This is a genomic window from Streptomyces sp. NPDC002476 (genome assembly GCF_042889785.1).
GTDB lineage: Bacteria > Actinomycetota > Actinomycetes > Streptomycetales > Streptomycetaceae > Streptomyces.
Genome location: NZ_JBIARH010000031.1, coordinates 1 through 57671, shown reverse-complemented (window position 1 = coordinate 57671; position 57671 = coordinate 1). Strand labels below are relative to the sequence as shown.

The window sequence follows — 57671 nt, the reverse complement described above, 5'->3', positions numbered from 1 at the left end:
TGCAGGCCCGCCGTCACGGGGCGGCGGAAGAGCTGACGGAGCAGGGGTTCACGCTCCCTGATGACACCCCGGCCACGGTCGAGGCGCGGGCCGGGCGTCTCGCGGAGCTGTGGGCGGAGGTTAAGGATCTGGCGGAGGATCTCGCGAACTCGGGGATTCATGGCGCGAAGACGAAGGTTGCCGCCGCGTTGGAGATCAGCGTGGACACTGTGGACCGCAAATATGTCCGCAAGGGCTGACGTTCCTGGCAGACTGGAGCCCTGAAGGGTCCAACCTCAATTCGGCTGAGGTTGGGCCCTTCGTTGCTTCTCAGATCCCGTTCACCTGCCAGTCCAGCTCGTTGATCGTGACCTCTACACCCTTCTTGGCCGCGGTGAAGGGGATGACGTACTTGTCGTCGTCGATGGCGAGGGTGACAGTCGTGTCGATGACGCCATCATCGAGGCTGATCAGCGCGCTCTGGATGCGGAGGAGGGCTATGTAGTGCGCGCCCCGGTCGATTTCGGCCAGGCCCGCAAGGGCCTTCATCGCCTGGGTGCTGTAGCTGATGAACACTGCATTCCTTCCTTGGCCGGTCCTTCCGGCCGACGACTTCAACTTATCAGGGATTCCCTGATGAATCAATGCTGTGTCTTCCCGCTATCCCGGATTGCGTCATCAGGGAATCCCTGTAATGATGCTCCCTGTGAAACAGGAAACTCAGAACAAGATCGACCGCCTCGCTGGAATCCTGGGCAGACTCGCCGAGGTGCAGAGGGAAGCCGACGTGCTGATGATCGATATCGCCACCAATGGCCCACGCGGCTCCCAAGTCGCCCTCAGTCGCCTTCTGGGCATCCAGCCCCAAAGCCTCCCCGACAGGATCACTGCCGCGAAGAACCGCATCGCCAGTGGAACCGACTAGCTCGGTCGTACCAGGTGAAGGCCGCAGGAGGAGTCTGCTCGTTTCGCACCTGTCCGACATCGCTGGCGAGCGGGCCAGCAGCCGGCGGGACCTGGCACCACGGCGTATCGGGCTCACGCTGTGAGCCCGATACGCCGCACGTTGGCCATCCGCCTGGTCGCGCGAGAGACAACCTCGCGTACTGGGCCGACTTCGGCGGCACCAGGTCCTCGATCGGATAGCCGGCAACGAAGAGGCGGCTGCCCTCAGTCCTGCTGGCTGCCAGGCATCTTCCCCGACCGGCCAAGGATGCCCCTCGTTGCCCACGACTCGGCGGCGCTCCCGGTCAGCCTGCCGGGCGATTCGCCAGCAGTCGCTGTGCCAGACATCCGCTGCCTACGGTCCTGAGCGTTCATTCACTCACAACGGCTCCCTGTCCGGTTCCCCAGCAGGGAGCTGCGGCCGGCTCGCCTGGTTCTCGCGGCGGCGATACGAGCCGCGGCAGTGCTTCTTACTGTGCTGGCGCCACCGACACCCTTCAGATCCGGTGATCTGAAGGACCACCATGCCCGCAGCAGTCCGCCACGCCGACGGCACGCTCACCGACTGGCCCGAGTTCCCTGCGGTGCCCCCCTGGCCGCAGACCACCCGATGCCTGCCAGTGGCCCGCCCTCGCCTTGTCATGGCGGATGTTCACACCGCACTTTCTCAACCCCGACCGAGGTGACGTCATCAACGCGTGGCCTATCCAGCCCCGCGCACCCGGTCCGGTGGCCGTCGCCTACCGCATCGCTCCGACCGCTCACACCCGCAAGGGCTGGCACTGCTGTATCTACGTCCTCAATGTGCCAGTGATCGGGGCGGCGTACGCCCGTACCCGCATGCCGTACACCTGCCCCCGTCATGGAATCCAGTACCCCCGGACGAGGCTCAGGCCAACGTGCTGCGTCACGTCACCGGGCAGCACCAGGACGTGGCCGTGCCGTGCGCGGCCCGAGTCCTTCAGGCAACCCGTCTGTACCACTGATCGCCCCGGCCGGAGGCTGATGGAGGTTGCGACGGTCGAACTCCCCGGGCGCCCGCAGCAGGCCAGACAGAGGAACGTGAGGCCCCCATCCTGGCTGGGCACTCTACGACTTCATACGACGGTCGATGCCTCGTGACCGGGCGGAACGGGCGGGGCGCTGTCCGCCCGTTCATGCTTCTTGGCTCTGGTACAGGAACGGCTGCGGCCCGGCGCTGACCTTGTACGCCTTCGCCCCAGGCCCCTGACGGACGGGAACGCAGCATGGGCCGCGTCGGCTGGATTCGCGTCCGCTCGGCCGTAGCCCCGGCTGCTCGTAACTTCCTCATCACCAAGCCACACCGGCTCACCCGAGATCGTCAGGAGCGGAACCATGCAGCGCAGCCTTCGTCGTCAGATCGAGCGGGCGATCAACCAGTCGTGGACGACCAAGCACCGATTCGACCGTGGAACGATCGGGGTTGCGCTCCTCTTCCCTCACGACGCGTTCGCTGACGTGCCGACCTGGGCCCCTGGCCCTGGCTTCCATGCGCTCAACAACGACGGCGTGGCCAATTCCGCGTTCGTCCGCGACAACGGCGACGGCACGCAGACGGTCGTCGTCGGGGGCATCGGCCCCGCTCAGCGCCCGGGCAGGGACGGCGGCGTGTGGACGGAAGAGGAGGTGTGGACGGTCACCGCGCCGATTGACGACTTCGACGGGTGCGGTCTGGGCAACAGCACCCAGGGCATCACGTGGATGCTTGACGAGCCTCGCGCGGTCATCCACCGTGAGCCGTACGCGACGCACCCCTTGGCGGCCGTTGAGACGTACTGGGAGAACTTCGAGGACACGTGGGGATTCCAGCCGTGTGGGGAGCTCCGCTACTACGGCGGGTGGCCTTTCGGTGAGGGCCGGGAATGGGCCTACCTGATCTGCCACACGGACATGGCGCATGACGAGGGGGACGAGGTGGCGCTGCTTGACTCCGTCGTCAAGGTCGCGGACCGCTTCGGTGCGAAGGTCCGCGTTTACCCCTACAACCTCCAGAAGCGGGAGATCACCGGCCCGCTCGGGCCCACCTACCGCGCGACCAGCATCCGCAGCGTGAAGAACGCTCTGCGGAAGTGACACGCCCCGCTCCGGGCCCCGCTGCGGCGGGGCCCGGAGCGGGAGAGATACCCAAACCTAGGCAGAAGCCCACCGCATGCGGTGCTTGGCCCAGCCTGAGCCGGCTGTCCGTACCACCGGGCAGTCACGTGACCGGCCCAGCCTTCGCCCTGTGAACACTCCGATCCGCCCCAGGCACCAGAAGGAGCCGAACCCCAATGTCGTCAAAGCCGATGCCGATCGACGCCGACGCCCTGCTTGTCGAGGTCAACCGAGAGGTCGATCGGGTCAGGCAAGCCCGGACGCGTCTGGCCTTGGCCAGCCTCGGCCTCATCACCGCGCGTATCCGTGCCGACCGTCCAACAGCTCGGTTCCTTGAACTGGGCTTCACCGTCAGCATGCAGACCTACGAGTGCCAGGCAGTAGCCGGACGGGTCTGGCTGTCAGAGGCGGAAGAGACGGCGGGCCGCTGGCGTGCATGCCTGGATACGGATGCCCGCGCGGACCTCGAAGGCTGGTGTACTCATATCGGCCAGGACGCCAAGGACCTCCTGCCAACCCTCTGGGTGAAGGACCAGACAACGGGCCTGCAGGTCATCGACTTGGACGCTGTGGACGCCACTCTCCGTTCCACCGGTGCGCTGCTGTAAAGCGCAGCACACCGGGATCCACGACGGTCAGTGCATCAAGACGGTCCGGCCTCAGCCGATACCGTGCCCTGTCCCTCAACTTCATCCCGTCCACCGTCTGTGAGGAATCGCCCGATGCCCATCACCCCCGCCACGCCGAGCGGCACCTTCAGCGTCACCGTCACCAGGCCCGGCATCCTCGGCACAGTCCGCGTCGGCCCGTTCGATGGCGAGTGGAGTGCCCGCGGATTCGTTCACGCCCTCGACCGCAGTGTCCGCGGCACCGGTGCCCCCGACGGCACCACCACCGGGATCGCCCCTTACGACCCCCGCCTGCCACACCGGTGCGTCCCAGCTGTCGACCCGACCGAGCTTGCCCGCCAAATGGATCAGGAGCCCGACCAGGCCGGCTTCCCGGACCTCTTCACCCGGCTTATAGCGCACTGCGGATGGGAGCATGCCGCCCGCGCCTGGCTTGCCGCCCGCGCCAACCGGGCCAACGACAGTGAGGCGATCTCACTGCCTCGTACAAGCCTGCCGTCAAGCGCAGTTCACCCACCCCGTGACACGGAGGACCCCGTGGACGCCGACAGCATCCCCACCCACATCACGGCCCTGGCCTACACCGCTCCCGGCCCGAAGCTCTCGCAGAACGACACCGCGGCGCTCCTCGCACACTTCTGGCCCGCCATCGAGGAGCACATCCGTCGCCAGGTCGCCGCCGAGACCCCGAGCAGCCCCGGCTGTCCAGTCGATGGTGATACTGCCTGAGTCCTGGTACGTGGCCACAAGGACGCCGCCGGATCGTAACCGCGCCCCTCCTGATGCCCGCCGTTTAGGAACGAACCGCTCCTGCCCCCGGCCCCCGTACAGCCCTTGAGTGACGTGACCTTACTGGCTATGGAGAGCTGCGGGCGCCTGCTGCGCTGAGGCAGCCACGTTGGTGGCATGAGCGGATGCCCCAGGCTGCCCCGCGCGGATGCGGCCGGGGGCATCGGCTGCCGGTCGGTTCGGCCTCCGCGCCCACCAGTTCACGGCCGGGACACGAAACCAGAGGTCCGCGGTCATGGACTCAGAGCACCGAGGCGTGATCAGCAAGGTCCACCTGTGGCCAGTGATGCCTTGGTGTTCCCGCTGGGGCTGTCCGCCCACGTGCGCCGACTCAGCGAGGCATCGATGTGAGGCTCCCCGAACGGCAGTAGACAGCCCTGCGAGTACGGAAGGCAGCATCGCCCTGGGCGCGCTGCTTCGAGATTCGCCGTGACGCCGCAGAACAGCGGAAGCCGGACAAGGATCCAGCCATCAACGGCTACCCCTTGACTCTGTGGAAGGCGATCATCATGGCCTCTGAACTGTTCCACTGGCTCCGCCCCGAGTACCGCGGCCGTGAAGATGAACTGATTCACCTTGCTGGTGCCGCACGGATTGCAGGGGTGACTCGCGCATGCGTCTCCAACTGGAACCGCCGCCATGCTTCTTTCCAAAAGCTCGTTGCGGCCCGCACCAGGGACGGCGGGCCTGCTGCGTCCGTCTACCTGCCGGAGGCTGAGTTCAGGGCCTGGCTCAACGACCGGCCGACGCGTGCCGAGCCCGTAGTGGGCGGTGCGCGTCCAAAGGGAATTGAGGAAAAGCGCTTGGCAGCGGACAAGGCCAAGAACCACCGCGAATCCATTGAGGCACGGTTGGCCAAGGCCCAGGAGCACGTTCGCACGCTCAGGAAGCAACTGAAGCATGCCCAGGCTTTGGAAGACACGAAGTCGCAGGCACTCGCGGAGCAACTGCAGGCAGCACGCCGCCTGCCCGAAGAGGCCAACTCCCCTGGTTGAGTCACCGCGATCCAACCGACCGAACCGCCCCCGGACCATCTCAGTTCTGATGAGCCCGGGGGCGTAGCCGTGTCACATGTTGCTCAGAAGAGGACCTGCAACCCTGCACAGCCCCAGAGGCCGGTGTAGCCCATTCCGGCCTGATCAGGTGATCGGCCGGCAGCTGTCGCTACGAAGGCGCCACCGTGGTGCATGCCCCCGCAGCCGCCGCGTGGGATGTACCACGGTGGCGCCAGCAGATGGCGGTGAGCGTTCCTGTGGTTGTCAGCCGTGTTCTCGGCCGATCGGACCGCCGGGCGTGGTGCGTGGTGACAGTGACAGCCCTGCGGTGCCGGACATCGTAAGCGCTCGGCAGATCGTCAGGCGTTGTCGCACGTAGTTGGTGGACGCGGGTACGAAGCTCGCCGGTCGGTGCAGGGCCGGCTTGGCAACGTAGTGGGAGCTGTCCGACGCCGGTGTGGAACCAACCCGCTGTTGCGGGCCCCGTTTAAGCAGGGCCCGCAACAGCGGGTTGGTTCCACGGTCAGACCTGCCCTCCCAGAGCCAGGGCCTTCACGGTCGCCCCGAAGACCTTCGAGGCCACATCGGTCACCGTCGGTACGTCCTCCGGCCGGGGGCACTGCCCCACGATGACCGACGCCGCGAACATCACGCCCGCCGTCTTGGCCACCGTCGAGGCGAGCAGCAGCTCACGCATCTGGGGAACCCACACCCCAGCACCACCGTCCTCACGGTCCTTGGCATCCTTCGTGCGCAGGTTCTCCGCGAGCCTGATGAACTTCGCCGGGACGCCCAGAGCCTTGGCCGCGTCAAGATCGGTGGTGACCTCCACCGGGACCGCGAAGCGGGACACCAGGGCGTCATCGAGCTGTCGCACTCCGATGCCCTCGGGGTTGTAGCCGCACAGCGCGTAGAACCCCGGCGCGGCCGTCACCACCGGCGCGTCCGGCTTGTCATCGAGGCTGAGCGTTCCGCGACCGTCGAGAACCGAGTACAGCACGGCCAGAACCTCAGAGGGGATGCGGGTGATTTCGTCGACGAACAGCGGACGCCCCTCCTTCATCGCGCGGGTCAGCGGGCCGTCGGCCCACTTGAACGTGCCGTCGTTCTGGGGCAGGTAGGAGCCCACGAAGTGGGAGACGGTCATGTCACCGTGACCGTTGATCGTGATCAGGTCCCGGCCGAAAGCTGCCTCCGCCAGCGCGGACTTGCCGGTACCGGGCAGGCCGTACAGACGCACCGGGATACCGGCAGTACGCAGGTGCTTGAGCAGCGCTACGTCGTGGTGGCCGCCCAGATCGCGCGGCCGGTAGATCTGACCGTTGGGCCGGTAGTACTCCCGCTCACCCTTGATCATGGCGTCGCGCTGGTCGGCAGCCTGAGCGCGGGGGGCCGCCGTGGCGGGCTGTGCCTGGGAGAGCTGACCGTCAATGAACATCTTCGCCAGGGTGCGCAGCACGTCGGCACGGACGTGAGGACCGTTAGGGCGCTGCGCCTCCGCCTCGAAGTATTCGACCGTCTTGCGGGCATCCTTCGAGTCCGCCTCCGACAGCTCCGAGTCGTCGATCAAGATGGGCTTGATCAGGATGTTGCTGTAGCCGTTGCGGTCGTGCTTCTCAGTCCACTTGCGCTGGAGCACCTGCCAGGCCTCCTTGGCGAGCACCTTCGGGTTCTTCGTTCCGGAGTCCCCGACGGCATTGGCCCGCCGGTACACCGGCTTGGTGTGCCCGGCGCTCGCCGTGTGGCAGTAGCCGGTGGACGTGGCAACGGCAACGTAGGTCTTCTGCTGCGGGCTGGAGAGGTCCTGGACCTTGAAGCCGAGAAGGAACATGGGGAACTCCGGGTGGTCTCGTTCGGGAAGGGATCTTGCGATGCCCTGAACTTATGAGAACCCCGGCAAACGCCCAACTTCGGACTGTCCGGCGCAAGTTGGGGCCTTTCAGGCGCACGGTGTGAGCTCGTCAACGGCCTGCCGTCCTCCGGGTTTCAGTGACTTTGGGCAGCTCAGCGGGCCGTGACCCACGCATCGCTCCTCAGGCACGCTCCACGACCCGTCCCGGGGGCAGACGCCATCGATGGCAGCTGGCAGGGGTGTTCCGCCGAGTGCGCGGCGGCGCTGTCCGCGGCGCTTCCCAGGCGCCACAAGGCCTTTTCCGCCTTCAGATTCTTGGATTCGCGGCGAGTCGTTCCGAGGCCGTGGGCGGTGGCCCAATCAGGGCGCAACGAACCGCCGACCGAAAGGCCCCCGCGATGACCGCCCGCACCAAGGCGCCCGTGACTTCCCCCTGGGACGACGTGACGCACCCGGCATGGCTCGCCCTGTCGGCTCGTACCGGAGACTGGCTCTCGGCCGTCTCGGAACGTGACGACGTGATCGCGGTCGTTCACCCCGGCGCTCCGGAGAGCAAGTACGCGGAGTTCTACCCGGCGCTGGCCGAGGGGCGCTTCGCCCCGGACCAGCTCCTTGAGGGCCAGCCGAACCCGGCTCTGATCGATCCGAACGCGTGGGCCGACCGCTGTGCACACCCGGCGTTCGCCGGTGCCATCTGCCACGAGGCCGCGCACGCCAAGCACACCAAGTTCGCTCCCACCCGGAAGCACAGCGCGTCGGCCGTGCGCTGGGCCACGATCCTGGAGGAGCCCCGCATTGAGCACCGGCTGATTCAGGACCGGCCGGGGGACCGGGCGTGGCTGCGGGCTTCTACCCGCCACGTTCTTCTGACCGGTGTCAGCGGTGGGCACGATGACAAGTCGGTGCCGGGCGCAGTGCACCAGGCGGTGCTCATCCTGGGCCGCGCGGCCGGTGGGGTGCTGGACGATGATGAGGTGCAGCCGGTCACCGATCAGGTGACGGGAATCCTCGGTGACGCTGTAATGGGCGAGCTGAACGGCATCTTCCGCGAGCTGTTCGAGCTGGACGACGACGACCAGGACGGGCTTCTCGCCCTGGGAGCACGAGTTGCCCGCCTCGCGCAGGATGACGCGGACGACGACCAGCAGAACGGCGAAGAGGGCGGCAGCGGTCAGGGCCAGGGCGGGGAGGGCCAGGGAGGGCAGGGCACCGGCTCCCCGTCGGGAGGCACGGGGCAGGGAGGCTCGGGCGACGCCGAAGAGGGGCAGAACGATAGCGATCCGATCACCGTCATGATGCCGTGCGGCGCAGTCACCTGGGGTGACCCTTCCCAGGCCGAAAACGGCAGCGGCGGCAGCGACGACGGAGGTGACGACGGCGACCAGCAGAACACCCCGTCTGTGGCGGAGCGCGTTGTCGACCAGATCACCCGCGCCGCTGTGGCATCGGCGCACGCGAAGATCGCCGTCATCCTCCCGAAGCGGCCCGACTACAGCGGCCGCCAGGCTGCGCAGAAGGCCGCGCAGAACGTGTTCACCGGCGGCGGCGTCGGATTCCAGCAGATCAAGGTTCAGCAGGCCAAGCCCGACGAGAGCCAGCAGCGCCAGGCCCGCGCGCTGCTCACCGCTCTGTCTAAGGCCCAGTACCGGGATGTGAACCGCACGACACGCGCCGTCAGCGCCCCGCCCGGACGCATGGTCATGCGGGAGGTCGTGCGCCGCGAGGCGCAGATCCGGGCTCGCACGGAGGTGTCGGCCCTGCCGTGGCAGCGCACCTCTCGCCGTCAGGAGGAGAACCCGCCTCTCACGGTCGGAATCAGCCTGGACGTGTCGGGCTCGATGGGCCCCTGGATCGGACCGGTTGCGTCGACCGGATGGGCCCTCGCTCACGCCGTGGCGTCCCCGCGTCTGGCGGGCACCGTCGCCTCCGTCGCCTGGAACGGGTGGAACCCTTCCGCCGTAGCCACAGCCCTGATCAAGCCGGGTAAGCGGCCCCTCACCGTCCCGGTGCCGGTCATGGGCGGCGGCTCTGACGGCTGCGGCCAGTCCCTCTATGCGCTGGACGGTGCGTTGAACCTCACGGGCAAGTCCGGCGCGCGTGTCGCGGTGGTCATCACCGATGGGGACCTGCCCAACAGGCCGGATGTGCAGCGGGCGGCCGACCATCTCACCCACGCGGGCGTGCTGCTGCTGTGGCTGAGCGTCAAGGACGGTGGCTGGGCTCCCAACGGAGCTCACGTCGAGTACCTGAGCGACCCCACGAACTTCGGGCCCATCGTGGGCCGTGCGCTCGCCCGCGCGCTGACCAACGCCTGACCACCCCGAGGGGGTCGCACGAGCGGCCCCCTCCCTTTTCCGCGTCCGTCCATCCAGTCAGCCGGCGCGGGCTGCGCTGTCCGCTACGGCCGCGACAGTCGGCGGACGGACGCCACGAACAGGAGTAGCCACCGTGACCCCACCCAAGGACCCAGACGTTCCCCGAACTCATGCCCGGCGCCGCCCCAGACTGCTGCGGGGTCAGGGCCGGCACCTGCTGAACGCCGGCTACCTCAGCTTCATCGTGTTCGGCGTAGGCGCCCTGACGCTCACGGACTGGGCGCGCGAAGCCGACGTATGGATCTGGCTGCCCGCCACGGTGCCCGTGACTTTCGTGATCGTCGGAGCAGCGGTCCAGACCCGCGACGAGCACACCGGCTGACGTCGGCGGAGGGACGCCTTGAGCAGCGGCCCGGCCTGTCCTGACACAGGCCGGTGACCAGCTCCAGCTCGCCCTCCGCCGCCCGGCATTCGCGACCAGATGAGCTTCTACCGCCGGGTTCGTAGCTTTCGGCCACGGTCCCGCCTCCGGGCGGCTCCGTGAACCCCCGCCGCCAACGACCAGGTCGAGCCATGCCGAACTCTCACGCACGAGCGCTGCGCACCCACGACATCAACGAGGTCTTCGTTCAGGAGCTGAAGGCCCGCGAGGACCAGCTCCGCTCGAACCACGTGTGGATCGCTCCCGTTCTCGACCAGCTCTCCGGCGGCCGCGTGGTCACCCCGCCGCGTTACGTTCCGGCTCGCTTCACCCTTGCGGACCAGGCCGACCTGATCGACGAGGCCTCTCACGTCGGCATCTACCGGATGTGGGCCCGGCGCGGTCGGGTGACGTTCGTCCAGTGCCGTCCCTGCACCCCGCCGGCGCCCCAGGCACAGGGCCGGCCGGTCGTACCGATCGGAAGGTGAGAGCCGCCCGGAAGGGCGCCCCGTCCGCGGGCTGTGGACGGCCCGCCTTCTGTGATCGCAGGCGCTGATTCGCCGTGCCGTGCGCACCGGAGGTCCTCCTCGTACCTTCGCTCCCGCCCCAAGGCCGGCCGCAGATCGCGGTGGCGCCCGAGGGCCCTGAACCCACTCGATCCGCCTTGGAGCCTTGACCATGTCTGTGCCGACACATACGTCCCGCACGGTCGGCGTGCCTGGCATCGGCACGCTGACCATCCTCGACACCGTTCTGTCCCAAGGGCGGGTCCAGTTCAAGGTCACCGGACCGCACATCAAGGGCACCTTCATCGTGGCCCCGGAGGCCAAGCAAGGTGGCACCGTGCTGCCCACGACGGTCCAGGTGCAGTACGGCGACGGACTCGAGCCGCAGACGTACTACACACCGCGGCCCGACGAGCCCGTCGTCTACCGGGTCGGCGTCCATGGCCACACCGCCGGGCTCGACCCGGATGCCATCCCGACGCGCTACTTCCTGGGCCCGTACGCCGTAGCCTCCGGCCGGACGTTCCTCACCGAACGACTACCGGACGGTACCCGCCAACGCACCGAAGCCGTGGTCCGCTGCCTCCTGGAGCTGTGGCGCGACCGCGACGATGTCACCAAGCTGAAGCTGGCGGCCGCGGTCGCCCGAGCAGACGAGCACGCAAGGTACGAGAAGCAGCAGGCCGACCAGCTCGAGGCCGAGATCCAGAAAGTGACCGCCCAGAGAGTCTCGGCCCGCCGAACGGTCAACCAGCTCACCGGCATCCTGCGCCGGCGGGTAGGCGCTGTCCTTCCGGCCGACCCGACCCCGGTGAAGGTGCCGTTCTTCGACCGTCACGGTCACCAGATGGGCGTCCTGACCGTACGGGAGACCCCAGCCCCGACCGGCACACGGCCTGGCAGCGTGGTCTACAACGTCCAGGGCGCCAGGGTCGCCGGATCGTTCACCGTGGAGCGCTACCGGTACAGCGGCACCCCGTGGCCGGAAGGGATCAACGTCACGTACGGCATCCCGACCAGCCGCTACGGCCATGAAGCGCGCGACGAACCGACTATCAATACCATCCGCCTGAGCGGCGGTTGGAGCAGCAGCGGCGACACGGGACGCATCACCCTGACCACCCCCGAGCGGCTGCCGGCCCGCATAAGGCTCTCTCCCACCACCGGCTGCTCCGCGCCGGTGGCCACCGAACGGCGCGCGTCCGGTGTGCTGCGGGCACTCGCGTTGCGCTACCTCGCGCGGCCGGACGCAGAGGCCCTGCACCTGGCCGCTGCCAAGGACCGCGCCCCGGCGCTTCTCACTGCCACGCGGCAGAAGCTGCAGGAGCTGCGCGAACAACAGCGGAAGCTGATCCGGAAGGCTGCCGAGCACCGCAAGCGGGCCGCGCAGTACCGCGAGCTCCTCGCGCCTCCCCGCACACTGCCGGATATCCAATCGGACCCGTCGAGTGTCCTCAGATGGGAGGGTGAGGGCGGCGCCGTGCTCGGCGTGCCCGTCCCACGGCCCGTCCCGGCGGCGCCGAAGCGGGCAGAGTCTGTTGAGCGGTTCGTCGGCGTGGCGCAGGAAGCTGTCAGGCTGGCCAGCGCGGCGGCTGACGCCGCAGAACGTGCTGTTGCCCGCAGCCGCGGAAGGGACACCGCGCACCTGGACGCGGCCATGTGGGCTGCACACGCCGAGTTCCTGGCCGCGCAGAGGTATGCCCGGCGCAGTCATGAGGACGCTCCTTGTCCGGGCGGTGGATCGGTTCGCTCCCCGCCAGCAGGCGCGCCTTCGAGGATATGGCCCCGCCCGGCCCACCCCTTCCAGCTAACGCCGCCAGCCGCCCGAATTCGCCAGCTTTCCGGGGATGCACCCTCTGACGTCTAGCTTCGGTGGCGTCAACCCCGACCAGCCCCACCGACCACCGGGAGTACGCCACCCGCATGACCCTCACGATCTACGTCCCTGCCCTCCCCTGCGGCCGGTTCCCCGCTCAGTGCACGAATGACGGCACCACCGAGCACGCCGCCCACGACTGGAATCTTCCCAGTGCCACCCACGCCGGGTGGCACTGCTACGGCTACAGCACCACCCCCGGCGGCACTCGTGTCGGCTGGGCCGGCGGCACCGAGGAGCCCGGCGACGCCATGGACCTTTGCCAGAACAACCCCGCCACACCTACCGCCAGCTGACGCGGGAGCCCACTACGGGAAGGGAACTCATGAACGCACTGATCGGCGACGCCCTCCTCGTCCTCGCCTCTGCCACCCATGTCACCGAGCTGGGAGACACCTCCGCGCAGGACACGTACATCCAAGACCGCCTTGGTCTGCCGACGGCCACGTACTGGAGGGTCCTCCAGGACGTGCTGGACGACCCTTCGGCCACCCACCATGCCCCGGCGACGATCACGGCCCTGCGGGAACGGCACGCTCGACGGGGGCACCCCACCCCGTGATGACCGTGCCGGTGGTCTGCCTCACGCGGCAGACCACCGGCACGGTCCGGCGCTGCTGACCGGTTCGCTTCGGAGCATGTCGCTGAGGCACCGAGCAGGACCCAGCCGACGGAGCGTCCCCGATTCGCGTGGGGGGCGCTCCCTGAAAGCGGGTGCTCCTAACCTCGCCGACGCCCGTTTGCCCAGAGGGAAAGGCATTCTCGGTTGAACACCATGACCTCCGCAGCAACCTCTGCCGATCTCGTCCCTGTCCGCCTCGTCCGCGCCTCAGGGCAGTGGAGAGTGGAGATTCACGACGATCAGCGCACTCGTTTCACCGTCTGCAGCAGGGACGAGGCTTCGCCCGAGCCCCCGACCGACACGGCAGCGACGCTGCTGCTGAACACACACAGCGTGCTGGTCCCCGACGGCGCCGTCTGGACGCTCCGGGCACCGGGCATCTTGGAGGCCCGCGCACGCCGGATGTGAAGCGGGCTCGCCTGGGAGACCTGGCCGAAGCCGGGCCTCCCGGGCTCGCAGGTGCTGCGCGCTTCGCCGACCGGGGCCACCGGGGCCTGTCCGACCTTCCCCAAGCTGAAGGAGGGGGGGCGCCGCCCGGTTCTGTGCCGATCCGTCTGCCCATACGGCGCCGGTTTCGCCGCGGCGGCCGCCGCGGGGGCGCCCTCTGGTCAGCTCTGGGCCACAGAACAGCCTCCCCGCGTCGGAAGAAGCCCTCGATGAGTACTGCCGCACCAGCAGCCGTCCCGCCCATGCCTGTAACAGCCACGCCGGCTGCCGAGCTCGACGACACGTCCATCACGGACGAGATCGCTGCTCTCCTCCAGTGGGACCGACGGCATCTCCTGGCCACCGGTGAAGGGCCCCACATACCCCGCGGTGAACCGAGCCGCATCGCCGTCTGCGCGCTCGTCGGTCGCCTCAGGGAGCTCGAGCGAGTTCAGAAGCAGCGCGCGGACGCCGCCGCCCGGGCGGCGTTCCAGAACCAGGAGATCCAGCGCAAGGCTGACAACCAGGCTCGCGCGAAGTTCGGGCCTCTCATCCGCAGCAGCAGCGGCTCCTACACGTACGTGGTATCAGCGGACGGCCTCGGTGAGCTCGGCATCGTCAGCCGACGTGACGGGGGCAGGAAGTGGCGGTACCAGCGGGCGGGCACGGGTTCTTCCGGCCCGGAGTACGACACGCGCCGCGAAGCCGCCGGAGACCTCGTGTGGCTCGGAGACCTTGCCGCTGAATCCGCTGCACGCCAGCAACAGCAGGACGCCGCGCGCACCGCAGTGCCCGAAGGATGGACATGGGGCGACTGGGACGATCTCGGCGAGGACGACATCATCCGTACCCCGATGTACGGCACGGCCGAGGACGGAACGCTGTACCCGCAAGCGTGGCGTCCGGCCGTGGAGGTGCTGGCCGTTACCCGGCTGGACAACGGCTGCGTGGTCGTATCCCTGGCCCAGCCCGGAGGCTCGTACGCCGATCCGCTGTTCGTCAGCAGCCAGGACATGAAGGACGTTGGATTCCTCTGGCCCGTCGGCCGTACCCAGCCCACGCCGCGGCCCTACCGCCAGAAGCTCCGGATCCGGATGGCCGACATCGCAGACGACATCGCGACTGTCCAGCGCCGGCTCGGCCCTACGCCCGAGATTCGGAGCCTGGCGGAGTTGGTGGGCCGGCTGGAGCGGGCACAGACGCCCAACCTTTTCGCCGACCTTCGGCGGGTGGAGGCGGGCACTGCGAAGCTCCGGGCACAGGTCAGCGACCACGAACAGTCCTACGAGGTCCGAAGGATCAAGAGCTGGGCGGTAGCCGCCCACATCAAGGCTCAACAGGCCCTCGAAGCGTTCACCGCAGACCCGGACTTTGCATCGGCGGCACCGACCGCCTGACTGCCGGAACCCCCGAAAGGTGACTTTCATGCGCTCTAAGCTCGGACTTCTCCTCGCACTCGGCCTCCTGGCCATCGCCTTCCCCAACGCGACGATGCTGGTCTTCGAGACTCTGTGCATGATCGTCGGTGCTGTGATGATCACGGTCGCGTGGGTGACCGCACACCTGTCGCTCGTGTGCTTCGTCGGTTCCGTGAGCGTGCTCCTCTACTTCTTCCCCGACACCTTCCGGCGGGCCGCCCAGTGGCTGGGACGCGCCCTGGCCGATGCCGTGCGCACCGTGCTTCCCCAGCAGACGCAGAGCCCCACTACCCGATGAAGAGGTCGCGCGGCCGTCGGACCGACGGCCGCGCGACCGCCGACGTCAGAAAGCCCTCTACCGTGAGCACCGACCACCCACCCCGACAGACGCTCAAGTCCGCGGCGCTCGCAGCCGCCGCCCGAGGCTGGCGGGTATTTCCTCTCCGGCCCGGCACCACCACGCCCGCTGTCCAGAACTGGCAGCAGAAGGCGACCTCCGACACCGAGAAGATCAACGCCGCCTGGGACCACGGGGCGTACAACGTCGGACTCGCTCCCTGCGCGTCCGGCCTCCTCGTCCTCGACCTGGTGCCAGCCGACCGCGGGGAACACCCGCCGCTGCGTCAGCGCTCCCCGGGTATCCAGGACGGCGCGGACATCCTGGCCGCCACCTCTGCCGGCCAGCACCACCGCCAAGGGCACGTACGAGATCGCACATCCCGGGCCGATCGGCACCTGGCCCCGACTACCTGGCCCGGCAACTCCGTGCCACTGCCTCGTCCCGCACGTGCCCCGGACGAGGCGCCACGCAGCAGGAAGCCCTACCTATCGGCTGACCAGGCGCACCCTCCCGTCTGCCCGGCCCCGGCAGACACCTGCCGGGGCCTTTCTGCACCCACCACCCCTCAGCCACCCTGTCCGGCATCCCACCCGGGAGCGCACATCCCGGTACGGGTCAGCTGGCTGGTCACGACCGCCTGCCGGTCTGCCAGGAGACCAAATTCGCCGGACCGCTCGACCTCGCCAGCACTCTGCGTAGCTTCCGGTCGGCACCCCTCGACCCACCAACCCGACGGAGAAGGCGACCGCCATGGATACCGACCCGGCAGCAGACGACCACAACGCGGAGACCCGGCAAGCGCTGCGCCGGTGCGGAGACGCCATCGGACTCGAGGCAGCCCGCCAGAATCTCCCGGCAGACCTGTACGTCGCCTTGTTCGGACGCATGCAGGAAGGTCTGCTGCGCGGCATGGTCCACCAACTCGGAAACGGCGAGCACACTCTCAAGGTCTTCACCGACCTCCCGGGCGACACCCTCGTCATCACCGCACCGACACCTGATCACGGCCGTCATCTCGGCCCGGACCTGGCCCGCGCGGCGTTCCTCCTCCTCGCAGCCCACGGCCCGAGCCACTCGGCAGGCATCACCGCCTGCACCGTCCACGCGGACGGACACAGCACCCTCCAGGGGTGGGTCGTACTGGACGGTGTCCCGAAGCCGCTGTCGGCCGACGTACTGCGGACCCTGTGCTCCGTGGGAGGGCAGCTCACCGGAGGCTCGGCGACCGGCGGCCGGATCGACTACGTCAACGCCTTCACGCCGATCCCCCTGCCCGCAAAGCAGGGGGCCTGAGTGCCCCCTGGGGCTTCACCCTGCATTGCGGCGACTGCGGAGAAACCGACATCACCTTCAGCGGCAACGGCATGACCACCTGCTGCGACGCCCCCATAAGCGACGGCACCGCTGAGGCCGCCGCCTACCGCAACGACGAGACCACAAGGAAGAACTGACATGCCCGCCCGCTCCAACGACAACGGCAGGTGCGCGGAGCCGCGAAGCGTTCACGCTCCCACCCTCGCAGCCGGCGCCCGGCATCCCGTGAAGGGCCGTCACCGCGCCGGTATCAAGCCCGTGCACGCCAACGGAGAGCCCTGTCCCCACCGGAAGGGCGAGGCCTGCCCCGGACGTGAGTACCGGGCCCAGTGCAAGAACGCGGGATGCCACTTCGACAAGCAGCTGGACGCCCGCGTCCAGCTCGAGTTCGTGCGTGACACCAGCGCCTGCCCGACGGGCCGTGCTCCGGCTGATACGGACGCCACCGGCGCTGGGAACGCAGAGGTCGGCGCAGAACCGGTCGACGAGAAGCCACAGCAGGCCCCACAACTCCCGCTGGAACCACAGATCCGCAAGACCAGGCCCACATCCAAGCCCTACCGGATCACCTGCCCCGAGCAGGGCTGTGGCCGACTACGCCACCCGGCGGATGGCGCCGGGTGCCTTCGGCGAGCACGTCGACCTCGTCCACCCTGTACTCACCCCTCTGGACCTGGTCCGCAGCGTCGTACAGCTTGAGGAAGACGGCGACGGGCGGTGGACTGCGCGCGACATGTCCGGTCACCGCTATACCGTGCGGCGCGCCGGCGAGAACAACTTCCGGGTTGACGCGAATGGACGGGCGGTCACCGTCGTGACCCCACTGGCGACGCTGGAGCGAGCTCGGCTCTGCGTCGCACAGCTCGCCCGGATCGTCCACGGCCTCCAGGCGGAAGCCGCCCGCCTCCAGCTTCTGCGCGAGGAAAGGGCAGCGGCGCCCGGCTGAGCGAACCGATTGCTCAGGATTCGCGCGCACTCCGTAAGCACCCAGCCCGGCATACGTTCCCCGGCGTCACCACAGACCGGCCAGCCAGCGCCTTCCGCAACGACCGAGAGAAGACCACATCCATGCGCACGATCGACACCAGCGACGAGCTCCTCATCAGCCGCCTGCGCGGACGGCTCACCGACGTCCGCTACTACGGCCTCGACAACGAGTACGCCGGAACAGCAGTGCCTTCCGACACGGCATGGCAGGCCCTGGACGAGTCCGGGGCGCGCCTCGTGGAGGTGAACGCGCTGCTCGGCGTCTACAAGATCGTCCTCGACGACCACCGCTGGTATCAGCTCCGTCCCGCTGTCAAGTTCGAGCCCCTGCCGCAGCCACCGGTCGTCCAGGCCGCCTGATTCACGCCGGGCGGGCCCGCACCCACACGCGGGCCCGCCGAGGAGGAAGCCCTACACCCATGAGCCTCGTCGTCCTCGCCGCGATGGCGGTGACAGCCGTGATCGGCATCGCGGCGGTCGCCTACGCCGTCAGCCCCACCGGGTACACCTGCCTGGACAGGCGCTGATGTCCACGCCGTCCCGCCCTCGGTTCGTGATCATTAGCTGCGGTTCCCGCAAGCTCAAGCTCACTGGCAACCTGGAATCAGCGCCGGCCGGGGAGCTCTACATCGGGCACTATCACCGTTCGCTGCGCGGTGCCGCAGACGCTCTCGCCAGCAGCCCAGCCCAGATTCTGATCGCCTCTGCGTTGCACGGGCTCGTCAACGTCAGCCAGCCCCTCGCCCCGTACGAGATGACGATGGACCACCCTTCCTCGGTGACCAGCGATCACCTTCGCCAGCAGGCCGACGCGTTCGGCCTGCATAGCGCAGAGGTCATCTTCCTCGGGGGCAAGCGCTACGCCCACAGACTCCTTCCCGCGGTCCCGCATTGCCTGCGGCCGCTCACCGGCGGAATGGGTACGCAGCGTGGACAATGCCGGGCGGTAATCGAGCAACCGGGGCTTCGGCTCCAGTGGTGGGAGGAAGCCGCGGCTCTCCTGCGCGAGCACCGTCGCTCGGACTGACCACACGGATGCTGGCCATCCCAGAAAGGACCGTGCAGGCACGCCGGTCTCCGGAAGGTGTCCGCTTCGCTCCCTACCGTGCGCCGCATGACCACCCGTACTGATCACCGCGGCGATCTCGGCACCTGCGGCCATGCCCCCCGCAAAGTGGGCCAGATAGCCAGGGCCACAGAACCGTTGGGAATCGGCCAGTGACCCCGCCCGACGTAGAGCAGCCGCAGCCCAGCCGGGCGGGAGCCCCACGCGCTCACGCTCTTCTCGTCGCTGTGATCAGCGGCGGCGGCCTGATCATTGCGCTCATCGGCTTCATCGGCTCCTACGCGGCTGTCCAAGACCTCGCGGAGGCCAAGGGGTTCGGCGACTTCGCGCGCCTGTACCCCATCGGCGTCGACGCGGGGATCGTGGTCTTGCTCGCCCTGGACCTGCTGCTGAGCTGGATCAGAATCCCCTTCCCGCTGCTCCGGCAGACGGCCTGGCTCCTGACTGCCGCCACCATCGCCTTCAACGCCGCGGCGGCGTGGCCGGACCCGCTCGGCACTGCCATGCACGCCGTCATCCCCGTCCTGTTCGTCGTGACAGTCGAAGCAGCTCGACATGCGGCAGGGCGCATCGCGGACATCACGGCCGACCGGCATATGGAAGGCGTCCGGCTGAGCCGGTGGATCCTGTCGCCGGTGCCCACCTTCCGGATGTGGCGCCGGATGAAGCTCTGGGAGCTTCGCTCCTACGACCAGGTCATCAAGCTCGAGCAGGACCGGCTGATCTACGAAGCAGGGCTGGAAGTGCGGTACGGACCCGCCTGGCGGCGTACGGCGCCCATCGAGGACTTGATGCCGTTGCGGCTGGCCAAGTACGGCGTCCCTGTGCAGGCCGATGGCCCGTCGGTCCTGCAGCGATCCAACGCACCCGAACTTCCGGCCCCGCCCCCCGACCGGTCTGAATACACCCCGCCCGCCCCGCAGAGGGAACCGCCGCCGGCCGACCCGCCGCCGCCCCCGCAGGAGGAAGAACCCCCCGCTCCGCCCGCGGACGGCCGAGCGGCTGTCAAAACGGCTTACGACGCCCTGACCTCGCCAGATGCGGACCTGTCCGCCCGGAAGCTGGCCCAGCGCCTCGCGCCCAGCCTCGGCCTGACCGAAAACACCGTGCGGGTCTACATCACCGCGCTCCGCAAAGAGCGCAGCCGCCTGAAAGTCGTCCCCGACCCCACCGAGGAGGGCGAGTCCGCAGCCCCCGAAACGATCGACACCGCTACTGGCACTCCTGCTGCCCCCGATCCTTCACCCGCACCGCCTGAAGAGAGCCCCCATGAGTTCCGTCGCACCCAATCCGCACAGCCCCCACGCTGACGCAGCCCCCCGGTACCGGCACATCCTTCCCATGCCCGCATCTCTCGGTGCCCCGCCTCCCGGCGACGGTGTCCGGATCGCTTCATACGGTCGCGGGACGTCAATGCCCCCGACCGTTCAGGGAGTCACCCATGGAACGACGCCGCGCCATCGTCATCGCTGTCGCCCTGATCGCCCTGGCCGCCTTCGTCGGCCTGGCGGTCACCCTCAGCCGCAGCAGCCCCGAGGCGGAGAAGCAGGACGCCGTCGATCCCACGCAGGAAGCCGCGAGCGAACCCAGCACGCCGGCCGCTCCGCTCGACTCCGTTCCAGCCGTCATCGAGCCACAGGAACTTGCGGACGCCCACAGGGTGATGCGCAACTACCTCGTCACCCTCGGCACGTACACCTACCGCACGACCACCGGCGAGTGGAGGGCCAAGGCCCACGCTCTCACCGACGGATCCCCGGCCATCCTCGACCAGACCACCCTGCCCACCGGACGCGCGTGGGCCGAGTGCCAGCGGACGAAGTGCTCCTCCACCGCAACCGCTGACCTCAAACGGGACACCGTGCTCAGCAACGCACCCGTCGACGGTGCCGGCCGGTCGGTAACCACCCTCGCCACCACTACTGTCCGCCTCCACCAGGAGAAGCAGACCAGCCAGAGCACCGAATTCCAGATCACCGCGACCTACACCAGCGGCAAGTGGAAGGTCTCCGGCCTGCAGCTCGCCAGCGTCGGAGATGCCGGAACCACGGAGAGCAGCTGATGGCTCCGCCCATCGCCGCCCTCGCCGCACAAAAGATCGCCGCGGCCGCCGCACGCCGAGCCGCAGCACGGGCCACTGGCAGGCAGGGAGGAGGCAAGCACTGGAAGAAGTGGCTACTTGCCGCCCTCGCCGCCTTCTGCGCCGTCGCCGTCGCCTTCATCACCACCTTCGGCGCGATCGTCGGCGTCCTGGGATCGAAATCTGCGGAGGCTGCCTGCCTGGATGACGCGTCGGCACAGCAGGACGCGACTGGCGTACCCGGCGGCGGCGCCTACAACCCGATCACGCCCGGCAAGGGTATGTACCTCCCGTCCGACACCGCACGGGCGGAGATACCCCCGCGGATGATGCTCGCCGCGATCCGCGCCGCCGCCCGGTACCCGGGCCTCGACTGGACGCTGATCACCGGCCAGATGTACCAGGAGACCCGCTACGGCCAGCACCCGTCCGCTGCTCCCGGCGGGGACAACGGCCTGGGCTACAAGGGCATCCTCCAGTTCGGCGACCCGGCGTGGCAGAGCTACGGCGATGACGGCAACGGCGACAAGAAGAAGGACCGCTACAACGTGGAGGACGCGGCCTTCGCCGCCGCCAACTACATCCACGCCCTCAAGGCCGAGACCGACTCCTGGAACGCCCTTCGCCGATACTCCGGCTCGACGGTGTCCAACACCACCTACATGCGCGTCGTCACGACTCAGTCGGCCCGCTATCGGGGGGTGTTCTCCAGCGACAGCACCATGATCGAGCGTTGGCAGAAGCACCTCGCCGACACGATCAAGAAGAACCCGTCCTTCCCGACGCTGGGCAAGGCGTCCGGAATCCCCGAACCCGTCAACGACTTCAACGCCAAGGTCACCAACGCCGCGCAGATCAAGTCCGCCGCAGCCAAGAGCTGGTCGACGCCGCCGCTCGGCTCCACCTCCGGGACAACCAGCACCCCGGTGACGCAGGCCGCGACCCCCACACCCGGCGGCAAGCCCTCCGGCGCCAACTCGGCCAGCTGGCAATGGCCCATGAAGCAGGGCACCTACACCTTCACAGCCGAGTTCGGACAGAGCGGCGGGCGATGGTCGGCCGGACACACCGGCATCGACCTCGCTGCCCCGAGCGGCGTCCGGATCTACGCCCCGGCCGACGGCAAGGTGATCTCCGTCGGTAACGGCGGTGCGTACGGCAACCTCACCAAGATCGAACACGCGGGCGGCATCGTCACCTTCTACGCCCACCAGTCGACCTTCGGCGTCAAGGCTGGCCAGCAGGTGAAGCGCGGGACTTACATCGGCAACGTCGGCTCCAGCGGCAACGTCACCGGTCCGCACCTGCACTGGGAGGTCCGCCTGCCTGGTGTCCGCGACCCGCACAAACCCGGCCAGAACAACGGCCCGGGACCGGTTGACCCGAAGGACTGGATGAGTGGCAAGAAGACCGCTGCTCCCGCCTACGGCAACGATCAGTACGCCGAGGCGCAGGACCAGGCCCAGGCGTGCGCCGCCGACTCGGGCGGTGCAATCATCATCCCGGACGGCGCCGGAGCCACAGGTCCTCTGCCAGCCGCGGACTCCGAGGTCGTGCGCGCGGCCCTCGCCTGGGCCCAGACCGGGCTCGGCAAGCCCTACCTGTGGGGCGCTCGCCGTCTCCAGGGCGACCACCCGGCCAACTTCGACTGCAGCTCCTTCACCCAATGGGCGTACTACCAAGCCACCGGCGGGAAGCTCAACATCGGTGAGAACACTTTCGCCCAGCTGCCGAAGCTGTCCAAGCACAAGGTCCCAGCCGACCAGGTGCAGGCGGGAGATCTTGTCTTCTTCGGGTCCGAGTCCAACCCCGTGCACGTCGCCATGGTCTGGGACCCAGCCACGAAGAAGATCATCCACGCCCCCAACAGCAAAGCCCCTGTGAAGTTCGGGTCCTGGTCCGAGCAGAAAGATCCACTGATCGGCTTCTACCGCGTCGAGATCCCCGCGGGCACCAACGCGACCGGGCCCAACGGTGAAACGACCGAGGCTCACTGACGCGAGGCTTCAGGCCGCGATGTCGCCGCGTTGACGGCATCGCGGCCAGAGAGCGCTGTCCGACCTGTTTGACGGCCTTCAGCCCGGGCCAACCCGGCGCTTCTCCCCGCCCGGGCCCCAGCTCCCGGCCGTACTTCGCGCAGCGCTCGCCTGCAGGCGAGCCGCAGGCAGTGTTCGCTCTGCCAGCCACCGCGCTACACGCAGAGCACCGGGGAGTTCGAACATGCAGCACGTCGCCCACACCGTCCCGATGCAGATATCGGAGACCGTGCCGGAGGGCACTCCGCAGAATTGGGCCGACGGTGAACAGGCCCTCCTCCTGCGCCATGACGGCCTTGGCCCGCTGCCGACACTCGGCCTTCTGCGATCAAGGCACGGAACCTACCCCGACTCCGTTCTCGCGCCCGCTCCGCCCCAGCATGCGCCCGGCGGCATGCTGCACCCCATCACACCAGCAACGGACGGAGCCGCAGATGACCACCGCTTCCTACTCCAGCCTTGTGGCGATGCGCTTCGCCGACGGTGACGTCGTCAGCTTCAGCGGGACGAAGTGGCGCCGGGGCCTGCGCCATGCGGGGCAGTGGGCCACCGTGGACGATCAGCACACCAGCCGCTCCGACGACGAGATCCGTGCAGCCCTCGCGTCGGCCGACAGCACATACGCTCCCGTGCTCCCGAACGTCCACCAGCCGCTGCCGGGCACCAGCTGCGCCACACGCGAAGCCCTCAACGCGCTGGTCTTCCGTCCGGCAACCGGAGCGGTGCTGTACACCGCCTCCCTCAACCGCACCCAGTCGTTCCTGGGGAACGACCATGGCGTCCTGCGGCGCAACCCGACATCACTCAATCTGGCCTCCGTACGTGCATCCCTGCAGGGCACCCTGGCACGGCATCAGCGAGCGTCCATCACCTACCACCGCGCCACCGGACGTCTCTTCGCTCGTTACGCCGTCGCCGACGCCGCCCTTCACACGCACGTCTACGTGCTCACCGCCAGCTAACCGCCTTGGATCTGCCTGTCACTCCCTCGGTGAGAGGCAGCAGGCCAGGAGCACATCGAACACCGCGTGCGGCACGGGTCCAAAGGACGGCAGCGCGCAAACCGCCCAGGCCATCAGCACCCTGACGGAATTCGGTCAGTCGGCCACCTCGAGCTGTCGAAGGCGTCCCTGCACCACTGCGGCCGTGCTGCCCGAGGAGGGGTGTCCGGATCGGGAGGCAGAGTACGCACCGCCTCGGGGTCACCCGGCGGCGCATACCCCGACGGTTAGGACTTGCCATGCCGCAGCCCGTACAGCTCGTTCAGTTCGACTCCGTGGAGCGGGACGCGCTCCTTGCCGCCGGCCAGCCCAAGAGCATCGAAGCCGCTCTGCGTGCGGTCACCACGCGGATCAAGCAGCACCTGAAAACAGTGACCGAACTGGCGTCCGACAAGAGTGTGGGTGCAAGCTCCAAGCGGCTGACAGAAGCCCGCGCTGGCATCGAAGCCAGCCTGGCTGTCCTCACGGTGTGCCCGGCCGGAGAGATCGCAGACCTGCGCAAGAGCCTGGAGACCGCCCGGGACCTGGTCGACGAGGCTCTGCGGATATCTGCCACCGGCTCCTCGGCCGGAGCTGACCCGCGAGCTTCAGATTCGCCGAGCCTGGCGTACGACGGGGACTCCGCCGCAGAGTACGGGCTCTCAGCCCCCCAGTAGGAGGAACACCGTGGTGCTAGCCCCTCTGATCGACTCGACCCCGATCTGCTACCTCGGCAACGACAACCAGGTCGTGTGGCGCCCGTGCCGAATATGGCAGCCCGATGAGCAGCGCATCATCGCCGTAGTCACCGAGACCACCGAACCCACGATGAGCATCGAGACGGCCGCTGCCGCGATCCGGCTCACCCTCGAAGAGCTGCGCAAGCCCTTCCAGGTGACCATCGTGGAGCACTGGCCGGCGGGCACCGGGGCGGGCGGTGAGCACTACGCCGAGCAGTACTGGCACAGCAGCGGCCGCATCCAGTGGAGGCACGTGGAGAAGGAGGAACTCCACAACACGCTCGCGAAGTTCGACTCGACCCAGCCGTCGGGAAGTCCTCTCGCAGCCGCCGCGCGCCGGATTGAGGACCCGGCACAGTGAAGGACGAGCACGCCATACCGCCGTCTCTGCTCGCCGAGACCACACTCCACGAGCTCCTGGCCCTGTCCCGGAAGAAGGGCACCACCCTTCGCCAAATCAAGGAGGCCCTCGAGCTGACACTGCTGAAGATAGACGTCGACCGTCGACAGCGCCGCCCCTACAGAGGCGGCCGCCGATCCTGGCTCGCCAGGGTGACGAGCTTCGCCTTTCCCCGCACGTTCGCGACCAAGGCCTTCGCGTTCGCACGTGCAGTTGACCCCGAGCAGATGACCGAAGAGGACCTGCTGCGCCAGGCCGCGGCAGAGGCACAGGCGCACAACCACATCTGCTTCACCATCGAGATCACGGACGGCCCGAAGACGGCGGCCGGCCGTGAAGTCGAAGTGCAGTTGCAGGATGCCGAAGCCGAGAGGCTGGTCGGCCAAATCCTGCGGCTCATCGAGTGGCGCCGGGCTCCTGCTCCCGGGGACACAAAGGCGACGTAGGCGCCCACGTAAAAGGCATCGGCCTTCACTGGCAAGGCGCCGCCGGTGAAAGTTCGCGGCCACGTGCCCCGTTGTCTGTCACGATGCACTGTCACGGGGCACGAGCCGCCCGGCTCGTGCCCCGTCGCAGTACACGGCGGGACCCACACCAGAAAGGGCACCCGTTGTGGCCTACACCCTGGGAATCCGAGGCTGCCAGCACCTCGGCTACCACAACCCCCGCATGCGACTGCACCCCCAGACACGCTGGAACCAGCGCGTCGTCGACGGGCACATCGCTCACGAACTGACCATGCGAGCCATGCTCGATGCTGGCGTCCAGGGCATCATCGACGGGGGCGACCTCACCCACCGTGCCCGGCCGCTCCCGCGCGACGTCGAACACGCCAACCGCGTCGACGACCTGCGGGCCCGCGCCAACGTCTGGGGCCTGGGCAACAGTGGCAACCACTGCGCGGGGGCTGGCACCGACATCTCCGCCATGGGCACGATGCACCGCCCAGACCTCGGCATGCACGCGGTCTACCCCGACCCCCGCCGTGGCCCGGGCGACGGCACCGGCCCCTACCCGGGCCTGTACGAGATCCACCAGCCGACCGACGGCCTCGCCATCCACGCAGTGTCCCACTACGGCCTGGACCGCTCCCTGGCCGGCGCCGGCATCCATATCGACCCCGTCCCGCTGCCCGGCCACGTGAACCTCTTCGTCTGCCACGGCACGTTCGAAGCCGACGGCCGTCTCTACCACTGCATCAACCCCGAGGGACAAGAACGCCCCATCCCCCTGGAGTGGGCCCGCCGCGGATGGGACGCGCTGCTGCTCTCCCACTACCACTCCCTCGGCGCTGTACCCAGTCACGACCACGATGGCCCCGGGCAGGTCTGGTACACCGGCTCCTCTCTGACCCGCGGCTTCTCCGACGACCTCGGCCCGCGCGGCTGGCTTCACGTCACCATCGAGGACACCGGACGCGTCCACGTCGAAGCCCGCACCATCTGGCAGCGGCCTCAGCACGACCTTCCCGTCATCAACGCCGCCGAGCTGACTACCGAGGACGTCGACCAGCTCATCACCGACCGCATCGCCGCACTGGAACTGGAAGACCCCGAGAGCGCGAAGCTCACCGGGGACGCCGGGGCGATCGTCCGCCAGCGCATCAGCGGGACCACCCCCGGCCAGCGAGCGGCCCTGCGAGCCCTCCAGCCGCGATGGAGCCGCCTCGCCTCGACCGCCGCGTCCTGGCAGATCGACTACCCCCACCCCACCCAGGCGCAGGACGCGGACGGCACAGCGGGAAGGCAGCGCCTGATCACGGGGCGGATCACGGACTACGGCACGGAATTTCAGACCCGGGGTGAAGAGCTGATCCGGCGCATGGGCGTCCCCGACGTCATCGCCGGACCGGTCCGCACCAAGGCCCTGGAATGGGCCAAGGAGATCACCCCCACCTCCGCCTCGTCGAGCGAGGTTGCGATCACCGACTGAACAGCCGCAGACGGAGGTGTCCGCTTTGCCGAAGATGCTGCACGGCAGACGGGGCTGAACTGCGGCCCCACCGGCAGGGAGAAACACCTTGACCCTGAACACACGCCGCCCGGCGCTGCGCCGCTCGACCGTTCTCGCCACAGCCGTCCTGGTCGGCGCGACCGCGCTGTGCGCCGCCCCCAGCGCGGTCGCAGCGGACAAATGGGGACCGGGCTTTGCCATCCCCGATGACCTGAACAAGCCGGACGCCTCCCACCTGGGTGCGTACGGAGCGCCGGGGGCCCCGGTCAGCGGCATCACCGGCCGGGCCTACTGCGCGGACCCGACCCTCGCCGGTCCAGCAGCCGGCGGCCAGTACGGCAAGGCCACCGAGGTCACCACCTGGACCTCGAAGGCCACCGGTCGGCAGGTCTCCAAGGAGAACACCGCCCGCGCCGCGTACGTGCTGTCCAAGTACGGCGACACCGCCAACGACACCTTGGCCGCAGCCGTCGACGCGGCCGTGTACAGCTTCCTCGAGCAGGGCAGTACGTACGCCCTGCCCAACGGCAAGCGGGCGCTGGAGCGGGTCTCGTACCCCAACGTTCCGAAGGAGGTGAAGACCAAGGCAGAGGGGTTCATGACCGAGGCGGGCAAGCTGGCCGGCCCGTACAAGGTCAACGTGCACACCCCCGCCGCGTTCAAGCCCGGCGAGAAGACCACCATCACGCTGGACGTCACCGCCGCGTCCGGGCAGAAGGTCCCCGGTGTCCAGATCCAGCTCAACGGAGCGGGTGCCGTCGCCGGCGCGGGCACCGTCACCACGAACGACGAAGGCGTCGCCACAGCCACCATCACACCCGCCAAGGCAGGGACCGTCGAGCTGAAGGCGGTGGCCAAGAACTTGCCCGCCTTGACGCTGATCGCCCATCTCCCCGCCAACGACAAGGCACAGCGGATGCTCGTCGCCGGTGGCACCACGAGCGCCGAAGCCCAGCTCAAGATCACCGTCAACGCGCTGAAGGGGAGCATCAAGCTCCTTAAGACCGCCAGCGACACCAAGAAGCCGCTGTCCGGGGTCCAGTTTGAAGTCAAGGACGAGGCCAACAAGACGGTGGCCAAGGGAACCACCAACAGCCAGGGCCTCTGGCAGATCGACAACCTCCCGCCGGGCACCTACACCATCCACGAGGTCCAGGCCGTGGAGGGCTACCAGCTGGCCGTGGACCAGAACGTGACCGTCGTGGACGGCAAGACCTCCGACGTCAGCGTCATCGACGTCAAGATCCCCCAGCCCGAGAAGCCGAAGCCGCGGCCCGTGGACATCACCGAGCTGCCGAAGACCGGCGCGTGACCACAACCTGACGGCTCTCACTCGCTGACGCCGCGGGCCGGGACGTCCACGTCCCGGCCCGCGCCCCACCGACCCATTTCTTGGAGCGCACGTGTCCGACGCACCACACAGCCCTGACAGCCTTCCCACAGCGCAGCCGACCACCCGACCGCGCCGAACCCGACGAGCACTGGCCGCGGGCATCGCCGCCATCACCGTCGCAGGCCTCGCAACCACCGCACTCCTGGTGGCCCGCGGGGACGATGAGCCGCCCACCCGCGCGCACCAGTCCGCCGCCACCCAGAAGATCGCCCCCACCGAGCCGACATCGACCGTCCCGGATCCGCTCACTTCCTCTGCCACTTCCGCCACCCCCGACGAACCCGCCGCCGACGAGCCCATCGGCGGCGACCCGAAAGTGCCGGACCGGACCGTCAAGGCCCAGTCCGACGCATCCGCCGCACTGAACACCTGGTCCTCCTCCAACCCGAAAGGCAGCGGCCCCCACAGCGTCGGCGGAAACCCCACCACAGGGGACGGCGGTGCAGTCACCGAAGTCCTGCGCATCCCGGCGCTCGGCAACGACTGGGCACAGCCCGTCTACGAGGGTGTGACCAGCCGACAGCTACGAGCCGGCGTCGGGCACTTCCCTGGGACAGAACGTCCCGGGCAGATCGGCAACTACGCGATCGCCGGCCACCGCTCCGGCGTGGCAAGTCCCGCCTTCAAGAACATCGACCGCATCAAGCCCGGTGCGTCCATTTCCGTCACGACGGCGAACCGCGTCACCTACACGTACAAGGTGGCCTCCGTTCAGACCGTAGACCCGAGCAACGTGAACGTCATCGCCCAGGTACCGGGCAAGCCCGCTGCCACTCCCACCAAGCCGGTGCTGACGCTCGTCACGTGCTGGCCGGCCAACGGCTCGTCCAAGCGTGTCGTCGTCACCGCTGACCTCGTCCGATCAAGCGGAGGAACCTCCGTCCGATGACGGTGTCCGGTTGCCCTGCGCGGTCCCGACGCCCTGGCCGACCCTCTGCTGGCCGACCCTCTGCTGGGCGGCCAGGGGCGGCTTCGGCATCGGGGCCATGGTTGGTCTCGGCCTCATCGTCGCGCTGACCACCCACTTCCCCGTCCGCAGCGAGAAGTGAGAAGGACGGTTCGACGATGAGGGCCGGAGACCGCAGAGCCAGATTCGCGGATTCTCGCGCCGTGCCTCATCAGGTGGTGATCTTCGGGCATCACCTCGCGACCCTGCCCCGAAGGACCCGGCATGTCTCCCAGCCTGACGATCACCAGCAACTTCTTCGAGCCGTTCCGCACCTACACCGATGCCGCCGCCCACCAGGCGCTCGGGCAGGCTCGGATCTTCGAAGTTGAGCTCGTCACCCGGCACCCCGACCGGGGGCAGCTGCGCGCCGTCGGCTGGATGAGCAACGCTGCCCCGGGCTCGAAGCGGCACATGCAGGCGGTGGACGAAGACGAGTACCAGAGCGGTGTGTGGAAGCCGCACGCGCAGACAACCACTTTGCTGGGCCACGCCAGCGTGGACGACCCGACGCCGATCCTTCTGGTGTGCACTTACGCCTGGTCCTGCCCGTGCAACGCCCCTGCCCTGATCGTGTACGCCAACGGTCCCGACGCGGAGACCACCCGGATCGCCGCCGATGACGCGGCCTGGGCTCACGCCGGGAGCCTCGCGCTCCCGGACGGCGAGTACGTGGACGGTTCCGAACACCACCAGTGCGACGCCCCGCAGCTGAAGCTGGTGTCGGCGCTACGCACCCTCCACTTCGCCGCACCCCGGATCCAGACGCCTCCCGGACGGGACTCCAGCACCGTTCTGCGCGTCAACATCCGTCCCACGGACGGAGCAGTCGCGTGATCACTCCCATCCGGATACGCGTCCGCAACATCCGCTCGGTCCGGCACGGCGAGATCACCATCCCCGACACCGGCATCACCGCCCTGCACGGGCCGGTCGGCTCAGGGAAGTCGACCTTCCTGTCCGCCATGGTGTGGGCCCTGTACGGCGAGGTCCCCGGAGGACTGAAGCAGGCCGACATGCGCCGCTCCGGCGCGGACGGTGAACCGTGCGAAGCCGAAGTCGACTTCATCTTCAACGGGCAGCGGTACACGGCTCTTCGGGGCCTGCGGCAGCGCAACCACCGGGGCGGCGTACGAGAGGAGGCGTACGCCCGCTGGTGGACCAACGGAGCCACCGGCCCTGGCCAGGACGAACCGCAGATCAGCCCGAGCAAGCTCACCATGAAGATCTACGAGCTGACCGGACTGACCGGCCGAGCCTACTGCGGGGCCTTCTTCATCGCACAGGGCGAACTGACCGGGCTGGCCGAAGGCACTCCCGCCCAGGTCCAGCAGCTGTTTGAAGAGCAGACCGGGCTTGGCGACCTTACGAAGAAGGTCGATGAGAAGAACGCCGAGGCCCGGCGGGCCGAGGAACTGGCGGCCGCCATGCCCGGTTCACGCGAGGAGACCGAGGACGCCCGCCGCGCGCTCGACGAGGCCCAGCAGCAGGCGGCTGAGGCTCACGAGACGCATGAGCAGCTTGCCGAGACAGCGCGCCAGGCCGCCGACCGGGTGCGTAGCGCCGAGGAGCAGGCCCAGGATGTACAGCAGCGGCACCGGCTCGCGGAACAGGAGCGGATCAACCGGGCCCGTGCTGATGAGCGCGTCCAGCAGTGCCAGCAGCGGGTGGCCTCTCTGACCGGGGAGCTGCGCCGGGCCGGCCTTGCCACCCCCACGCCGGAGGTCCTCACTCGGCAGTTGGACGCCTTGCGGGATGCTGTCCACTCGGCCGAGCGAGCTGTCGAACAGATCGATGCCGCCGAAAAGCACGCCGCCGCAATCGACGGCCGAGTGCGGCAGACGCGAGCCGAGGTTGACCGGCTCGCCGACCCGGAACTGGACCGGCGCATCGAATCGGCGAAGCAGCAGCACACCGAGTACGAGCAGCGGCGCGGGGCGCTCAAGGGCGAGTACACCCGCCTCAGCCGGGCACTACAGGCGCTGACCACGGCCGAGTCCGCCTGCTGCCCCACCTGCGTCCAGCCGCTGCGGAACGTGGGGGCCTTGGTCGCTGATCTGCGTGGCCAGTGGGAGCGCTGCATCAGGGACGGCAAGAACGCGAAGGCGAAGGCGGAGGCAGCGGTCCAGCTTCACGATGCGCTGCTCTCTCGGCGCCAGGAACTCACGCAACTGTCCACTCGTCTGGACGCGGTGCATGCTGAGGCGGCTGCCGCCCGGCAGCAGGCCAAGGCGGCACGACGCGCGGCCGACGAGGCCGTGAGCGCTGTGGTGGTTCACCTCCCGGGCTTCGACGGGCCGGCGAACCCTGAGCGGGCCCTCCAAGCCGGTCGAGCCGCCATCGAGCAGCTCAGCACCGAACTCGTCCAAGCTCGGCACACACACGGTCTGCGTACTCAGCTGGCCAACGCCGAATCTGAGCTGAGGGCTGCGCGCGCCGACCTGGCCGCACGGGAAACCACACACCCCGACGTCACGGCCAACGAGCTGGCCGAGGCAACGGGCGCGCTGACCGCAGCACGTGCCGAACACAATCAGGCAGCCGCCGAGGCATCCGAGGCGAACACCCGCTTCCTGGTGGCGGCCGAACGCGCGACCGTGCTGGCCAAGGCACACGAGGCTGCCGAAGCCCGGATGCGTGCGAAAGCCGACAAGCTCCATACGGCGCACATCCTGCACGAGGCCGCCGCGACGTTTGCTCAGTTCCGACGCGACCTGTTGGCCGAGTACACCGCAGCGGTGTCCCAGGCGGCCACTGACGTGCTGACCCAGATCACCGACCGGCACGTGCGCTTCGAGATCGATGACGCCTTCGTCCCGCGCGTGCACACCGCCGAGGGCACGGTACGCCCCACCCGGGTCCTCTCAGGAGGAGAGAAGGCCACGGCCGCACTCGCCTTCCGGCTGGGCATCACCGAGCAGATCACAGGTGGCAACGCGATCGGAATGATCATCGCGGACGAGATCACCGCAGCTCACGACGCAGACACCCGTGGAGCCGTCCTCACATGCCTCTCCGAACTCGGTTGGCCCGCCCTGGTCGTCTCGCACGGCGAGGAGATCACGGAAGTGGCTCAGCAGGTCATCAGCCTCAGCCAGCCGGACGAGAACACCGGAACCATGATCGCCCCAGCAGCCTGAGCAAGACCCTCTACTCTCCCCGTCACCGAGGACGAGGAGGCGGGCGCGCCGCGGAGCTGTCCATCAGCAAGGCCGCCAGGTGGCAACGCCACCCGGCGGGGCGGCCCCCTGCCGTGTTCGCACCTCGCGCCGAGGAGGACCCGAGGACGTGGGGGGTGCCTAATCACAGCCGAATCGACGACCGAGCCTGCCTGGCCCAATCCGTTCAGTGCCAGGCAGGACACCACACCGCAGGGAGCCACGCCTCATGGCGATCAGGAACAAGAGACTGCCGGTCAGCGAGGCCAACGGGCACCAGTTCGTGAACAACGAAGCTGAGGTGCATGTGTTCAACGGGGAGATGTTCCCCGCAGGCTTCCCGTTCGGCGGCTGCCGTATCTGCGGTCAGCACCCCACCTATCAGGTCATCGAGGAAGCCGCCCACGTGCAGGAACCCTGTTCTCACCCGGACGGAATCACTACGACGATCACCCTGAGCGTGCCGTCCGGCAAGCTCCTCGTCTCCGACAACCTGCGCCCCGTCTACAACTGGGGGGACGACGCCCTGGTCGACTACAACTGCGTACTCGGCCGGGACAGAGCCATCAAGGCGATGGCCGCCATCGGATGCGCCTTCGGGCCCGCGAGCGATCGCAGTCTGGGTCTCTACCGCACGGAGCAGGACCGCTACATCATCGCCACCCCGTGGATCGACTTCGACAACGACGAGACTCCGTCGATCCCTGAAGAGACATGCCTGGCGCAGATCTGCACGGACATCTGGTCCTATGCACTCGCCGACTACGAGCACTGGCTCTCGATGGGCGGGGACCCTGAAACGCTCGACTCGGGCGACACCATCGTCAACGTCACCCCAGGGACCTACCAGTTCGTCCACCACTCTGGCGAACGCGGCTTCGACGTCGACTCCGAAGGAACTGTGATCTTCGCTCACGTCGACCGGATCGCGTAGCTCACACGGAGACGTCCTCCCGGACCAGGGCCTCGGCCCCGGCTTGGGAGGGCGCGCTTCTGCACGTGCCTACGAGTTGTCCGCGACCAACCCCGCGGCGCCCGCGCCAAGGCGCCTGCCGAAGCGGGGTGCTCCGCCGGCGTGCGGACCCTCCGTGCGTGGAAGAGCGGCAAAGAGCTCGACCTCATCAGAAGCTGGACCGCTCACAGGACCTCCATCTGACCGGACTGCTTCACGCCGGCCAGATGAAGCAGCAGTGAGGCGACGGTCTGCGCCTGTCCGGCGAAGGGCGAACGACTTCACGGCCCGAGGTGCAGCGATCGCCCTCCTACTCGCGAGGGCTCGGCGAAATGCCTGTTCCAAGGCCCTAATGACGACCCGCACCCACCGCACATGCCGAACCGCTGGCTGACCACGGTGCGCGTTGCCGACCCTCACCCCACTCACATGGCAAGGAGCCTGGTCCGTTGACCTCTTCGACCGCACCCGTTCACGTTCTGCGCGCCATCACCGACGCCTACATCGCCCACATCAAGCAGGGCAACATCCACTCCGCCCTCGGCCACATGACACTTCTGGCCGACACGTACGGGCTGCCGGCGGTGCGCGACCTCGCTGCTGAACTCACCTGCAACCTGCACGCGCGCTGCCCGGCCCGCTTCCGCAACTCCCTCGGCGGCGTGAACATCTCCGCCCTCTCCCCCGCCCGCCCGGCTGATCCCTCCACCGTCCTTGACGTCGCATCCCGAGCCAACCAGATGATGGGCCGCGGTCAGGTGACGGCTGCGGACCTGTCGCACACCGAGGCCCACATGCACGTCACGGAAGACGTGCGCCGCGTGGTTCAGGCAGCACTCGACACAGCCTCGCACGGGCAGAAGTCGGTTTCCGCCCACCTGGCCGTCCTCGTGACGCCCCAGGAGCTGTCTGCTGCCGTCGCCCTCCTGACCAACGGCCTCATCGTCTCGCCCTAACCCGCCCAGACCCGCAGTGGGGCGGCTCATCAGCTGCCCCACCGGGCTGCGGATCACGTGCCCGAACACTCTGCTTCACCGAGGGAGAGACCTACTCATGACCATGTACGGAATACCCCCGGCATCCTTCCGCCGCGCGATGGCTCCCGAAACCGGCCGCGACCACGCCCGCCACATCGCCGATGTCGCCCTGGCCTGGTGGTTGGAGAACCGCGGGGGTACCAGCGACCTGCCGATTGCCGTGGGCACTGTCGCCGCCCTCGCTCTGGCAGCGCCTTGCACCCCTGCCGGCCCTGACTACGGTCCGCTGCTCCTTCCGCTGGACGACCAGGAAGCCACCGACGTCCTGCGTTCGGTATGGAACAACCTCTGGTCCTACAACCCTGTCCTGGCCGAGGCAGCCCGCCCTCTCCACGAGTGGCTCGCCCAGGAGGGTGACGGCGACACCCACGGGCTCAGCGACTACATCCGCATCCTGGTCCGTGCCGGCTTGCTGGAGTACGCCAGCGATCTCACCCGCTGCGAAGACGAAGACCTGATCGGTCTTCTGGTCCAACGGATGCGCAGTTACACCGAGCGGCAGAAGACCGGCCAGTTCTTCACTCCGGCGATAGCGGCCGACCATCACGCGGAGATCCTCCTCACCGAGCCGGTCCCGCCGGGTGCCCGGCTGATCGAGCCGTGCGCCGGAACCGGGACTATGGTCCGCGCGGCAGCCGCCACGCTGCGGTTCCAAGGGAAGGATCCCGCCGACTACCGGTGGTGGATGAACGACATCGACGAGATCCACGTCGCGTGCTGTGCCGTCAACGCCGTGCTGTTCCGGCTCGGTCCGAACGTCACCGTGTCCCGCGGCGACGCTTTCCACGACGTGGGCGAACTCGAGAAGGACGCCCAGGCGCGCGCCGACCGGGCTGTCAGCCAACAGCGGCGCAGACCGGTGCTGTACCCCACGCGAACCAGGCCGATGCACTGGCCCGCGTGACCGGCGGCAGGCGGCTGGCCGTCAGCTCTCTCCGTACCGCCGGCGAGGTTCTCCCGCCGACAGCGCTCGGCGGAAACTCGCCAGGAGGAGGAGGTGCCACCTCCTCCTCCTAAGCTGCCCAGAACCACCCTTCGAACGGCTCACCACCCAGAAAGCACCAGCAGACCTCCCAGGAGCACCGCCACCATGACCTCTGACCACCACGTTGCACCTGAGCAGGTGTACTGGTCGTGCAGCCCTGACGGCGGCTCCCGCATCCGCATTACCGACGTCGGCACCTCACACGCCGAGGCAGTGAACGCGACGACCGTCCAGGAGCCGCAGCAGATCCCCCTCAACGACCTCCACCCGTCGGCCACCACCGCCACAGGGGCCCGGAGGCGTACCGGCTACGTTCTCGACACCGGCGTGATCGACTCGCTGCCGGCCGCCAGACATGTGCAGGACCTGATCGTCCAGCGTCCGCACCTGCCCGTCACGGCCATGGCCCGGCATGCGCAAGTGCCCCCCACGACCCTGAAAGACGTACTGCGCGCTGCGGACCGAGGCCAGCAGCGCAACGTGAACGCCGACGTAGCCCACCGCCTGCTCCTGCTCAGCGCTGCAGACCTTCCCAACGAAGCCCGCGGCTACGGCGGGCAGTCGACTGACGCTGCCCCGGTGATGGAGCATGTGGACCGGATCCTCGTGGAGCATCCCGAGATCTCAGTAGCCGCCGTCGCGCGCGCCGCGACGATGACGGTGAGCACGCTGGCTGCCACCCTCAAGGACGTGCGGGCGGGCCGGCCACGAACCATCAAGGTCCGCTTCGCCGAACGGCTGCTCGCCCTGAAGGCCACCGACCTGGCACCGGCCTTCCGGAAAGACGCCGTTGACGCCACCCCGGTCGTCGAGCGCGTCCGGCAACTTCAGGAGGCGTATGAACTGGCCAGCATCGCCTTCATCGCGAAGACAGCCGGGGTGAATTCGTCCACGCTCACGAGCGTCATCGACGACCACGCCGCAGGACTTCGCAGAGGAATCCACCCGACGATGGCGGGCCAGGTTCTCGCGCTGACCGAGCTGCCTGCTCCTGCGTTCCAGCGTCGTCCCGGGGTCACCGATGTCGGCCTGATCCGCCGCCTCCGGGGACTGTGTGCGCTTGGCTGGACGCTGAACGCCATCGCCCGCGCGGGCGGCACCACCGTCAAGTCCCTCACTGACTTCAACCAGACCGGCAGCGCCACCCCGTCGGTCAAAGCCGCCGTACTGGCGGCCTGGGGGCACCTGTCGCATCGGCCAGGGCACTCCGAACTCGCCCGCCAACGAGCCCTGGCCAAACGATGGGACCCGCCTCTGGCCTGGGAAGAGGAAACCATCGACCAGCCGGCCGCCGAGCCCCTCGGTACACGCACGGCAGGGCGCTCCGGCGAGTGGACACCTGATCTGCTTCGCCTCGAACTCGAATTCCTGCGGGACGAGGGCCTGAACTGGACCGAATCCCTGGCCCGCCTCGGCCTGCGCAGCCAGCGTGCGCACGAACTCCTCGCCCAGAGCGAGGAAGCCGTCGAACCCGGGTGTCCGCCCCTACGTCTACCGTCCCGCCCACAACCAAGCCACGAGCTGGCCGCCTAGCCCTGCTGGAACCGAGGAACGAGCAACTGTCTGAAGCCCACACCACGACCACCTCCCACCCGTCGGAAAGCCTCGACGCAACGTCCGCGACCACGTCCAGGCCGTCGATAACGACCTGGACGACACACCCCGAACATTCGTCTCAGATCAGGAGCCATCACATGAGCACCATCACCAACCCCGTCACCCCGGACTTCGGCGTCGAGCAGTGCGACCCCGCCAAGCCCGCGCCTGCCGTCGTCGTGGCCAACACCCCCGACATGAAGTCCCCCGGGCACGGCTACACCCTCCCCCTCATCGGCCGGGAGCGGCCGCACACCTTCGAAGCCGTCCTGCCGGAGCAGGCCCTCCGCATCTTCGCCGACCGGCCGGCCGACATCCTTGCCCAGCTCATCCCGGGCTACGCCGGCCTCGAAGCCGCCCTCGAGCAGGCCGTAGCCAGTGGGGACCAGGAAGTGATCGACCAGGCCGAAATTGCTGCGTTCGACGCCCGGTCTGCGCACGCCACCACGATCCGCCGCACCTTGCAGCAGCAGATCAACGCCAAGGCCCATGACGAAGGAAGCTGGAGCGGCCTTGACGAGGAGGAGAAGCAGCTGCTGGTGGCCGCAGCGGCCGGCGAGGTGCCCACCGGTGTGCTCTACCTGGCGCCGGCCGAGGACGACCTGGGCAACCCGGCCGAGGAAGAGATCGGTGAATGGTCGGCGACCGTCCCGCTCGTCCTCAACCGCGGCGAGTACGTCGACGGGGACGTCAGCGAGCCCGGCTCCGGACTGGAGACGAAAATGCCCGACGGACGCAAGGTCGTTGTTGTCGTCGAGCACCCGGAGAACCTCGTCGTCCTTGACCCGCTCGACCCCTTCACGTACCTGTCCTCCCTCAAGCGTGCCGGCGTCATCACCCTGGAAGAGCGCGAGTACGTGCCGATGGACGAGCTGTACACGTCCGTCATGGAGAGCGGCGCGGCCGCGGAAGCCTGAGGTGGCGTCCGCGGCGGCGGCCGTGCGGCGACCCCAGGCGTCACAGGCAAGGAGGAGGCTACTGGTCGTGCGTGAGCTGATCGCCTTCATCACCATGCATCTGCTGCCGCCGACCGCCGCCTTTGCTGCGTGGAACGAGTACCGAAAGAGGCGCCGGAGCATGCTGGTCGTTACCCTCGCCGGCTCGGCGATGGCAGGCCTCGGTCTGCTGCTAGACCAGCCTGGCCTCGGCCTTGTCGGCTTGCTGCTTCTGTGCCCACCGGTCCTTGCCATGCGCCGTGATTTCCGCGACGAAGACCGTTGATAAGGCCCTCTCTTCAGTCTGCTGGCGGCCCAGATGGGGGTGTCCGCTCTGGGGCGCAAGATCGCCCTTCAGTAAGACACTCACTGGAGGGGCACGACGACGTGGTTTGCCGCGAGAACAAGGGCCGCTCGGCGGTCATCGGATATCAGAAGCACCTGCTCAGGCAGCTCGGGTACAAGGACTACGACGACTTCGAGCTGCAGTCGGGCATTCATGAGTTCGGTCACCAGTACGAAGGGTTCCCGGCCCCCACCAAGAAGGAGCAGCTTGCCTTCCTCAAGGGTCTCAAGCAACAGATCGAGAGCGACCCGCGGATCTCGCAGGCCGACAAGCACAGGGACAGTGACCGGCAGCCCGGGATGGTCACCCGTATCGACCAGGAGATCGCCCGGCTGAAGACCGGGAAGGACGAGCATGGCCGGCCGCTGCAGTCCAAGCACAAGATGCGTGGCCAGGACCTGGCAGCGATGCAGCGTCTCGGCGTGCTTCTCCAGCGCAACCAAGGGGCGAAGGACGGGTACTTCGACGTCTACGCCCGCACGATGGGCATCTCCGCGGCCGCCGCTCGGGCTCGTTGGAAGGCACTTGTCCGTCGGCAGAAGTCGGAGCGGGAGAACACACGGATCTCCCTGACGGACAAGTGGCGGGACCAGCTCGCCGTCTCCGGGTTCACCGCCCGGCAGCAGGCCGATATCGGACAGAGCAACGTCTCCCGCGAGGCCATGCGCATCATGGAAGAGGAAAGGCGGACCAAGCTGGCCTCGCTGCCCACCCGCCCGGCCCTGGCCTCGGCGCAGCGCGTGCGTCTTGCCGAACCGGGCGGCGGCAATGTGCAGTGCACCGGTGAAGGCGGCTGTGGCCAATTCGGCCACGAGCGGAGCGCCTGCCCGAACCGGTTCCTCGTTACGCAGCGGGACGACGCTCGGGCCCGGTGGAAGAAGCTGGACAAGGAGATCCGGGGACATCAGGAGCGGGGAGACGAAGCTCTGCGTAACGGCTGGGCAACCTGGGGGCCCAATCCTGCCAAGATGGAGGAGATGCGCAGGGAGCGTGACACGGCCCTGCAGCATGACCAGCAGATCACGAACTCCCTCGTCGGCGGTGTCGGCCAGGGCACCGTCAAGTGCGAGCAGTGCGCACAGTTCGGGCATCTGAAGGGCGAGTGCCCGAACGCCCGTCGCGTCGAGGAGCTGGAAGACCTGCGTCGGCAGGTCAACGAGCGCCAGAGGGCGATGGAGGAGATCTACTCCAAGATGGACGATCTGGAGGATCAGGGCAGCTACGACGAGGAGGACTTCGAGAAGCTCCGCAGCCAGGCCAAGACAGAGGAGGCCTACCGCGATCACGCTGGCATCCAGTTCAAGGACAAGAAGGCCGAGATCGCGGGCGCGGCGATACGCTGCATCGGAGGCTGCGGCCAGTTCGGGCACGCACGCGACGAATGCCCGAACGCGGCCCTTCTCGACGAGGTTGAGGGACACGCCCGCGAGGCCGACCGGATCCGGGAGAAGATCCGCAACCGGGCCGAGCTACGCGGGCAGAACCCCGACACTGCGCCGCACACCGACGCCGACAACGCCCTGTACGACGACTGGTACACCAAGAGCATCGACATCGACAAGCGGCTCCTGGACGCCGGGATCGACCCCGCCCAGATATCCACGGCCACCGCGCTGTCGAAGGCCCGGAAGGCAAACGGACCGGTGTCGGCACGGATCCAGGAAGTTGGCTACAACCCGGACACGGGATACCTCGAGGTCACAACCCGGCCGTACAAGCGCAAAAGCGACGGCCAGGTGATGCCACCCAAGACGTACGCCTACAGGATGTCGCCCAGCCAATATCAGCAGATGATGGCGGCCTCGTCCCTGACCAGCTACGTCAGCCAGACGGTCTGGGCGCGGAACGGTGGCAACACGGCTTACCAGTTCGAGAACGTCGCCGAGGCGGCCGAGGCGTCGGTTCAGCGCAAGTGCGCCACCTGCGGCCGGTGGGCTTCCATGACCTCCGCGCACACCTGCCCCGTGTCCGGCTCCCGCGCCGGACAGGACGACAGCGCTCGCCGCGCCCGGATCAAGGCCGAGAAGCAAGCCGCCCGAGCGGCAGGCCGCCCTGCCCAGATGCCGCCGGCTATGGCGACGGTGCCGCCGAGTGCCGCGCTGCGCTTCGGTAACGAGGGCAGGCTGCTCTACGCCGACCCCGGGCGAATCGACACGGAACTCTCTTCCGGGAAGGTCGCGGCCGCGCAGGTCCGGGCAACCTTCCTGGACGCGAGCGTGTCCGGTCAGGCGGTTGCCTGGAACGATTCCGACGGGCAGACCAAGCTGTCCACGGACAGGGATGACGGCGCCACTCTGCAGTGCAACTGCCGGGACTTCAAGAGGAACCACACCTGCCGGCACGTCAGGGTGGTCGGGATTGCCATGGCCAAGCGGTATGCCGCAGACCATCCGGCCGTCGGGTCGCCGCTACGCAGCGCACCGCTGCCCGCAGCCGCCCCTGCTCGGGAGGAGACCGCCAAGGATGCCCCGGAAGAGGGCTTCACGCGCAAGTCGTACGCGCAGGTCAGGGAAGTCCGCGCAGCCTGGCGCGGCAGCGAGCGCATCCGCGCGGAGCAGTTCGCCAAGGCGCAGGATGGCCGCTGGCTGTACGCCGCCGGAGCTGTCGACGGGCAGACCGGCAAGCCGGTCAAGACGCCGCAGGTGTGGTCGGAAAGCGGCGTCAGCACCGACCCGGCGGACGCCGCCGGGCGGGAGTCGGTCCGTCTCGACCAGGAGAAGGACGTGCAGGCCAGGCTCCGCGCAGGGCTCCGCACGCAGACCGGCAAGCACTGGTCGGTGACGCGGAGGCCTGATGGGTGGCTGCACATCACCACCGCACTTCAGCGCCGGACCGGAAGCAAGGAGATCACCACCGCCGAGCGACGTGAGCTGGCAACAGCACTGAAGCTGCCCATCGACGCCGTCTCCTCGCACGGCGTACCTGTCCCCCCGGGCAACGGATGGCGGGCGGAGATGCTCGACCGCGCGTCCGGCCGGCCGCCCCGGGTGCTCGGCGAGCGGTATGTTGCCCGAGCTGACCAGAGGCCGGAGGTCGTACACAGCGTCTAACTCCTTCTGGTCGTCCCCGCAGGGACGACCAGAAGGAGTGTCCGGATTCGGGGTGATGACGCTCTCTTCCCCACCCGCACATGAAGGGGATCGCCCGTCGTGTCCACCACCCAGTTGCGTGACCACCTCCTGGACCAGGGGCTGGCCGCACTGCGTCGCACCGAGGCAGAACGCCAACACTTGGATCCCGACCTCCAGCTGCTGGCCTACACCGCCATGACGATCACCCTGGCCGGGATCAGCACCCGACTGCTGGAGGTGCTGTCTCGGCATCACCCAGACCTGGCACAGCTCCTTGCTGGTGAACTTCTCGACCTCCGCGACGAGCCCCAAGAAATGGCCGACTACCTGCGTGCGCAGGCGGACGCCGCCAGCCGCCGACGAGGCGCGCCCCGCGTAGCGCGAGCGGCCTGACAATTCGCGAGATCTCGCCGACAACGCAACCTCCCGACACGATTCGATCGTCACCACCCCACGGCGACCGGAACGCACCAGTCACTCCCCTGGCAACGTGCGTTCCGGCCGCCACTCACTCACACAGGAGAAGCTGCATGGCAGGCGAGACCGTCATCACGGTCGTCGGCAATCTCATCGACGACCCCGAGCTGCGCTTCACCCCGTCCGGTGCGGCAGTCGCGAAGTTCCGTGTCGCGTCCACTCCCCGCATCTTCGACCGGCAGACCAACGAGTGGAAGGACGGCGAAGGCCTGTTCCTCACCTGCTCGGTCTGGCGGCAGGCAGCGGAGAACGTCGCCGAGTCGCTCCAGCGAGGCATGCGCGTCGTCGTGCAGGGCCGGCTGAAGCAGCGGTCGTACGAGGACCGCGAGGGCATCAAGCGCACGGTCTACGAGCTGGACGTCGAGGAAGTCGGCCCCAGCCTCAAGAACGCCACGGCCAAGGTCACCAAGACCACCGGGACCGGCACCGGCCGGGAGGACTTCGACAACGCCCGCCAGGCGACCAAGGCGGGCGGGCCGCCGGTCGAGAACCCATGGGCAACCAACTCGGCGGCCACCGACGAGGAACCACCGTTCTAACGACTCCGTGGCCGACCGCAGCCTGCCCCCGAAGTCGGGGGCAGGCTGCGGTCGTGCCGGTGCCGGACACAGGGAACACCCTGCCGTGGACGTGTCCACCGCACTGACACGGCTGCTCGTGAACGACTGATCTAACCGGAACCGAGCGACCGAACGCTGGCCTACTCGGCGCTGCGAACGCGCGACGGCGGCGAGAACCTCGTAGGGTCGCGGTGCCCGCTTTGACAGGACAGCGGTCACGGACGGCCCCCGCTCGTTCGCACGCCACGGGGGCCGTCCACCGCATCTCCGGACGTCATACGGGTTGAGCGCGTGCGTCGACCCTTCCGCTGCGTCGTCTGACCCGGACGGCTTCACCAAGTGGCGGTCGCGTCCGCCACCGCGGTCAGCCGGTGCACCGATCCGGCGCGTGCGCCCTGGACGCGAGCGATAGTCCCTACGCTGGCGCCAGCGCAGAGCACGCACCGCGCGGACCTGCCACCGGCTCCCACGCAGCGACGGCACACGTGGTCGAAGGCCCGCCGGCCAAGAGACCGGCACCGGGAATCCCGGCAGGGCCCGTGAGCTTGTGCCGTACAAGAACTGCGAACCGGACCCCAGCCTGTACGGGCTCTTCGACTTCAATCTGCTCGAGAACGGACTCCCGGCCGACGGCTGCGGTGACGCTGCGTCTGGAGCACCCGGGCACCTGCCCCTTCGTGCCGAGCTGGATAGCCGTCCGCGCGTGCCACTGCATCCGCCCGGACGAGCCCGCCGGGCACGGGCACTTCTTCCTCGGCGCCGTCGACCTCACCTACAAATGGGCGGCCCCTGCCCGCGACCGCGGCCAGGTACTGCTCCTCGTCGGTCCTGTCGGGCCGCATACCTCCCTTGACGGTCTCGACCTCGAGGACGACGAGACCGTCCTCGCCCTTCTCGAAGATGGTCTCGCCCGCGGCAGCTAATGTCCGGCCGACGTCTTCACAGCCAGGCATGCCCGCCTGGCGAAGCCCCGGGGGCCGGGGCCCAGCAATCGGCTCCGGCTACCCGACTGCCACAGCTAACGGGGGCCTCCGGCCTGGCTGGCGGGTGCAGCTCCCGGCGCAGCGCACCGTCGGCGAAGTAGGAGACCAGCGTGGCCGCCAGGGATTCCAGCCCGCTGAGCTCCTTTGGCAGCGGTTCGGGGCCGTCGTAGCGGGGCGGGGTCGACAGCATCTGCTTCGGCAGAGCCCGGCGCCGGATGCGGGTGCCAGCCGCCTTTTCCCACGCCGTATGCACCACCCGGTCGACCCGCGATAGACCGGCACCGAGCGGGCGTCCCGACCGCTACCCCGCTCCGGCCGGTCTCGGCGGGCGCAGTGACGGCCTCCACGACGGCGTCGTCGAACAGGTCGTCGGCCAGCGAGGCGGCGTACCCGCGCAGCACCGCGTACGCGTACGCCCGAATCGCCGGCTCCAGCGCAGCCCTGGCCCGCGCCGGCGCCGTCGGGGCAGGGCCGCCGGACAAGGACTGCACCAGGGGCCCCGCGCAGAGCGCCGCCCGAAGAACCCGTCTGTCCGGCTGCGTTCCCTTTCATACGATGTCCGGCGGGAAGCGTGGGGTCTTGCTGTGGAGACGACCGTGGCCAAGACCGGCGGCCTCAAGGACCAGGCCCGAAAGATCGCTCGGTGCCGACGACGACGAAGGGGCACATCTGCGCCACGTGTGTGATGCCGCTTGACGACCTTAAGGGTGTCGTCACTGCGTTGTCTGTGGTCGCGGTGGGGTGTCCGCTTCGCTCGGCACAGTGCTACCTGCATCGTGTTCAGCGGCAGACCCTCGGAGATCACCATGGAGCATACGTCCGACACTAGCCTTGAGAAGGCGACCGAGTCGGGGACCGGCGCTATCACAGGCGTCGTCGTCGACGACCCGGGAACACCCTGCACTCCGGAGTACGCACGGACCCTGACAGAACGCGCCCTGCATCTGGCCGACGAGCTGGACGGCACGATGACGGAGATCGTCCGTGTGAAGGCGTGGGAGCCCTTGGGCTACCGAGACCCGCGTGAGTACGTACTCAAGGAGTTCACCAACTCCTCCCGAGCTCACCGCTACCGACTGGCGCGCTTCGCCGCCTTCGCCCACCAGCTGACCGAACGGCTCGGTGACGACGCCCTGGAGCTGCAACTGACCGAGCGCGCCCTGCGCCAGGTCGCTCCGAGCCGTGACACCGAAGTGATCAATGCCCTGGAGAGCCGCCTGGCCGATGCCGACAGCCCGGAGGAAATGGACGAGGCGGTGAACGAGACGCTCCGTGCGCACTCTCGAAACGCGCCGCCGGAGGAGGACATGTGGGCCGGCGAGGACGAGCCCCAGGCCCGGCAGGGCGGTGCAGCCCCCGCCTCGCGGCGCGACGACAACGAGGGCTGGGGCGCTGATACCGACTTCGACGCTGACGGCTTCGACGAGCCGCAAGAGCCTGTCCAGCCTGCCGTCGCACCCCCGAGCAAGGCCGCTCTGGCGGAAGCCGACCGCTACGAGGAGTTCCTGCGCGCGATGCGTGTGATCGCCGCGACGGGCGGAGAGCTCCCTGGCATCCTCGACAACGCCGATGAGCCGGAGGAGAAGGAACTGATGGAGCTGGCCCAGAAGGTGAGCGGGGTCGCCGCAGCCACGGAGGAAGCACTCAGCGCTCTGTGACCGAGGGCGACGAGCACCAGACCCTGCGGACGGTGGAAGGCGCCGAGGCGGTTCTCGCGAGAGATTCGCTTCAGCCAGCTACCGCCCGAAGCTGTGGCCCTCACCCCGCCCCAGCCTCGGAGGACCTCGTGCTCACGGCCCGCCACGCTCGCCCCCGCCGCATCACAGCTCAGCAGTTCACCCTTGCTCTGGCGTCGAGCGACGTCGTGCGGGAGATCCAGGTGGCCACGGGCCTGGTGCACCGCTACGAGGCATACGGCCTGAGCCGAAGCAGCGCCGGTTGGATAGCAGAGGACCACCTGCGTCGTGCGCTGTCGCAGCTCCAGCAGTTGGTGGACACCTACGTTGCCGGAGCGCGCACGTGGGCGGGCCGAGCGTGGCGACGCCGCCAGACGCGCGACGCGCTGGAGAGCATGAGCGAGGCGCTGTGGTTCACCAGGCGGATGCAGGAATGGCCGTCGCTCGAGCTGTTCTGGCCGCCCGCCCTCTTCTACCGCAGCGTCAGGCCCACCGTGCTCGATCAGGCCATGCTGCTGCTCGATGAAGCGGAGCTCACGGCCGCGTGACGGCACCTACGGCACGGCCGAACCGACGAGATCCGAACCAGAGGAGGGACTGTGCTTCAAGACCGCGCTCGACTTGGCGCTAATGGGATCACTCAGCCGGTGCCAGCTCCTCTCTACCAGGCTGACTACCTGAAGCTGCTCGGCGCCGGCATCCTCATCGACCGCCGCGGTCTCGCCATGGGCACCGTGGCGTGCGGCTGGTCGTGCGGTGGTCTCACCGACGGCTTCACGTGTCCGCTGAGCCTGAGCTGCCCTCTGTGCCACGTCCAGCCGTCCCAGCGATGCCGCAGACCGAGCGGACATGAGGCAGACCCACACATTGGCCGGCTTCATGAGGCTGGAGCGATCGACCGGCAGCGTGAGGAACGTGGTGACCCAACGCTGCCAGCCCCTTGGCCTGCGGAATGATTCAGCAGGCACCACCGCCCGGGCTGCAGTCAGACCAGTGAGTTCGCCTCGTTCAGGCCGTCTGGCGAGTGCAGCGCCCGGTAGAGAGCGCGTTCGGCGCGACCTTGGTTCCAGGCGTGCGTACGTGCGTCTAGGGCCTGTCCTGAGTCGTGATCAAGGCGTGAGATGCCTCTTCCGTTGATCGTTCGCGGCGGGTAGGAATCTGGTATGGCGCGTACTGAACTCACTGACGATGAACGGGAGTTGATCGGGCCGTTCCTGCCGATAGGCAGGTCCGGCCCGTATCCGGAGCATCTGCGGGAGCAGTTTGAGGGCGTGATCTGGAAGTTCCGCTCGGGCAGCCAGTGGCGGGAGATGCCGTCGGAGTTCGGGGTCTGGCAGACCGTCTACAACCGCTTCCTCCAGTGGCGCGACGCCGGTGTCTTCGAGGCTCTGATGGACGGGATGATCGCGGAGGCGGCCCGGCGCGGGCAGACGGACTTGTCCTTGGTCAGCGTGGATTCCACGGTCGCCCGTGCCCATCAGGACGCTGCGGGCATGCGGGTGGGCGAGGAGGTCCTGAAGTCCCTGGAAGAGGCCGCCGAGGCGTCAAAGGGGGCCGCGGGAAGGAACGAAAGCCGCAGGTCGCGGGCGAACAGGACGAGCCCGCCCCGGACCGGGAGGAACGACGGAGCATCCGGCAGCGACACCGGGCCCGGCTGAAGGCCGCCCTGCTCGGGCGCTCGCGCGGCGGCCTGACCAGTAAGGTTCATCTCGCCTCCGACCCTCACTGCCGCCCGCTCGCCTTCATCCTGACCGAGGGGCAGGCCGCCGACAGCCCCCGGTTCGTCCCGGTCCTGGACAAGATCAAGATCCGTGGCCCGGTCGGCCGCCCGCGCACCCGTCCCGACGCGGTCGCCGGGGACAAGGCATACTCCTCCCGCGCCAACCGCGCCCATCTGCGCAAACGGAACATCAAGGCGGTCATCCCGGAGAAGGCCGACCAGGCCGCGAACCGGAAGAAGAAGGGAAGCCGAGGCGGACGGCCTCTCTCCCACGACGCTGAGCTCTACAAAGACCGCAACAGCGTTGAACGCTGCATCAACAAGATCAAGGCGTGGCGCGGCCTCGCGACCCGCTACGACAAGACACCCGAGAGCTACCTCGCCGGCCTCCACCTGCGCGGGGCGGTGATCTGGATACGCAGCCTCCGCCCCACACCTTGATCACGACTCAGGACAGGCCCTAACTCCGCCTGATCGCGGTAACCCGCGTCGGCTGTCCACTGGTCATCGTGGTCGCGCCGGTGGTAGACGACCACGGGCAGCAGTTCCCCGGCACTGCGGCCCGTGACCCCCATGACATAGGTGTAATCCTCACCCTTGTGCAACCCGCCATGGCCTACGGCCCGAGCGAGCTGGGTGTCGGTGAGAAGCATGCAGTGCCCCAACGGGGGCTTGCTGCCAGTGGCTGTCGGCCAGTACGTCCAGACGTCTCCGGGCTCGTGCCTTCCGACTGGGGTCGGGCACATCCACGTCTCCATGCCTCCGTCGGCCCGCCAGTCGGCGGACCAGCCGGCGACCCATCGGAGCCCACTGTCCATGGCGGGGTCATACCGCACAGCGAGCGAGCGCTCGGGCAGCCGATCGTCGTTAGTCGCGGCAACGGCCGTGTCCCACAGGGACGGCGTCGCTTTACGGGGCGGCAGCCGAACGGTGCTGCAAGAGGCGCACTTGGGGCGGGGTGTCGCATTCTGCGGGGCAGGGGGTCCAGTGCTGTGGTTGACATCACATCCTCAGCTACTCCAGTTCTGGAGGTGGGCAGTCCAGGTCCGGGCGGCCAGGTGGCGCCACTGCTCGGCGGTGATGAGGTGTATCCCGAGCTTGGCGGACAGCTCGGCGGGCGGCAGGTCCATCGCCGCGTTCATCAGGGCGGAGGCTCGGGCGGGCTTGATGGTGATGCCGTGGGCGTTGAGCAGCGCGGTGACAGATGCGGCGCTCCGGTGCCGCATGCGGTTGCGGGCGTTGGGAAACAGCCAGCGGGAGGTGACGCGCTCCCCGGTGACCGGGTCCCTGTTCTCGACAGCGGCCAGGCCGGCGATCAGCTGGGCCAGCGGCGGCGGCAGAAGGACGGGGGCCTCGCCCAGGACCAGGTAGCTACTGCCCTCGCGGTGCTGGAGGCAGTCGCGGCGCAGGGCCACGATTCGAGTGACGTGTTGTCCGTACAGGAGCACCAGCGCGCCGGCGACTCGGGCTTCGAGTACGAGAGCCTCGTCTTGCAGGCACTGCTGGAGCAGCTCCCAGTGGGAGCGGGCGACCATGCCGACCGGGTCGGGCTTGTCGCGATGGGGGACGAGGAGGGGCTGCGCGCGACCGTCCTGCGCGGCCCACACGAGGAAGTCGCGTACGTTGTGGCGCGTGCTGGTCCCTTCGGCGAGCCACTGGTCCACGTCGTCCTGAGCGAGCCGGTCCAGAGTGATGCTGCGCTCGTGTGCCCAGGTCAGCAGGTCTACTGCCGAGACCATGCGGGCGATGGCCCAGTCGGCGACGTACTCCGTGCTCGGCCGCTCGCGGCTGCGGAGGCGGGGCAGGACAGACCTGTAGCCGTAGGTGTGCAGGAGGACGGCGAGTCGTGGGTGCGCGCCGATGATCTGGGCGAAGCGGCGCTCGACGCTGGCGGTGTGCTCGTCGCGAGGTGGAAGGACTCCTGCGTCGACCAGGACGTCGCGGAGGTAGCCGATGGCGTCTCCTCGGCCCGGTTCCCGGCAGGCGACGTCGAGTGCTTCGTGGGTGATGCGTTGTCCGCCGGCGACGAGCTCCGGCAGCAGCCGCGCGGACGCGGAGTGCTTCAGCCAGGAGCGGGCGGCCCGCGGCTGTCCGCTGCTCTGGAGCCGGTCGCGAAGGAGCGACAGCTGGGCATGGGGCGTGGCGGGAAGCGCGTCGAAGTAGTCCGCCGCCTGGTCGTCGAACGCACACTGCTCGCAGAGCCCGCCGGCCACTGAGTCCGCCGGGTTCGCACAGCGGGAGCACGCGTAGTCGGTCTCCACTCCGCTGCACGGACCGCAGGCCGGCTTGCCGTCGACCCTTCCGATCAGGGCGCGCGGGCGCTCGCACACCGAGCAGGGAACCGGGTTGATGCGGACCTGCATGTAGCAGTTCGCGCATACCGGGCCGACCGGCCAACGAGCCTGGATCTTGGAGGAGGCCCCGCACAGCGCGCAGCTGGCGGTCGGTCGTGGGCGGCAGGTGTCGCACAGCGACCGGCCGTCGGCTCGTGACTGTCTGCAGAGCCGGAGCTGGCCGCACGACGCGCACGCCGTCTTCTCCTTCGTCTGGTTGCGGGCGCGCGCGTAGCAGGCGGAGCAAAGTCCCTGGGCCGGCAGGGGCTTCGTCCTCGAGCACTCCCGGCAGACTCCGACCGCAGCGGCGTACGCCAGGGCGCCCGCACAGCCGCCGCATACGCGCCCGCCCTCCACCACCTTGACCAGCGCCCGGATCCTGCCGCAGCGGTGGCACGCCGGCACTCGGACGCGGTCGAACCCGGCGGCGGCCAAGGAGTGAGTCAGTCGCTGAACGGGCGGCGGCGCCAACGAGCTTCCGCTGACCAGCGCGTCCCGGTACTCGTCCAGGTGATCGTGGACCCCTCGGCACGTTCTCCCGCTCATGGCCGAGACGATCTCTTCGGCCTGAGCGCGCCCCAGCTCCGGCAGAGCCGCCGTAATCTGCTCGACCACGGCGGCGAACAGCGGAGAAGGCACGGCGCCCGTGCTCTTCTTACCGCGGCGCTCCTGAGCAACTGCCATGACGTCGAGCAACCCCCGACCTGGTGCGGCTACCGGCCATCAGCCCTGGTGCTCGTACGCGTCATCGTCATCCCAGCCGACTTCGCGGTCCTCATCACGCACCAGGTCCTCCCCCTGCTTCCGCTCGTCGCGCATGGGGGCCATCATGCCGCTGACCACTGACAACCGTCAGACGGCCACCGGCCTCGGCGGAGCAGGGGCCGGTGACGGCGAGCGTCAGAACTGGTCGACGAGGTCAATGTCCTTGACCAGCCACTGCCACTTCTGCTGGTCGACGTTCCACGCGGCACGGACGATCTGGCTGCCGTCCTTCGCCTTCTGTCGTGCCTCGTTCAGTGCCTGCACGAACTCCAGGTGGAAGCCGGACGGCAGGGGATCGCGCTTGTCGAACCGTGCCGACCACTCCACGAGCGAGATCGGGGCCTGCTGGCCCGCCCACCGGGCGACGACCCGCTCCTTCTCCCACCGGACCCTGCTGATGGCGTCGGCGCGGATCAACTCCCGCTCGTCCTCATCCGTCGGATTCGTCAGCACCCGGACGTCGGCCCCGGCTCCCCTCCTCGTGCTCGTCTTCTTCTCGTTCATGATGGCCAGCCGCACCGACACCAATGACGTTGCGGTCCGCTGTGCAGCACGCGCGCCAGGTCATCCCTCGCGCGCCGTCTGAGGGTGTCCATCGGGCGCGGCCGGCAGGAAGAACCGGCCGTCATCTCCGTAGAGAGCCGCCAGCAGTACCGCCGCGGCGGCGGTGTCGCTGGGCTTGGCCCGAGCCGCGTCGTGCGGGGCCAGGATCCACTCGTGCAGCTCGGCGGTCGCCCTGCCCCAAGGGCCGTTCTCCCGGTCATGGAACGCCACGGTGCGCAGTCCGGCGACCACCTGCTTGTGCCCGACCGCGACAAGGCTCTCCTGCAACGGGGCATGGAGCTGGACCGACCACTCCTCCGGCTTCCACGGCTTGCCGGTAGAGGGGGCTTTCCGGCCCTCTTCCTTCCACTGCTCCAGCAGGGCGTAGGTGGCGAACTCGTCGCCGTCGTCGAGGAACGGCAGCAGCCGAAGAGCCTGCTCGACCAGCAAGCAGGTGTCCTGCTCATCAATGAACATCCATCCGCCCCTTCACCTCGCGGCCGGGCACACCCGGCCGGTGGTCGATGGCCGAGAGGCCGACGTTCTGCTGGCGCATGCAGGTCCCTCACTGTTGCGGACGCGAAAGGATCAGTGTCACCCGCCCCGCGGCCGCTCACCGCAGGATCAGCGAAGTTGGCTGATCCGCTACCAGCCGGCGCACCATCCCAGGCCGTGGGCGCGCGCGTGGTCGAGCCGGAGAGACAACGATCCTTCCGGCAGGAAGTCGTCATCGTCAGCCGTGGTGCACCAGGCGGTCGTGACCTCGTTCAACGCGAAGTTCCGGGCGGCGCCGGCACCGACGGCGCGGGGTAGCGGCACGGCGACGACGCGGGGGTCTTCCCGCAGGACCGCGGGCAGCTCCGAGAGCGGTACACCGTCCAACGCCAGGACCCACTGGAACGGGACGCCCTGCCCCTGAAGGCTGGCGTACAACTCCAACAGGTAGGGGACTCGCTCCGCGCGCAACCGGGTCGGGGTTATGACAGCGACTTCGGCGGTGTCGGAATGGGTCACAGCGGCAATTTCCTTACGTTTGCGGGAACGGCGTCGGCAGCTGTACCGACTCGTCCTCGTCTTGGTCCGAACCGGACCAGCGCAGGACCAGGAGGTCCTCGCGCTCTGTGGTCCGCTGGGGGCGGGCCCAGGGCGCCGCCTGCTTCCATCCGCTGCTGTCCAATACGCGGGGAAGATCACACCGAGGCCGTAGTGGGCGGCCAAGGGCGGTCGGTTCACGGAATGTGTCTCCTTCCGAGGCTCCGCAGGGGGCGTGGAGGACTCAGGTGGCGTTTCAAGGGAATCGGTGGGACTTGGCCGTGTTGGTATGGGTGGCCCTGGCGCTCTCGCGCCAGGGCCACCCATGGCGTGACGGCCGGAACGGCACCTTCAGGGGCGGTTGCCGCGCCCGGTGGTGCGGTCAGTCCAGTTGCATCGGCACCGAGATGTAGTAGGCGCTGATCCATCCGGTCTTGCCCGAGTTGGCCCCGCTGCGGACCTTGATGTGGGCCCAGGTGCCGCTCTTTGCGTAGCAGGCCACCGTGATCTTGGTGTCGGTGCGCAGCAGGCCCAGGGACGTGTAGCTGGTGCTCGGGCCGTTGCGGAGGTGGACGGTGGTTGAGGTCCAGGCGGTGTAGTCGGCCACGTTCTTGGTGCACGCGGTGGAGCCGACTGCGGATGCGGGAGCGGCGAGGGCGGTGGCTCCACCGAGCATGAGGGCTGTGACTGCGGTGGCGGTCGCGGCCCGGCGGGTCAGAGGTCGCATGGATTACTTCCTTCGTTGTCGAGAGACGGCACTATTCGGCTGACGCGCGAGGCACCCTCGGCGGCGCGCGAGCCTCTGGGGGGCGTCGAAGAGGCACCGGTGGGACCTGTGCCAGCACTGCGAGCCCCGCTGGGTGGGGCGGAAGCTGTGAACTGCTCATGTCCTGAACGTATGAAGCAGAGCGGACAGGCTCTTCTGCGGCCGATTGCTGTGTCGAGCCGCTGACGATGAGGCCCGACAGGTCAGCGGTCACCGCCCGGGCGCGCGGGCGATGCCGCAGGGAATGCGCTTCGAGGGAGGTGTCCGCTTCCGTTCCTACTGTGCGTCTCGTTGGAGATCGTCGATCCGCGGCGGCCTGCCAACGTGCGATGAAGGGCAACGAGACGCATGAGTAAGAGGAATACGACGCCGCGCCGGCGCATGATGCGGGTGGCCTCGGCCGCCGTCATGGCAGTCGGCGTGCTGGGCGTCGCCACCACGGGTGCCTCGGCCGCAGAGGTGAGCGCTACGGCGCAGGTGAAGGCCGATGCGGCCGGGGACGAGGTAGGGGCCAAGGCGGACGGGAAGACGGTCGTGACGCCCGCGGACGACCCGACCGATCCGGGCACGGACCCGGGCACGGACCCCGGCACCGATCCCGGTACGGACCCCGGCACCGATCCCGGTACGGACCCGGGCACGGACCCCGGCACCGATCCCGGTACGGACCCGGGCACGGACCCGGGCACGGACCCCGGCACGGACCCGGGCACGGACCCCGGCACCGATCCGGGCACGGACCCCGGCACCGATCCGGGCACGGACCCCGGCACCGATCCCGGCACCGATCCCGGTACGGACCCGGGCACGGACCCCACTCCAGATCCGGACCCGAAGCCGGACCCGAAGCCCGACCCGAAGCCCGACCCCACCCCTGACCCGGGCTCGAACCCTGGGGGTGGTGACGAGTCGACGCCGGGCTCAGGGGCGGGCGGCCCGACGGGCGAGGCAGACGGCAACGGCACGACCGAAGCCAGCTCACCCGGGACGAGCAAGGTGTCCGACACCACGCAGAACGTGGCGGACAGCAAGCCGAGTGGGTCGCTCGCCCACACCGGCGCGGAGGGCAATACCCGGCTCGGCCTGGCTGCGGGCGGGCTGCTCGCGGCCGGTATGGCAGCCCTCGGAGTCGCTGGCATCAGCAAGCGCCGCGCCGCGAGCCGCGTCGGTAAGCCCAACCCCCGGTGACACCCGGGGGTGGCGGTGTCAGGGCCCGTAGGCCCTGACACCGCCACCCCTCCTTCTGACCTCCGTATGACTATTCCGGCTCACTGGTCACGCCATGAAAGAGGAGACGTAGTGTCACCAGCCCAGCCAGACGACCGGCGGCAGCAACATGCCCCGGGCGCACGCTCCTCCGCTCAAAGGCGAGTCCGTCAGCAGCCGCTCTCACCACCACCGACCTGGAAGAACGTCTTCCTCGAGCCGCAGTACGACCCCGCGATTCAGCAGGAGATCGACGCAGACCTTGAGCTGGAACAAGAACCCGTCCACCCACGAAGGCGAGGCGGCCGGAGCTGACCACCCGCACTTGCGCCCCGACAGCCCCCATGTAGCGCAGCAGGTCCCGCAGCGTCGCCGCCTCGGGCGTCAGCTTCTCCCGGAGGCACCACCGCAGGTGGTCCACCAGGGAGTACGCGTACGTCTTCTGCGTTCCCGATCCCTCGTACAACCGGAGGAAGTCATCAGCCTCGTCATGGACGGACCCGTCAGCACGCAAGATCGTGTACGACCGACCCCCTCCCGCATGAGTCAGGACCTGCACCCGCGGGTCACCAGAGGCTGGGCTCCACAACCTGCAGTTCACCCCCCGTCAGGCCAACAACAGCGAGCTTGCCCAGCTCACCAGCAGCGCAACGGCTGGCTGTACGCCCCAGCCGTCACAGGCCGCACCGGCTACCTGTCAACTCGACATAGCCGCGCTGAAGACCTTCACCCGTCGTCTGAAACGGCTGTCCGACGTGCCCGTCGTCACCGGGGTCGGCGTATCAACCCCTGCCGAACAGGTCGCTCCCCACGTCGCCGGTGTCGTGGTCGGCTCCCCCATCGTCAGGTGCCTGCTACGACGCCCCGACAGGACCGGCGCTGCAGCAGCCGCCGAACCGCCGCGTTATTCGCGGAGTCCATCCGCACTTCCGCGCTGCCCTGACCAGCCCGGCCTCGGCGTGACACTCCGCACAAGGAATTTGACCTTTGGAGCAGCTGTGCCTTCTGCCGTCGCATCGCCGCAGGCCAACCCTGGAACACCGGCCGCGGACCGCCGATGGCCACCCATCATCTGGGCAGCCCTCATCGGGACCTTCGCCATCCGCGCCTGCGGGTTCGCCTATCCCTTTCTGCCCTACCACGCCAACAACCTCGGCTTCTCTGCACAGATGACCGGCTGGATCGTGGCCGACTTCGGCGTCGGCGGACTCATAGGCCAGGTCGGCGGAGGGTGGCTGTCCGACCGTATCGGCCCGCGCGCGACCCTCACTTATGCCATGGCCACAGCCACGGTGACCTTGCCGGTGCTGGCGCAAGTGCGCTCCGCGGGAGGTCTCATCGTCGCCGCCTTCCTCACCGGCGTGGTGTACGACGCTGCCCGGCCAGTGATCACCGCGCTCATCGATGACACCTTCCCCACCAAGGAACAGCAGGTACTGGTCAGCGGCTGGAGACACTTCAGCGTCAACGTGGGCGCAGCCCTCACCGGGTCACTGGGGGGCTACCTCGCCACCGCCGCAGGACTGCCAGCGCTGTTCTGGATCAACGCGGTCGCCTGCGCAGCGTTCGGGCTCGCCGCCGTACTCCTGCTCCCGCCGTACACCCGTCGCACCAACCCAAGGAAGACCCGGGCCGGCTACGCCCACGCGCTGCGAGACACACGTATGTGGCTGCTTTCCCTGGCCAGCCTCTGTGCGCTCGTCTGCGCCGGCAGCGTCTTCACGGCGTTGCCGATTCTGATGAGCTCGGACAGCCTGGACGCGGCCGCGTACGGCTGGACGCAGGTAGCGAATGCGGCCGCAGTCCTGGCCCTGTCCCCGTTCATGACCCCATGGCTCAGCAGACGCGCCGATCACGACAAGCCCATGACTGGCTTGCTGGCCCTCAGTTCCCTCCTCCTGGGCGCCGGGGTGGGCCTGGCCGGACTGGCCGACTCCACGATCGGCTACTGCGTCGCCGCAGCCGCCGCCGTCCCGGGCGAGATCATCCTCTTTATCGCGGCTGGAGACCTCGTCAGTCGCCTCGCCCCGCCTGGAGCACACGGGCGTTACGCCGGCCTATGGGGCAGCAACCTCGCCCTGGCGGTCATCGCCGCGCCCCTTCTCGCCGCGTGGTCCCTGAGCCACGGAGGAGGAGTGGTCGCGATGTGGATGATCTGCGGTGTGGGGGCGCTCGGGGCTGTCCTGTGCTGGCCTTTGCACTTCAGCATCCGTACGACAGGCAAATACCTCACCCCTTGATCACACTCGTAAGCCGTCCAGACTGAGCCCCGGGCAATGCTGAGCGAGCTGGCTATCTTCGCGTGGTGCTTCTCCCACGGGCGACTGCGCCGTTTCGCCGGCGAGCCGTGGTGCACCGCCACTTTGGCACGCCTGCCCGGCGCAACAGAGCAGAAGGCTGTGGCCGCCAAGTTGGAACAGTTCGACGACGCGACGTTTCTTCACCAGCTACCTGGTGACCAGTACCTCGCCATTATCCCGGATCGGAGCGATTGCGCTGCCTGAACTGCACCGCCGAGCACCCGCAGATGAGACACTGCTTCGCCTTTCCAGTCTCAGAATGTCAGCAAAAGTCCCAGCGCCATAACTGCCGCGATGACCCCGGCGACGATGATCCGAGTACTCGAATCGGTCGACCGCCACCACCGGTCTGCCGTCGGCCACCCCGAGGCTCTCACTGCCTTGCCGCCGATCCGCCTCCCAAGCGGCTTCCGCTCAGCGGTATCAGGCTCAAGGCAGTCGAGATCACCAACCCCGTTGTCCTGAACCGCAGCGAGCTCGGCGAGAAGCTCGTCCAGCAGCTCCGGACTCAGTTCGAGATGCAGCTCCAACCGGTCATTCCCCAGTACGAGAGTTGGGAAGGGGCGGCTCTCTTCCACGCTGGTGACCAAGCTCCAATCCGCGTAGTCAGCCTGTATGTGACCTGCGGGCGCTGTCGGCTCGACCTTCGTGGTTTCAGCGGGCGAAGGAACGCAGTCGGCGGACATGATCGTGACCTCCTCGTTTGGCCACCGTGGTGGTGGCTTTGGCGCATGCTCACCGATCAACCGGACACTCCCCTGCCCATGACGGCCACCGAGCGCCTCTCGAGTCAGTGAGGCAAACGGTGCCAGAGCAACGCCTTCTACGGGTTGTCCGGTCTGGTCCGTACGTTGCATGCCTGGACCCCGCATAGGCCGACACCCTTGGCGAGCTGAGATTCGCCGCAGCAACACGCCTTGGCGGTCCTGGCTGGAAACTCCTGCCATTCACCACCGAGGAGACCAATTTGATGAACAATGAGGTGCAGGATCCTGTCAGCGCGGCCTTCGCGATGAGGCTCCGCATGCCGCAGCCCTACCCCTGCGTTCTTGTTACGGCGTTCCTGTACTACTCGCGGCGGGATCCGTACGCCGTGCGTATGACCTTCCGGTTGAGTACCGGAGACCGGCCTGTTGTGTGGAACATAGGGCGAGACCTGCTACGCGATGGCCTCACCCGCTTGGCAGGTGAGGGCGATGTGCAGGTCGGCCCTGATCCTACTGAGCCCCACGCAATCTTCATCCGTCTCCGGGTCGACGGCGACAGCTCGATCTTGATGGCCCAACGCCAGCCGGTCGTAGACTTTCTCCAGCGCTCGGCCGAAATTGTCCCGTACGGGCGAGAGATGGCCGTGACCGGTGTGCAAACGAGCTTGGACACCGAACTCACCCGCATTCTGGCCAGCTCCTAGTAGTGCTTGGTCAGGTTGGTGTGAGGTATGTCGCGGCGCTGCTCACCCTGAAGCCGAAGCCCACCCGATGACCGTCACCACCAGCTCGTCCCTGGACGGTTACCCCACCCGCCCAGCTGGATCGGCAGGGGCCCCGTCGGGGCCCCTGCCGATCCATGGCCAAGGCGAGTGCCCGCACACAGCGAAATTCGCCGGTAGCGTTCACACCGGCATCCGGCCTGCGGCGGTGCTGGGCGAGGTCCTCTGGGACGACCCACCGACCCCATGAAGCTTCCCCTTGATCGTGGACACCTGGAGACTGGGACCTGAGGTTCCAGAGGAAGTAGCACCAGGTGGGAAGCAAATACACGAAGCGGTACACCGAGGAGTTCAAGCGGGACGCGATCGCGCTCGTCGACTCCTCGGGCAAGACGGTCACCGCCGTCGCCCGGGAACTCGGCATCAGCTCCGAGTCCCTGCGTGGTTGGTACCGCAAGGCCAGGGCAGACCGGGGCGAGGGCGCCCCCGGCGAGCTGACCAGCGCCGAGCGCGAGGAATTGCGACGGCTGCGCAAGGAGAACCGTGAACAGCAGCAGACGATCGAGATCCTGAAAAAAGCGACCGCCTTCTTCGTGAAGGAGAACGACCGGTGAGCGAGCTGTACCGGTTCATCCATGCGGAGAAGGCGAACTACCCGATCGTTCTACTTTGCCGGGT

Annotated in this window: 57 protein-coding genes and 4 pseudogenes (1 of these 61 running past the window's edge); 52 read left to right on the top strand and 9 right to left on the bottom strand. The window is 68.4% G+C overall.

From position 1 onward, the window contains the following. Nucleotides 1-239 carry the 3' portion of a hypothetical protein gene (locus ACFYXM_RS28085; RefSeq protein ID WP_389293439.1) on the top strand. Its footprint begins 238 nt before the window's first position, so the window shows 239 of its 477 coding nt (coding positions 239-477); its start codon lies beyond the left edge, outside the window; it ends in the stop codon at nt 237-239. 70 nt (nt 240-309) lie between these two features. On the opposite strand, the gene ACFYXM_RS28080 is transcribed toward ACFYXM_RS28085, so the two are convergent. Further along, nucleotides 310-555, bottom strand: coding sequence for a hypothetical protein (locus ACFYXM_RS28080; protein ID WP_389293437.1), 246 nt, complete (start codon nt 553-555; stop codon nt 310-312). Between the two features lie 130 nt (nt 556-685). On the opposite strand from ACFYXM_RS28080, the gene ACFYXM_RS28075 reads away from it, so the two are divergent. The 5 genes from ACFYXM_RS28075 (at nt 686) to ACFYXM_RS28055 (ending at nt 5452) form a co-directional block, all read left to right on the top strand. Then, on the top strand, nt 686-904 hold the full coding sequence (locus ACFYXM_RS28075; protein ID WP_389293436.1) for a hypothetical protein: 219 nt from the start codon (nt 686-688) through the stop codon (nt 902-904). Between the two features lie 1376 nt (nt 905-2280). Further along, complete coding sequence (locus ACFYXM_RS28070; RefSeq protein WP_389293434.1) at nt 2281-3018, top strand: hypothetical protein; 738 nt, start codon at nt 2281-2283, stop codon at nt 3016-3018. A gap of 197 nt (nt 3019-3215) precedes the next feature. Next, nucleotides 3216-3647 (top strand): hypothetical protein, encoded by a 432-nt coding sequence (locus ACFYXM_RS28065; protein ID WP_389293433.1) that lies wholly within the window; start codon nt 3216-3218, stop codon nt 3645-3647. A 114-nt stretch (nt 3648-3761) separates the two neighbouring features. Beyond that, on the top strand, nt 3762-4397 hold the full coding sequence (locus ACFYXM_RS28060) for a hypothetical protein (RefSeq protein ID WP_389293431.1): 636 nt from the start codon (nt 3762-3764) through the stop codon (nt 4395-4397). 569 nt (nt 4398-4966) lie between these two features. Then, nucleotides 4967-5452 carry a hypothetical protein gene (locus ACFYXM_RS28055; protein WP_389293429.1) on the top strand — a complete coding sequence of 162 codons (486 nt, stop codon included), beginning with the start codon at nt 4967-4969 and terminating at the stop codon, nt 5450-5452. A gap of 523 nt (nt 5453-5975) precedes the next feature. Here the strand turns inward: ACFYXM_RS28055 and ACFYXM_RS28050 are convergent. Continuing rightward, nucleotides 5976-7283, bottom strand: a complete 1308-nt coding sequence (locus tag ACFYXM_RS28050; RefSeq protein ID WP_389293427.1) for an AAA family ATPase — start codon at nt 7281-7283, stop codon at nt 5976-5978. Nucleotides 7284-7726: 443 nt separating this feature from the next. Here ACFYXM_RS28050 and ACFYXM_RS28045 point away from each other — a divergent pair, with 443 nt between their 5' ends. The 37 genes and pseudogenes from ACFYXM_RS28045 to ACFYXM_RS27865 all read left to right on the top strand — a co-directional run bounded on the left by ACFYXM_RS28045 (nt 7727) and on the right by ACFYXM_RS27865 (nt 43163). Further along, nucleotides 7727-9619, top strand: coding sequence for a hypothetical protein (locus tag ACFYXM_RS28045; protein ID WP_389293426.1), 1893 nt, complete (start codon nt 7727-7729; stop codon nt 9617-9619). 133 nt (nt 9620-9752) lie between these two features. After that, nucleotides 9753-10001, top strand: a complete 249-nt coding sequence (locus ACFYXM_RS28040) for a hypothetical protein (RefSeq protein WP_389293425.1) — start codon at nt 9753-9755, stop codon at nt 9999-10001. Between the two features lie 191 nt (nt 10002-10192). After that, the gene (locus ACFYXM_RS28035) at nt 10193-10528 is read left to right on the top strand and encodes a hypothetical protein (RefSeq protein WP_389293423.1); all 336 of its coding nucleotides are present in this window, start codon (nt 10193-10195) and stop codon (nt 10526-10528) included. A 190-nt stretch (nt 10529-10718) separates the two neighbouring features. Then, nucleotides 10719-12413 carry a hypothetical protein gene (locus ACFYXM_RS28030; RefSeq protein WP_389293421.1) on the top strand — a complete coding sequence of 565 codons (1695 nt, stop codon included), beginning with the start codon at nt 10719-10721 and terminating at the stop codon, nt 12411-12413. 56 nt (nt 12414-12469) lie between these two features. After that, complete coding sequence (locus ACFYXM_RS28025; RefSeq protein ID WP_389293420.1) at nt 12470-12718, top strand: hypothetical protein; 249 nt, start codon at nt 12470-12472, stop codon at nt 12716-12718. Between the two features lie 29 nt (nt 12719-12747). Beyond that, nucleotides 12748-12984 (top strand): DUF3263 domain-containing protein, encoded by a 237-nt coding sequence (locus ACFYXM_RS28020; protein WP_389293418.1) that lies wholly within the window; start codon nt 12748-12750, stop codon nt 12982-12984. A 213-nt stretch (nt 12985-13197) separates the two neighbouring features. After that, complete coding sequence (locus ACFYXM_RS28015; RefSeq protein ID WP_389293417.1) at nt 13198-13452, top strand: hypothetical protein; 255 nt, start codon at nt 13198-13200, stop codon at nt 13450-13452. 281 nt (nt 13453-13733) lie between these two features. After that, on the top strand, nt 13734-14867 hold the full coding sequence (locus ACFYXM_RS28010) for a hypothetical protein (protein WP_389293416.1): 1134 nt from the start codon (nt 13734-13736) through the stop codon (nt 14865-14867). A gap of 28 nt (nt 14868-14895) precedes the next feature. Further along, nucleotides 14896-15186 (top strand): hypothetical protein, encoded by a 291-nt coding sequence (locus ACFYXM_RS28005; RefSeq protein ID WP_389293414.1) that lies wholly within the window; start codon nt 14896-14898, stop codon nt 15184-15186. Next, nucleotides 15183-15548: pseudogene (locus tag ACFYXM_RS28000) on the top strand (bifunctional DNA primase/polymerase); the annotation flags it as partial. The gene ACFYXM_RS28005 and the pseudogene ACFYXM_RS28000, both read left to right, overlap by 4 nt. A 430-nt stretch (nt 15549-15978) precedes the next feature. Beyond that, nucleotides 15979-16521, top strand: a complete 543-nt coding sequence (locus ACFYXM_RS27995) for a hypothetical protein (RefSeq protein ID WP_389293482.1) — start codon at nt 15979-15981, stop codon at nt 16519-16521. Between the two features lie 607 nt (nt 16522-17128). After that, nucleotides 17129-17488, top strand: a complete 360-nt coding sequence (locus ACFYXM_RS27990) for a hypothetical protein (RefSeq protein ID WP_389293412.1) — start codon at nt 17129-17131, stop codon at nt 17486-17488. A gap of 122 nt (nt 17489-17610) precedes the next feature. Beyond that, nucleotides 17611-17889 carry a hypothetical protein gene (locus ACFYXM_RS27985; RefSeq protein ID WP_389293410.1) on the top strand — a complete coding sequence of 93 codons (279 nt, stop codon included), beginning with the start codon at nt 17611-17613 and terminating at the stop codon, nt 17887-17889. A gap of 193 nt (nt 17890-18082) precedes the next feature. Then, complete coding sequence (locus ACFYXM_RS27980) at nt 18083-18556, top strand: DUF6884 domain-containing protein (protein ID WP_389293408.1); 474 nt, start codon at nt 18083-18085, stop codon at nt 18554-18556. Nucleotides 18557-18822: 266 nt separating this feature from the next. Continuing rightward, a pseudogene (locus ACFYXM_RS27975) lies at nt 18823-19423 on the top strand (DUF2637 domain-containing protein); the annotation flags it as partial. Between the two features lie 613 nt (nt 19424-20036). After that, nucleotides 20037-20657, top strand: coding sequence for a hypothetical protein (locus tag ACFYXM_RS27970; RefSeq protein ID WP_389293407.1), 621 nt, complete (start codon nt 20037-20039; stop codon nt 20655-20657). Then, nucleotides 20657-22672 carry a peptidoglycan DD-metalloendopeptidase family protein gene (locus ACFYXM_RS27965; RefSeq protein WP_389293405.1) on the top strand — a complete coding sequence of 672 codons (2016 nt, stop codon included), beginning with the start codon at nt 20657-20659 and terminating at the stop codon, nt 22670-22672. The genes ACFYXM_RS27970 and ACFYXM_RS27965 overlap by 1 nt, the downstream gene beginning before the upstream one ends. Before the next feature lie 473 nt (nt 22673-23145). Further along, the gene (locus ACFYXM_RS27960; protein WP_389293403.1) at nt 23146-23673 is read left to right on the top strand and encodes a hypothetical protein; all 528 of its coding nucleotides are present in this window, start codon (nt 23146-23148) and stop codon (nt 23671-23673) included. 278 nt (nt 23674-23951) lie between these two features. Beyond that, the gene (locus ACFYXM_RS27955; RefSeq protein WP_389293402.1) at nt 23952-24368 is read left to right on the top strand and encodes a hypothetical protein; all 417 of its coding nucleotides are present in this window, start codon (nt 23952-23954) and stop codon (nt 24366-24368) included. 10 nt (nt 24369-24378) lie between these two features. After that, on the top strand, nt 24379-24792 hold the full coding sequence (locus tag ACFYXM_RS27950) for a hypothetical protein (protein WP_389293401.1): 414 nt from the start codon (nt 24379-24381) through the stop codon (nt 24790-24792). Beyond that, nucleotides 24789-25277: a hypothetical protein gene (locus ACFYXM_RS27945; protein ID WP_389293399.1), complete on the top strand. Its 489-nt coding sequence runs from the start codon at nt 24789-24791 to the stop codon at nt 25275-25277. Before ACFYXM_RS27950 ends, ACFYXM_RS27945 begins: the two co-directional genes overlap by 4 nt. 223 nt (nt 25278-25500) lie before the next feature. Then, complete coding sequence (locus ACFYXM_RS27940) at nt 25501-26763, top strand: hypothetical protein (protein ID WP_389293398.1); 1263 nt, start codon at nt 25501-25503, stop codon at nt 26761-26763. A gap of 88 nt (nt 26764-26851) precedes the next feature. Then, nucleotides 26852-28096, top strand: coding sequence for a SpaA isopeptide-forming pilin-related protein (locus ACFYXM_RS27935; protein ID WP_389293397.1), 1245 nt, complete (start codon nt 26852-26854; stop codon nt 28094-28096). 91 nt (nt 28097-28187) lie between these two features. Then, nucleotides 28188-29066 (top strand): sortase, encoded by an 879-nt coding sequence (locus tag ACFYXM_RS27930; RefSeq protein ID WP_389293396.1) that lies wholly within the window; start codon nt 28188-28190, stop codon nt 29064-29066. A 10-nt stretch (nt 29067-29076) separates the two neighbouring features. Then, nucleotides 29077-29226 carry a hypothetical protein gene (locus tag ACFYXM_RS27925; protein ID WP_389293394.1) on the top strand — a complete coding sequence of 50 codons (150 nt, stop codon included), beginning with the start codon at nt 29077-29079 and terminating at the stop codon, nt 29224-29226. Between the two features lie 122 nt (nt 29227-29348). Next, entirely contained in the window at nt 29349-29960 is a 612-nt protein-coding gene (locus ACFYXM_RS27920) for a hypothetical protein (RefSeq protein ID WP_389293392.1), read from the top strand. Beyond that, nucleotides 29957-32263: an AAA family ATPase gene (locus ACFYXM_RS27915; RefSeq protein WP_389293390.1), complete on the top strand. Its 2307-nt coding sequence runs from the start codon at nt 29957-29959 to the stop codon at nt 32261-32263. Before ACFYXM_RS27920 ends, ACFYXM_RS27915 begins: the two co-directional genes overlap by 4 nt. Nucleotides 32264-32510: 247 nt before the next feature. Then, complete coding sequence (locus ACFYXM_RS27910; protein ID WP_389293389.1) at nt 32511-33215, top strand: hypothetical protein; 705 nt, start codon at nt 32511-32513, stop codon at nt 33213-33215. A 467-nt stretch (nt 33216-33682) separates the two neighbouring features. Continuing rightward, nucleotides 33683-34189: a hypothetical protein gene (locus ACFYXM_RS27905; protein ID WP_389293388.1), complete on the top strand. Its 507-nt coding sequence runs from the start codon at nt 33683-33685 to the stop codon at nt 34187-34189. 97 nt (nt 34190-34286) lie between these two features. Next, nucleotides 34287-35174, top strand: a complete 888-nt coding sequence (locus tag ACFYXM_RS27900) for an N-6 DNA methylase (RefSeq protein WP_389293387.1) — start codon at nt 34287-34289, stop codon at nt 35172-35174. A 186-nt stretch (nt 35175-35360) separates the two neighbouring features. After that, nucleotides 35361-36788: a hypothetical protein gene (locus ACFYXM_RS27895; RefSeq protein WP_389293386.1), complete on the top strand. Its 1428-nt coding sequence runs from the start codon at nt 35361-35363 to the stop codon at nt 36786-36788. A gap of 161 nt (nt 36789-36949) precedes the next feature. Beyond that, a complete protein-coding gene (locus ACFYXM_RS27890; protein WP_389293385.1) occupies nt 36950-37768 on the top strand; it encodes a hypothetical protein in 819 nt (272 codons plus the stop codon). A 67-nt stretch (nt 37769-37835) separates the two neighbouring features. Continuing rightward, nucleotides 37836-38072 (top strand): hypothetical protein, encoded by a 237-nt coding sequence (locus ACFYXM_RS27885; protein ID WP_389293384.1) that lies wholly within the window; start codon nt 37836-37838, stop codon nt 38070-38072. Nucleotides 38073-38173: 101 nt separating this feature from the next. Beyond that, nucleotides 38174-41182 (top strand): hypothetical protein, encoded by a 3009-nt coding sequence (locus ACFYXM_RS27880; protein ID WP_389293382.1) that lies wholly within the window; start codon nt 38174-38176, stop codon nt 41180-41182. Between the two features lie 99 nt (nt 41183-41281). Then, nucleotides 41282-41596 carry a hypothetical protein gene (locus tag ACFYXM_RS27875; RefSeq protein ID WP_389293381.1) on the top strand — a complete coding sequence of 105 codons (315 nt, stop codon included), beginning with the start codon at nt 41282-41284 and terminating at the stop codon, nt 41594-41596. A 137-nt stretch (nt 41597-41733) separates the two neighbouring features. Continuing rightward, a complete protein-coding gene (locus ACFYXM_RS27870) occupies nt 41734-42219 on the top strand; it encodes a single-stranded DNA-binding protein (RefSeq protein ID WP_389293379.1) in 486 nt (161 codons plus the stop codon). A 659-nt stretch (nt 42220-42878) separates the two neighbouring features. Beyond that, nucleotides 42879-43163 carry a hypothetical protein gene (locus tag ACFYXM_RS27865; protein ID WP_389293377.1) on the top strand — a complete coding sequence of 95 codons (285 nt, stop codon included), beginning with the start codon at nt 42879-42881 and terminating at the stop codon, nt 43161-43163. Nucleotides 43164-43179: 16 nt separating this feature from the next. Here ACFYXM_RS27865 and ACFYXM_RS27860 read toward each other — a convergent pair whose 3' ends face one another. Beyond that, nucleotides 43180-43413, bottom strand: a complete 234-nt coding sequence (locus ACFYXM_RS27860; RefSeq protein WP_389293375.1) for a hypothetical protein — start codon at nt 43411-43413, stop codon at nt 43180-43182. Nucleotides 43414-44029: 616 nt separating this feature from the next. Between ACFYXM_RS27860 and ACFYXM_RS27855 the strand changes: the two genes are divergently transcribed. The 4 genes and pseudogenes from ACFYXM_RS27855 to ACFYXM_RS27840 all read left to right on the top strand — a co-directional run. Then, the gene (locus ACFYXM_RS27855; protein ID WP_389293373.1) at nt 44030-44881 is read left to right on the top strand and encodes a hypothetical protein; all 852 of its coding nucleotides are present in this window, start codon (nt 44030-44032) and stop codon (nt 44879-44881) included. After that, nucleotides 44878-45447, top strand: a complete 570-nt coding sequence (locus ACFYXM_RS27850; RefSeq protein WP_389293371.1) for a hypothetical protein — start codon at nt 44878-44880, stop codon at nt 45445-45447. Before ACFYXM_RS27855 ends, ACFYXM_RS27850 begins: the two co-directional genes overlap by 4 nt. Nucleotides 45448-46062: 615 nt before the next feature. Next, nucleotides 46063-46441: pseudogene (locus tag ACFYXM_RS27845) on the top strand (transposase); the annotation flags it as partial. Nucleotides 46442-46514: 73 nt separating this feature from the next. Further along, nucleotides 46515-47060 (top strand): annotated as a pseudogene (locus ACFYXM_RS27840) (IS5 family transposase); the annotation flags it as partial. Between the two features lie 569 nt (nt 47061-47629). Here ACFYXM_RS27840 and ACFYXM_RS27835 read toward each other — a convergent pair. From ACFYXM_RS27835 to ACFYXM_RS27815, 5 genes are all read right to left on the bottom strand, one after another. After that, nucleotides 47630-49636, bottom strand: a complete 2007-nt coding sequence (locus ACFYXM_RS27835) for a hypothetical protein (RefSeq protein WP_389293369.1) — start codon at nt 49634-49636, stop codon at nt 47630-47632. Between the two features lie 216 nt (nt 49637-49852). Continuing rightward, nucleotides 49853-50221, bottom strand: coding sequence for a hypothetical protein (locus tag ACFYXM_RS27830; protein ID WP_389293367.1), 369 nt, complete (start codon nt 50219-50221; stop codon nt 49853-49855). Between the two features lie 60 nt (nt 50222-50281). After that, nucleotides 50282-50737 carry a hypothetical protein gene (locus tag ACFYXM_RS27825; RefSeq protein WP_389293366.1) on the bottom strand — a complete coding sequence of 152 codons (456 nt, stop codon included), beginning with the start codon at nt 50735-50737 and terminating at the stop codon, nt 50282-50284. Between the two features lie 168 nt (nt 50738-50905). Then, entirely contained in the window at nt 50906-51274 is a 369-nt protein-coding gene (locus ACFYXM_RS27820; protein WP_389293364.1) for a glycosyltransferase family 2 protein, read from the bottom strand. Nucleotides 51275-51674: 400 nt separating this feature from the next. Further along, nucleotides 51675-52019: an SH3 domain-containing protein gene (locus ACFYXM_RS27815; RefSeq protein ID WP_351866868.1), complete on the bottom strand. Its 345-nt coding sequence runs from the start codon at nt 52017-52019 to the stop codon at nt 51675-51677. Nucleotides 52020-52406: 387 nt separating this feature from the next. Here ACFYXM_RS27815 and ACFYXM_RS27810 point away from each other — a divergent pair, with 387 nt between their 5' ends. The 3 genes from ACFYXM_RS27810 to ACFYXM_RS27800 all read left to right on the top strand — a co-directional run bounded on the left by ACFYXM_RS27810 (nt 52407) and on the right by ACFYXM_RS27800 (nt 55768). After that, nucleotides 52407-53246, top strand: a complete 840-nt coding sequence (locus tag ACFYXM_RS27810) for a hypothetical protein (protein ID WP_389293361.1) — start codon at nt 52407-52409, stop codon at nt 53244-53246. Between the two features lie 1016 nt (nt 53247-54262). Beyond that, nucleotides 54263-55504 (top strand): MFS transporter, encoded by a 1242-nt coding sequence (locus ACFYXM_RS27805; protein WP_389293359.1) that lies wholly within the window; start codon nt 54263-54265, stop codon nt 55502-55504. Nucleotides 55505-55540: 36 nt separating this feature from the next. Then, nucleotides 55541-55768, top strand: a complete 228-nt coding sequence (locus tag ACFYXM_RS27800) for a hypothetical protein (protein WP_389293358.1) — start codon at nt 55541-55543, stop codon at nt 55766-55768. 50 nt (nt 55769-55818) lie between these two features. On the opposite strand, the gene ACFYXM_RS27795 is transcribed toward ACFYXM_RS27800, so the two are convergent. Next, on the bottom strand, nt 55819-56250 hold the full coding sequence (locus tag ACFYXM_RS27795; protein ID WP_389293356.1) for a hypothetical protein: 432 nt from the start codon (nt 56248-56250) through the stop codon (nt 55819-55821). Nucleotides 56251-56534: 284 nt separating this feature from the next. Here ACFYXM_RS27795 and ACFYXM_RS27790 point away from each other — a divergent pair, with 284 nt between their 5' ends. Together ACFYXM_RS27790 and ACFYXM_RS27785 are read left to right on the top strand one after the other, a co-directional pair. After that, on the top strand, nt 56535-56975 hold the full coding sequence (locus ACFYXM_RS27790) for an SsgA family sporulation/cell division regulator (RefSeq protein ID WP_389293354.1): 441 nt from the start codon (nt 56535-56537) through the stop codon (nt 56973-56975). Nucleotides 56976-57307: 332 nt separating this feature from the next. After that, the gene (locus ACFYXM_RS27785; RefSeq protein WP_389293352.1) at nt 57308-57607 is read left to right on the top strand and encodes a transposase; all 300 of its coding nucleotides are present in this window, start codon (nt 57308-57310) and stop codon (nt 57605-57607) included. The last annotated feature ends 64 nt before the right edge of the window (nt 57608-57671 follow it).

Coding starts and splice junctions, on each gene's coding strand:
- ACFYXM_RS28070 (WP_389293434.1), top strand. CDS start 2,281: ATGCAGCGCAGCCTTCGTCGTCAGATCGAGCGGGCGATCAACCAGTCG.
- ACFYXM_RS28065 (WP_389293433.1), top strand. CDS start 3,216: ATGTCGTCAAAGCCGATGCCGATCGACGCCGACGCCCTGCTTGTCGAG.
- ACFYXM_RS28060 (WP_389293431.1), top strand. CDS start 3,762: ATGCCCATCACCCCCGCCACGCCGAGCGGCACCTTCAGCGTCACCGTC.
- ACFYXM_RS28055 (WP_389293429.1), top strand. CDS start 4,967: ATGGCCTCTGAACTGTTCCACTGGCTCCGCCCCGAGTACCGCGGCCGT.
- ACFYXM_RS28050 (WP_389293427.1), bottom strand. CDS start 7,283: ATGTTCCTTCTCGGCTTCAAGGTCCAGGACCTCTCCAGCCCGCAGCAG.
- ACFYXM_RS28035 (WP_389293423.1), top strand. CDS start 10,193: ATGCCGAACTCTCACGCACGAGCGCTGCGCACCCACGACATCAACGAG.
- ACFYXM_RS28030 (WP_389293421.1), top strand. CDS start 10,719: ATGTCTGTGCCGACACATACGTCCCGCACGGTCGGCGTGCCTGGCATC.
- ACFYXM_RS28025 (WP_389293420.1), top strand. CDS start 12,470: ATGACCCTCACGATCTACGTCCCTGCCCTCCCCTGCGGCCGGTTCCCC.
- ACFYXM_RS28020 (WP_389293418.1), top strand. CDS start 12,748: ATGAACGCACTGATCGGCGACGCCCTCCTCGTCCTCGCCTCTGCCACC.
- ACFYXM_RS28015 (WP_389293417.1), top strand. CDS start 13,198: ATGACCTCCGCAGCAACCTCTGCCGATCTCGTCCCTGTCCGCCTCGTC.
- ACFYXM_RS28010 (WP_389293416.1), top strand. CDS start 13,734: ATGCCTGTAACAGCCACGCCGGCTGCCGAGCTCGACGACACGTCCATC.
- ACFYXM_RS28005 (WP_389293414.1), top strand. CDS start 14,896: ATGCGCTCTAAGCTCGGACTTCTCCTCGCACTCGGCCTCCTGGCCATC.
- ACFYXM_RS27995 (WP_389293482.1), top strand. CDS start 15,979: ATGGATACCGACCCGGCAGCAGACGACCACAACGCGGAGACCCGGCAA.
- ACFYXM_RS27985 (WP_389293410.1), top strand. CDS start 17,611: ATGCGCACGATCGACACCAGCGACGAGCTCCTCATCAGCCGCCTGCGC.
- ACFYXM_RS27970 (WP_389293407.1), top strand. CDS start 20,037: ATGGAACGACGCCGCGCCATCGTCATCGCTGTCGCCCTGATCGCCCTG.
- ACFYXM_RS27965 (WP_389293405.1), top strand. CDS start 20,657: ATGGCTCCGCCCATCGCCGCCCTCGCCGCACAAAAGATCGCCGCGGCC.
- ACFYXM_RS27960 (WP_389293403.1), top strand. CDS start 23,146: ATGACCACCGCTTCCTACTCCAGCCTTGTGGCGATGCGCTTCGCCGAC.
- ACFYXM_RS27955 (WP_389293402.1), top strand. CDS start 23,952: ATGCCGCAGCCCGTACAGCTCGTTCAGTTCGACTCCGTGGAGCGGGAC.
- ACFYXM_RS27940 (WP_389293398.1), top strand. CDS start 25,501: ATGCGACTGCACCCCCAGACACGCTGGAACCAGCGCGTCGTCGACGGG.
- ACFYXM_RS27920 (WP_389293392.1), top strand. CDS start 29,349: ATGTCTCCCAGCCTGACGATCACCAGCAACTTCTTCGAGCCGTTCCGC.
- ACFYXM_RS27910 (WP_389293389.1), top strand. CDS start 32,511: ATGGCGATCAGGAACAAGAGACTGCCGGTCAGCGAGGCCAACGGGCAC.
- ACFYXM_RS27900 (WP_389293387.1), top strand. CDS start 34,287: ATGACCATGTACGGAATACCCCCGGCATCCTTCCGCCGCGCGATGGCT.
- ACFYXM_RS27895 (WP_389293386.1), top strand. CDS start 35,361: ATGACCTCTGACCACCACGTTGCACCTGAGCAGGTGTACTGGTCGTGC.
- ACFYXM_RS27890 (WP_389293385.1), top strand. CDS start 36,950: ATGAGCACCATCACCAACCCCGTCACCCCGGACTTCGGCGTCGAGCAG.
- ACFYXM_RS27870 (WP_389293379.1), top strand. CDS start 41,734: ATGGCAGGCGAGACCGTCATCACGGTCGTCGGCAATCTCATCGACGAC.
- ACFYXM_RS27860 (WP_389293375.1), bottom strand. CDS start 43,413: ATGCTGTCGACCCCGCCCCGCTACGACGGCCCCGAACCGCTGCCAAAG.
- ACFYXM_RS27855 (WP_389293373.1), top strand. CDS start 44,030: ATGGAGCATACGTCCGACACTAGCCTTGAGAAGGCGACCGAGTCGGGG.
- ACFYXM_RS27835 (WP_389293369.1), bottom strand. CDS start 49,636: ATGGCAGTTGCTCAGGAGCGCCGCGGTAAGAAGAGCACGGGCGCCGTG.
- ACFYXM_RS27830 (WP_389293367.1), bottom strand. CDS start 50,221: ATGAACGAGAAGAAGACGAGCACGAGGAGGGGAGCCGGGGCCGACGTC.
- ACFYXM_RS27825 (WP_389293366.1), bottom strand. CDS start 50,737: ATGTTCATTGATGAGCAGGACACCTGCTTGCTGGTCGAGCAGGCTCTT.
- ACFYXM_RS27815 (WP_351866868.1), bottom strand. CDS start 52,019: ATGCGACCTCTGACCCGCCGGGCCGCGACCGCCACCGCAGTCACAGCC.
- ACFYXM_RS27810 (WP_389293361.1), top strand. CDS start 52,407: ATGAGTAAGAGGAATACGACGCCGCGCCGGCGCATGATGCGGGTGGCC.
- ACFYXM_RS27800 (WP_389293358.1), top strand. CDS start 55,541: ATGCTGAGCGAGCTGGCTATCTTCGCGTGGTGCTTCTCCCACGGGCGA.
- ACFYXM_RS27795 (WP_389293356.1), bottom strand. CDS start 56,250: ATGTCCGCCGACTGCGTTCCTTCGCCCGCTGAAACCACGAAGGTCGAG.
- ACFYXM_RS27790 (WP_389293354.1), top strand. CDS start 56,535: ATGAACAATGAGGTGCAGGATCCTGTCAGCGCGGCCTTCGCGATGAGG.